This window comes from Roseburia sp. 831b, from assembly GCF_001940165.2.
GTDB lineage: Bacteria > Bacillota > Clostridia > Lachnospirales > Lachnospiraceae > Roseburia.
Window position 1 is genome coordinate 2,347,672 of record NZ_CP135162.1, and the last position, 57,671, is coordinate 2,405,342.

Here is a 57,671-nt window from a genome sequence, read left to right on the forward strand (position 1 = left end):
TAAGTATGCAGCCTGGCCGATTGCAGCTCCTTCCATCTCGGTACAGAGTGCATGGAAATTGGATACAATGTTGTCTTTTACTTCTTTATCACAGATGAACTGGTCTCCGCTGACAATACGTCCCTGGAATACTTTGATTTCTGTGTTCACTTTTTCACAGACACTCTTTGCAAGTTCCGCCATCTTCTCATCAGCAGGGAAACTTAATGTTCCAAGCTGTGGCACCTCACCAAGCGGATAGCCAAAGACACGCACATCCATATCATGCTGTAACACATCTGTGGAAACGACAATATCTCCGATGTCAATTCTTGCATCCAGGGAACCTGCGATACCGGTATTGATAATGTGTGTTACCCCAAATACATCGGAAAGAATCTGTGCGCAGACTGCTGCATTGACTTTTCCAATACCACTTCTTACGATGACAACCGAAACGCCATTTAAGGTTCCTTCAAAAAATTCCATTCTTGCTTTCTTCGTTGTCTTTGTCACCTGCATTTTAGATTTTAATGTTTCAACTTCGAGCTCCATCGCTCCGATAATTCCAATTTTTTTCATTTGTTATCTCCATTTTATTTGATTCGGGTACCAAATCCTTATTTTCAAAAATTTCCGGCGCCTCTTTCTGTCAAAAACTGCATATTTCTCTTTCTGCATAAGCTCAACATAAAGTACCCCGGAAATTTTATTTTACTACATTTGTAGCAGATATTCAATTAATTTGTGACCTTTTTCAATGAAGTTGTCGGTCTGTGCTGCCTCTTTTTCATTATAATGCCAGGTTTCGGTTCTTGGCTTTGTGCTGTCATAGAGCAGGTATGGCACGCTTTCTGAAGAGTGCGTACGAATGCAAATTGGCGTTGGATGATCTGGTAAAATTACCATTCTAAAGTCCTCACCTGCTGCCTCAAGACCTTCTACAATCGGCTTGATGATACGGGAATCTAAGCGTTCAATCGCCGTTACTTTCTTTTCTACACTGCCCTGGTGCCCCATCTCATCCGGTCCTTCTAAGTGAACATAAACAAAATCATAGTTATCCTTGGTTAAAACATCCACTGCTGCCTGGGCTTTTCCTTCATAATTAGTATCAAGTCCGCCATTTGCCCCGTCTACCGTAATGACTTTCATAGAAGAACCAACTGCAATTCCTTTCAAAAGGTCAACCGCAGAAATCATCGCACCTTTTAAATGCGTCTTCTCTTCAAACGGAGAAAGGAATGGCTTGGTTCCAGCTCCCCAGAACCAGCAGGAATTTGCCGGATGAAGCCCTTTTTTCTTACGCTCAATGTTGATTGAATGATTCACTAAAATGTCATAACTCTTTTTCATCATATCATAAAGATCTTTTTGTTTTGGCAGTTTATCACCAATCTTCTGACCTAAAATATCATGTGGCTGCACTAAATCTACAACCTCACCATGATCCCAGATTAAGCAGTGACGGTAGCTTGTGCCCAAATAAAAACGATAAATGTCTGTCTCTAACTCTTTCCGGACTGCCTCAAGCAGCACGGCACAATCTTCTGTGCTGATTTCACTGGCACTGTGGTCAATCATGGTACGTTCCTCGTAAGTATCCTCTTCCTCGGAAAGTGTTACGATATTACAGCGAAGTGCTACGTCGGTATCCTTCATTGGTACGCCGATGCTAAGTGCCTCCAATGGAGAACGGCCGGAGTAATATTTTCTTGGATCATATCCCAAAACGGACAGGTTTGCTGTATCACTGCCCGGCTTCATTCCATCTGGAATTGTGTGCACCATTCCGATTTCACCTTTTGCTGCCAGTTCATCCATGGTTGGTGTTTTTGCATACTCTAACGGTGTCTTGTTTCCTAAACTTTCGATTGGACGGTCAGCCATACCATCCCCTAAGATGACTAAATATTTCATATGCTCCTCTTTTCTATTTCACAGTCTGTTTTAGATTGTGAAATTCATAACAATCTCTACTTTACTCTCACAAAATCTGCCAGATATATCCTACTTACATAACTATTAGAAAATCTGCCAAATATTTCCTATTACATAAGCAAATAGGCAGGAATTACCCTGCCCATTTTTTAATCTGTCACACGAATCACGTTAAGAACTTCTGCCAGCTGTTCTTTCTTTGCCTCAAAATCAGCCTCTTTCATAACACCTGTTACGAATCCGACCTCATTCTCGACACCTTCTGCCTCCACAAAAGTTACGTTTCCAAACAAGGCTTCCACCTCGTCCTTTGAAGCATTTGCGCGGACAAAAAATTTATTTTCTGATTTTTTGTAGTCTACGAGTTCCATCTTCTTAGAACTCCATTCCACTGCAACATTCACATTGCGGTGTTTCGCCATATCAACAATGTCTGCAACAACCGCACTTGCAGTAGGCAGTTTTCCGGCACCACTACCATAAAACATTGCATCACCTAATACATTTCCATGCACAAAAATAGCATTAAATACATCGTTGACATTATAGAGCGGATGCGCCGGTGGAAGTAAAAATGGCGCAACCATTGCAACATAGCCGTCCTCTACTTTTTTACTTGTTGCAAGAAGCTTAATCTTACGGTTCATTGCCTTTGCATAGCGGATATCTGTTGCAGTAATCTTTGTGATACCTTCTGTGTGAATATCTTCGTAATCCACCTGCTGTCCGCATACTAAGGATGTTAAAATCGCAATTTTACGGCAGGAATCATATCCTTCGATGTCTGCTGTCGGATCTTTTTCCGCATATCCCATATCCTGGGCATCCTTTAAAACATCATCGAATTCTGCACCCTGCTCTGCCATTTTGGTCATCATGTAGTTTGTAGTTCCATTGACAATACCTGTGATTTCTTCAATCTCGTCTGCTGTTAAACAGGAGTTCAATGGACGGATAATCGGAATACCGCCACCAACACTTGCTTCAAACATGAAGTTCACGTTCTTTTCTTTTGCAAGGGCAATCAGTTCAGCACCCTTTGCAGCAACCAACGCTTTGTTTGATGTCGTAACGTGTTTTCCGGCCTCTAACATTGCTTTTACAAAAGTATACGCAGGTTCTACGCCACCCATTGTCTCAACTACAATCTCAACTTCCGGATCTTCTAAAATAGTCTTGTAGTCGTGAACAATTTTTTTCTCCATCGGGTCGCCTGGGAAGTCTCTTAAGTCAAGTACATATTTTACCTCAACTTCATCCTTGGCGCGTTTTGCAATGTTGCTTTTATTGATGTTCAAAACTTCTACGACACCTGAACCGATGGTTCCGTATCCCATTACTGCTACTTTAATCATGATGTCCTCCACTTTTTTAATCTGTTCTACTCTCTGGCTAAAATCTTAACGTAATGAACGCCTGGCAAAAGTTCTACTCGATGTACCATTTCCTCGATGTCTCCTGTCTGTGGCAATACATCCATACTGAAAGTCAAAGATGCAATTCCGTTAATCGGAATACTCTGGTGAATTGTTAAAATATTCACATGAAATTCTGCAATAACATTCAATACAGTTGACAAAAGACCTGGCTCATCATCCAGCTGAATGACCAGCGTAATCGTCTTTCCTTTTGTTGTCTCGTGAAATGGGAAAATATCGTCTTTGTACTTATAAAAAGAACTTCTGCTGATTCCAACCATTTCCGTAGCGTCCTGAACCGATGCTGCCCTTCCAGAATCCACCAGTCTCTTTGCTTCGACAACCTTTAATAAAACCTCAGGTACTGCTTTTTCCTTTAATACAAAATATGCTGTTTTCTCTGCCATATTCCAAACATGCCTTTCTCTTAAATTTTAAAACATCCCTCTTCTAAGGAGCCTAAGCCTTTACAACCCATTGTGTTCTTTCCACGCTTACATTTGTCCTCATGAGGAAGATAATAACACAAAGAGGCTGCAACCGCAACCTCTTTTTCCTTTATCTGGTATTCCCTTTTGATATGGGTACTATTCCGCAAAAGGTTTTTCATGTCAAAAGTTCTTCTACGAATCCATACCAGTATTTGCTTTCGGGCATCCTAAGGACAGCCACTTCAAGTAACCATTTATGAACATATTGATGTTTCCATCCATGACACTGTCAACATTTCCGGTCTCAACCCCTGTTCTGTGGTCTTTGACCATGGTGTATGGCTGCATGACATAGGAACGAATCTGATTGCCCCAGCCATTGTCTGTCACTTCTCCACGGATTCCCGCTGCTTTTTCTGCGTTCTCCTGCTGCTTTAACAGATAAAGCTTTGCCTTTAACATCTGCATCGCCTTGTCCTTGTTCATATGCTGGGAACGCTCATTCTGGCACTGCACCACGATTCCGGTCGGAAGATGCGTGATACGGATTGCAGAAGAAGTCTTGTTGATGTGCTGTCCACCGGCTCCGCTGGAACGATAGGTGTCGATTCGAATCTCATCATCGTTAATCTCAACATCCAAATCCTCTTCAATGTCCGGCATAACATCACAGGACGCAAAGGAAGTCTGTCTTTTTCCTGCCGCATTGAATGGCGAAATACGAACTAGACGATGCACCCCTTTTTCTGATTTCAGATAGCCGTAGGCATTCTCCCCGTTTACCTGGAAAGTAATCGACTTGATTCCCGCCTCGTCTCCGTCTAGGGAATCTAACACTACTACTTCAAATCCCTTATCCGCAGCCCATCTTGTATACATACGATAAAGCATCGAACACCAGTCACAGGACTCGGTTCCACCTGCTCCCGCATGTAAAGAAACAATGGCATTGTCCCTGTCATATTCCCCGGAAAGCAATGTCTTGATACGAATTGCCTCGTAAGTTTCTGTAAACTCATGCAAAAGTTCCTCAATCTCTGGAATCAAAGAGGCATCATTTTCCTCATATCCCATCTCGATTAAGGTTTCCATATCTTCAAACTGTGTCTTTAGCTGTGCGTATGTGGCAACATCGTCCTTCATACTTTTCAGCTCTTTCATCTTGTTCTGTGAAACCACCGGATCATCCCAAAAGGACGGTGCTTCCATTTCCCGCTCTAATTCCTGGATTTTTTGCTCTTTATTCGCCAGGTCAAAGTGAATCCCTCACTTCCTGTAGCGGTTCCCTGTATGTATTCAGGGTTGTCTTAAACTGATCTAACTCGACCACAGTATCACCTCTTTCTTATTTTAAAATCTATCTTACAATATCGTTCGGTGGCACACGCGGTTCTTTCTCCCCGTGTTGGCACCTTATTGGGATTTTCCCCAACGTCTATCTATTTTAAGGGATTTTTCCATTTTTCGCAAGTCAGATAACAAAGCAGCAAGCCAAGCATTGCACCCAGTGCGTCAATCAGCACGTCTCTTACCTGTGCGCTGCGTCCCGGTATAAAATACTGGTGGAACTCATCGGTTGCGGCATAGACCACCGTAAAAAGAAAAGCAAGCACATCATTCTTCCTTGTGCCTCTGCTCCTTTTCCCTGCGCGAAGATGCATAAACAGCAACAGTGCCAAAAGCGCATACTCGCTCATGTGGGCAATCTTTCGAACCGGAAATTCTATCATCTGCGCAATCTTTTGCTGCATCTGGCTGGACCAGTCAAGTGAAAATGCCTGGTTTACTTTTGCAACCAAACCATCGCATACACCACTGCTTAGTTCACCAGACGTCACGCCCGGCTGATTGGAAAAATGAAAAATCACAACCATCCAAAGAATTATCAGAATTCCGGTAACGATGGATTCTTTTGTTATTTTTTTCACAAATTGCTCCTTACTGGTTCAACTTCTCGTTTAATACTTCGATTGCTTTCTGTATCTGATTGTCGTATGCCTTATCGTAGCCTGCATCCTGATCCCCGGTGTATTCATATTCCAGCTCGATATCCGGTTCGATTCCGACACCGTGAATGTTATTTCCTTTTGGTGAAAAATATTTGGCTGTCGTAAGTTTTACCGCATCGCCATCCTCCAGTGGGAAAATGGTCTGCACAATACCTTTTCCAAATGTGGTTGTACCAATCAAAGTTCCATACTGATAATCTTTGATTGCACCTGCTAAAATCTCAGAGGCAGACGCACTGTCACCGTTTACCAAAACTGCGATTGGAACATCCAGATAGGTGTCACCACTTGAAGTGAAGTCCTGTCTGTTTCCATTTTTATCCTCCGTATAAACAACCACGCCTTCCGGTAAGATGTCATCCAGAATCTGTACCACAGAAGTTACCATTCCGCCTAGGTTGTAACGGACATCCAGCACGAGTGCCTTCATTCCCTGGGACTGTAAATCTGCAATCGCATCCTCGAACTGCGTTGCTGTTCCTTTTTCAAACTGCTGAATGTAAACGTAACCAATCTGATTATCGAGCATCTCATGTGTCACACTTGGGAGCTGCACGTTCTTACGCTCTACGTCCACGGAAATATTTTCCCCGGTAGACGGACGATAAATCTCTAAGTGAACCGTTGTTCCTTCTTCCCCACGAATCAGCTGTACCAAATCCGATACTTCCATGGATGTCGCCTCCACATCGTCAACAGATTCGATAATATCATCATCTTTTAGTCCTGCTTCCTCTGCTGGCGTTCCTTCGTACACTTTTGAAATAGAGACAACCATCGTATCCTCATCCTGTCTGAGTCCGGCACCGATTCCATAATATTCTCCTGTTGTACTAATCTGGCTTGCCTCATATTCCTCCGCAGTATAATAAACAGAATACTTATCCCCCAGTCCTTCTAACAATCCTTCGCAAAGTCCATCCTGCAGCTTCTGTGTATCTGTCTCATCATAGTAATACATATCCACATATGCTGCTAATTCCTTGATTTTGCTGACGGTATCCTTGTCTAAAATCTCGGACGCCGTATCCCCCTTGCTGACCGTACTTGTTCCATTTCCGGTACTGATGACAATATTTGTCCCTGTTGCCTTGCATCCAATATAAAAAGCAAAAACTGCTACCAGGATTGTTCCTGCAATTCCTGTGATAAGTCCTTTTCCAAAACCAGGCTTTTTGCCCGGATTCTTTGTTTCCAAGATTTCTTCTTGTGTTTCTTCTTTACGTTCCAACTCCTGATCCTGCATCTTTCTCTCCATTCCTATGCCAAATTTTTCCTACGCTGGCACCTGTATTTCATTATATAAAAAAACTCTGTTAAATAACAGAGTTTTTTCGAAATTCATATTCTTTTCACTTTTATCTGGAAAGGTAATTCCACGGGCTCACATAGGAACCATTCAAAGATACACCAAAGTGAAGGTGGTTTCCGGTCGAAATACCGGTACTTCCTACTTTGGCGACCACCTGTCCCGCCGTCACATTCTGCCCTGCTGAAACGCAAAGTGATGAAGCGTGCATGTATACGGTATACAATCCATTTCCATGGTCAATCATCACGTAGTTACCACCGGAGCTGCTATACGCCGCCGTCACAACTTTTCCATCTGCTGCTGCCACAATGTCGGCTCCATAACTTGCACCGATATCAATTCCCTTGTGATTCGATGACGCTCCTGCTGTCGGCGAAACTCTCGTTCCATAATCACTTGTCACACGCGTACTGCTTGGACAAGGCCAGCGGAATGCCCCGCCATTATACTCATTTGCCTTATCATCAGCCGGTGTCTCACCTCCACCGGTATCCGTCGAACCGTCACCGGTATTCTGACCATCCTGCTGTCTCTGCGCTTCTTCCTGCGCTTTTCTTGCTTCCTCTGCCTTCTTCGCAGCCTCCGCCGCCTGAATCTGTGCAATCATTTCATCCTGCGCCTGAATCTCAGCAGCGTAATAATCCGCTTCTGTCTGCGCATCGGAAATATCATCCTCGATACTTGCAAGCTGTGTCTCCTTCTTTTCCATCAAAGACGCAACCGCCTGTTTTTGTTCCTCTACCTCAGCCTTCATATCTTCAAGGTCTGCATATTCCTGCTTCAATACCTCCTCGGTATCTGCGATATAAGAAACGGTATCTTCGTACTCTTTTAACTTTGTCCGGTCATAGGATTCAATGGCAGAGATATACTCCGCAGCATTCAAAAACTCAGAGATACTTTTCGACGACAAAAGTAGTTGTAAATAGGTCGACTGGGAATTCTCATACATGAACTGGATTCGAACCTTCATGTCTTCATACTGATTCGCTGCATCCTCCTGCGCCGCCGCAAGCTGTTCCTGCGTATCCACAATCGCATTGCTCTTGTCTGTCAGCTCCTGCTCTAAACTTGTAATCTTTGCAGAAATTGTCACAAGCTGTGCATTCAAATCTGCAATTGATTCTGACACATCTCCCTTTGACTCTTTTAAATCATCGAGCAGAGACTGTGCCTTTTTCAAAGCTTTTTCTAACTCTTTCTTTTCTGACTGTGCCTCCGACAAGCTGCCTGAAGCTGCCCACACAGGACGTTCCACTAAAAACGTCCCGCATAAGCAGCAAATCAAAGCAACTGCTATCATCCGCTTCCAAATCATTTTTTTCTTCATATTACTATACTTTCAAATGCTTTCTAATCGTGAATCTACTTCCAATAAAACCAATTCCTACACCTAGAATCAATGCTACCGGAACCAACGTGTGGAACACTTGATTTACCGGCAGGAAATTCATCATACTGCTGATAAACTTGAACTTATCTGCAATGTATACAATTACTTTTCCATAGAGGACATACAAAAGTCCAAGCGGAATCGCAGATCCAATCAAACCAATCAGAATACCTTCTACGACAAACGGTGCACGGACAAAATAATCCGTCGCGCCAATCAGTTTCATAATTCCAATCTCCTCACGCCGCACGGAAATACCAACGGTAATGGTATTGCTTATCAAAAAGACTGCAACACAAAGAAGAATCAGGATAATGCCTACCGAAATATAGCCAATCAGCTTATTGAAGTCTGTCAAGGTATTGGCAACAACCTCAGATTGTTTCACTTCGCGGACACCATCCACGGATTCCAGATAAGTAACCAATGTACTCTGCATGGAAATATCATTCATGTAGATTTCGTAACTTGCACAGTTTGCAAGTGGGTTGTCGTTTGCAAAACTGCTTGCTGCTTCTTCGTTTCCATCAAAATAGATGTCCTTAAAATCATTCCATGCGTCTTCTGCCGAAATGTATTCAATGTTGGAAACTTCTGCACGTTTCTTAATCATATCGCCAATCTGGTCAATCTGTTCCTGCGAAATTCCATTGTCAAAAAAGACAGTTACCGCAACACCGGACTCTGCATCTTTTACCATACTCTGGAAGTTTGTCACAATCGAATAAAACAGTCCAAACAAAAAGATACATGCTGCCATGGTTGCCATCGAGGCAAGCGAGAACATCTTGTTTCTCCAGATATTGACAATACCCTGTTTTACGCTATAAAAAAATGTACTAATTCTCATTGTCATCACCCTTATTGTCTGATACGACAACACCTTTCTTCATTGTGATGACACGTTTGTTCATCTTTTTTACAAATTCCATATTGTGGGTAACAACCACCACGGTCGTACCCTTGTTGTTGATTTCCTCTAAGAGACGCATAATCTCCCATGCATTGTTGTTGTCCAGATTACCGGTCGGCTCGTCCGCAAGCAAAATCTTTGGCTCGTTAATCAAAGCTCTTGCAATTGCCACACGCTGCTGTTCACCACCGGACAACTGTTTGGGAAAAGAACGGTATTTTGCCGCAAGCCCAACCATGGAAAGCATGAGCGGCACATTCTTCTTGATGGAACGTGTCGGTGCTCCGATGACTTTCTGGGCAAACGCAACATTATCATAAATATTTCTATCCTTTAACAAGCGGAAATCCTGAAAAACGACACCGATGTTTCGGCGGAATTTCGGGATTTGCTTATGTTTAATCTTATTTAACTCTTTATCGTTAATCGTAATGGTTCCCTCTGTCGGCTCCAGTTCCTTCAAAAGCAACTTAATCAAAGTTGATTTTCCAGAACCACTGTCACCAACAACGAACACAAATTCTCCTGCTTCAATGTCAAGGCTCACATCATTCAGTGCCGGAATTCCAGCTGAATATGATTTGCTGACATGGTCTAACTTTATCATGGCTACCTCCTAACTGCTCTTAGTAATCCAATGACTCCATGTATTTCATATACTTCACAACCATAAGGGCAATCTTAAACGTGATTGCATCTTCAAAAACACGAAGATCTAATCCTGTAAACTTCTGCAATTTATCCAATCTGTATACCAGTGTATTTCTATGAATATAAAGCTGTCTGGATGTCTCGGAGACATTCAGGCTGTTCTCAAAGAACTTATTAATTGTGGTAAGTGTCTCTTCGTCAAAATCATCCGGAGACTTTCCGTCGAAAATCTCTTTGATAAACATTTTGCAAAGCGGAATTGGAAGCTGGTAAATCAGACGACCGATTCCCAATGTGGAGTATGCAATTACATCCTTATCTTCAAAGAAAATCTTTCCTACATCCAATGCCATTCTGGCCTCTTTGTAAGAACGGGATACTTCCTTGATCTCATTCACAATTGTTCCGTATGCAACATGCACGTCAGTATCTGCATCGGTACGGAATAAATTCACAATGACATCGGCTGTCTTGCTTAGGTCACTGTAGCTCTCATTTTCTGCAACTTCTTTTACGACAATGATATTTTTCTCATCAACTGCCGTTACGAAATCTTTTGATTTGCCGCCAAAGACACTTCGAATCTTCTCAAGTTCATTTCCGTCTTTGTCGCGGTTTGTTTCCACAATAAATACAACTCGACGGACGTCTGTATCAATATGAAGCTTCTTTGCACGATTGTAAATATCTACCAATAACAGGTTGTCTAACAAGAGGTTCTTGATAAAATTATCCTTGTCAAAACGCTCCTTGTATGCAACCAGCAAATTCTGAATCTGGAAACTGGCAATCTTGCCTACCATATAGACGTCATCACTGTCTCCATTTGCAAGAAGAATGTACTCTAATTGATGATCGTCAAATACCTTAAAAAACTGGCATCCATTCACAACCTGGCTGTCTGCAGGTGATTCTACAAATGCCTGTGCCGGCTCCACGTACTGATCCGCTTCCGGAAATGTTGCTGCAAGCACCTTCCCTTCCACATCAATGATACATAAGTCTATTCTTGTTATTCCTTTTAATCCGTCAATCGTATTTTGAAGTATTTGATTTGAAATCATAATCTTTGCTCCTTCTCATTTTGTTTCCACAAAACACTGCATCGGCAACTTTCACAAAAGAAATCTGCATTTGTTTTCGGAATCATAATTACCTAACATGTATTTTAATGCAAAAGTGCAAAAAAAGAAAGAGGAAAAGCATATTTTTTATGCATTTCCTCAAGTTTTTTTCTAAAAAGTTATGGTAAACCACTATACATTGTGAACAAATTTCATTTTTTGGCATATTCTAGAAAACCTTCTCCAAGCACTTCATTCACATCTGACACGATGACAAATGCGTCTGGATCAATTTTCCGAACCAAATCTTTTACTGCAACAATTTCTTTTTTGGATACGACACAATACAACATGCATTTATCCTCTCCGGAATACATTCCTTTTGCAGAAAGTCCGGTTACCCCTCTGTCAAGGTCAACCAAAATGGCATCCGCAACCTCTTTGTAATGGTCAGTGATAATCACCGCAGCTTTGGAAAACTTAAAGCCCTCCATCAGCATGTCCGAAACTTTTGAAATGGTAAAGATTGCAACCAGGGCATACAGTGCTGCCTTAACGCCGAACAGATACAGACCAGCCAGCACAATCATGCCGTCTAGAACCTGCATAATCTGTACTACCGAATAATGACGCAGCTTATGCTGAATCAGGGAGGCAACCATATCTGTTCCTCCGGTTGTCGCTTTCGACATGAGAACCATTCCCATGCCGACGCCATCAATCACACCGCCAAAGATTGCTGACAGTGTAAAATCTCCCTGTGTCAAATCCACTGACGGCCAGATATAGAGCCAGACAGAAAGCATGATGGTTCCAACCAGGGTTCTTCCAATGAATTTCTTACCTTTTACAAAATAGGCAATAATAAAAACCGGCGTGTTCAACATAAGGTTGGACAGCCAGAGCGGAATACCACCCTCTATCACCTTACTTGATAAAGACTTAATAATAATCGACAGACCGGAAAATCCACCTGTAACCATATTAATTGGGTCGTAGATACATTGAACCGAAAGTGCAATGAGTCCCGTTCCAATCAAAATACAAATGTAGTCCATTAGTGTCGACCGATTATAAAAAAACTTATTTTTCATTTCTATCCTCGTTCTTCGTATCATACTTTTGAATACTATTCTTTAGTTTTCCCCGATGAACAATACTCATTAACTTTCCCCAGATACTGCGCTTTTGTTTGACTGCCAGATCTCCAATTCCATACCAGATATTGGCATTCATCTTATCCTTATGCTCAAAGAAAAAATGTTCCTGCTGTGGTGATGGAATCACCGAAACAATGACGTCTGGCGTCGTCGCATTTAATTCGTTAATCACGGCATCCAAATCCCCAACGCAAGTTTCCGTTGCGTAGCTTCCCACAAGATTCAACTTGGAAAAGTCCCGCTGTAATCTTTCTTTCAGCCACTCCACACGCTCTGTCGTCTCTCCTAACACAAAAACGTTTTTTCGGTTTCGTTCTACTCTCTTAAAAAATTCGTAGAAAAAATCATTCTCCTCCGTCTCACGGATACGCTGCATGGTATTTAATTTGGTTGCCTGCAAAATCTCCTTCTCACCAATCACAGCCAGATCCAGCGATGAAATCACTTCTTTCAAAACCTCATCCTGTTCCGACTCCATCAGCATCCGCATCGAAATACTCTCTATCGTGTTCAGTACATTATTGCCTAAATAGGTTTCCACCCGCATGATTGCTTCGCGTACTGTATAATTGTCTAATTGTAATCCTAAGATATCGATTTTCTTTATCATGCTGCTCCTATACTAGTTTCTATCATTTCTTTTAGATATATGCATGTAGTATAGCAAAACGCACAAAATATTTCAAGTCGTGCCATAGCACCATTCCCTCGCTCATCCTATTTCGCAAATTTTCTGACAGTTTTCGTCTTTTTTTGCAATAAATTTACATTGAGAATGTCAACCTTTTTTCGAATTTTTTTCAAATTTGTTACTTCTTTATGATATTGTTACAAAACAGATGTTCTGCTATTTTACTATGTAAACCTCTTTTTTTCCATTTATCAAGGTGTTATCCATGTGGATAACGTGGATAACTTCGTGTATAACTTGATTTTTTCCTATTTTTTGCATTTTTTTCAGTGGATAACTTTTCATCGCAATCTCTTCTTTTCGTGATATTTTTCATTCGACGTTTCTCGATTTGTGCATTTTGTATAGGAAAGAAATTTCCTATTATAAAAAAGAATCCTGTTTACAGGATTCTCCGCCTGCGGCGGGTCGCATTTGCGACATTGTTCAACTCCGCCGCAGTGCGATCCTTGCGGAGCATTTTTTGTGTAATAGGAAAGAATTTTCCTATTACACAAAAAAAGAGACGAGGAACCCCCGTCTCTATCTTTTAAAATTTAATTAGAAAATACGTCTTACACTTACAATGCTCTTGTAATCTGCAGGAGAGGTATACTTGATACCGGTTGCTGCTGTACTAGCATGAACAATGGTGTTATTACCAACATAGATGGCAACATGTCCACTGTAACATACGATGTCACCTGGCTGCATATCACTCTGGCTTACTTCATAACCAACGCTTCTCATTCCACTGGAGGAATGTGGAAGGCTGATACCAAATGCAGCATATACACTCATAACAAATCCAGAACAATCTGTTCCGTTTGTTAAGCTTGTTCCACCATATACATATGGATTACCAACAAACTGTCCTGCATAACTTGCTACTGCGGAACCATTGGAACCACTTGGTGCAGAGTAGGATGCACTTGAGCTGCTGGAGCTGCTTGAACTGCTTGACTTTGTGGAAGCTTTCGCTTTTGCTGCCTCTGCTGCTGCAGCTGCTGCCTGACGTTCTTCTTCCTCTTTTGCAAGTCTTGCTTCTTCCTCTTCTTTGGATTCTGCTGTTATGTAGTCTGTCCAAAGACTTACATAATCTTTGGAAACATATCCATCACCTTCTTCGATGGATACTTTTACCCATCCATCTACGGATTCATCTGTGACTGTAAGGTCCTCTCCTTCTGGAACCATTCCAAGAACACTTGATTCTGTAGAAGCATCTGTACGAACATACAATGTCTGAGTGTTGACCGTTGCGAGTCTCTTTCCAACGGATCTGGAAAGTTCCTCGTCTCCAACTACAACGAACTCACTCTTTACATAACCGGTTACATTACCGGATTTAATCTGATACCAATCGCCTTCTGTTGCTAAAACAGTGGCTGCTGAATTGTTATATAATTTACCAAGGACTTCTCCATCTTCTGATGGTGTAGATCTGACATTCACATAGTTGTCTACCTGAGCGACTGCGATGTCTGCATATTCAGAAGCTACAACTGGTGCTTCATTCTCGCTGACAACAGATGTTGTATCTGCTTCCTGTGCGACTGTCTCAGGACTTGCTGTGAAACATTGTGAAACCACTAAAGATACTCCAGCGTTCGGTGTTACTGCAGTAGCGTCTGTATGATTCCATACGGTATCGCTTGCTGTCACACTTGATACACCTGCTAATGGTGTTGCATAAGTAGCAATTGTTGAATTGCCTAAAATCAATGCACCTGTCATTACGCAGATGGTTAACTGTTTCGCTTTTCGATTCATGTTACTTTTTCCTCCGATTCATTATTCCCCATATATTTATTACGAATTTGTTACATATATTAAATTTATTATAACAAAGCCGACTTAAGCTGTCAACCCACAACAGCCTATCTTCTTCCTTCTCTTATTTTAATGCAATTGCTTCAATCTCAAGTAAAACATCTTTTGGAAGTCTTGCAACTTCTACACAGCTTCTTGCCGGGAAATCAGAATGGAAAAATGTCTGATAAACCTCATTAATTTTACCAAAATCATTCATTTCTTTGATAAAGACGGTTGTCTTAATGACATTGTCCATATTGGTTCCTGCTGCCTCTAATAAATGTGAGAGATTTGTAAGTGCCTGTTTTGCCTGTTCCACGGAACCCTCCGGGATTTCTCCTGTCTCAGGTACAACCGGAATAATACCGGAAGTATAAACCATTCCGTTTACTTCGATTGCCTGGGAATATGGTCCGATTGCTGCTGGTGCCTTTGGTGTGCTGATTACTTTTTTCATGATATGTCCTTCTTTCCTCCAATATTGTCTCCTGCAGCCCTCTTGGCTGTACTCGACGTGTTGATTTATTTTATTTTCCGAATCGCTTTTTCGGAAATTTCAACCCGGTGTTCCTTGTACAGTCTTCCAACTGCACGCTTAAATGCATTCTTGCTAAGACCGGTCTCTCGCTTGATGACCTCCGGCGATGCCTTATCACTAAATGGAAGTACGCCTGCAAACTCTTCGATAACCTGCATGACTTTTTCTGCATCGGCATCCATCTGGATGTATGCTTTTTCACGCAAGGTAAGATCAAGCTTTCCATCTTCCTTTACGTTGACTACTTTTGCCTCAATCTCATCCCCGATGCGAAGCTTACTGCAATCTTCATATTTGGAAATCATAGCGGAATATTTGTCATCTACCGCAACAAAGGTTCCGAAATTATCACTGAATTCATAAACTCTTCCGGTTACAACGTCATCCTTTTTGTAAGGAGAGTCCATCTGTAACAAATCATATAACTTTTTCATGCTTGCGCAGAGTCTGCGGCTCTTATCAATGTAAAGTGTCACTAAAATCTCATCGCCGGCCTCTACACGCATTGTCATCTCTTTATATGGAAGAAACAGATCTTTTTCCAATCCCCAGTCAAGAAATGCTCCGATTTTTCCAACCTGGAGTACCTTGCAGACCGCAAGTCCACCAAGTGTAAGCTTTGGCTGATTGGTGGTTGCAATCAGTCTGTCCTTGGAATCTTTATATAAAAATACGTTTAATGTATCACCAATCTTTGTATTCTCCGGTACCTGTTTTGCCGGAAGCAGCACTCTTGTCTCATCCGACTCGTGTTCGGCAAGATATACACCAAACTCTACCTTTTTGATTACCACTAATTCCTGATATTCTCCTAATTTCATTCTTATTACCTATACTCTTTCTGTGCTATCTTCTAAATTCCAATACCGCATAAGGTTTGTCACTCTCATCCGCTAAAATCACAAGCGCCTTGTCCGCTTCTATCGTCACGTAAGGCTTGATTTTGTCCTGCAACATTGCCGCTTTCTTGTATTCCACCCGCAGGGTATGCGTCGAGAAATCTTCCGGCAGATACTCCTGGGCAGCCAAAACATATTTGCTGTTATTCATGTGATGGTTGGTGTCAATCTGGAACCGTTTTACCTGAAACGTCTCCTGCAATTCCCCAGGCTCTCCTTTTTCAATCTTGCGGGACGCCCACTCTCCCTCTAATTCCGGTGCAAAACTGTTCTGATAAGCAGCCGCCATCTCATCCGTCACACGCATCGGACGCATTTTCGTCAAATCCATATAAACCCACACGGAATTTGCAACTACAATTGTATTTCCTTTTTCATCCTGAATGGTAAAATTTCGATATCCATAAAATCCTTTAAAGGAATAAGGCCAGGTCGCTACTGAAATCTTTTCTCCTAACTGCGGATAACGTATCACCTTAATCTCCCAGGAGGACAAGACCCATGCCTGTGCATGCTCTTTCAGGTAATCGACACCCACTCCAAGCTCTTCCGATTCCATTGTACAGCAATCTTGCAAATAATCCAACAGATTGGAGAGTTTCATCTGTTTTTCACTGTCTACTTCGCTATATCTTACTTCTCCGTCAAAATGAAACATCGTTATGGATCCCTTTCTTATTCCTTTTTGTGCAATCAGATTTTTCTGTATATACGAAAAAGCACCACATAAAGTGGTGCTTTCATGAGCTGGCCCACAAGGATTCGAACCTTGGAAATGACGGAGTCAGAGTCCGTTGCCTTACCGCTTGGCGATGGGCCAATATCTTGTTTGTCGTGCTGTCGACAAAAGATATTATATCTCAACTCAAAATATAAGTCAAGCACTTTTTTTATAAAATTTGTAATTTTTTTTCTATTGTTGCAAAAAAGAGTTCTTCTTCCCAGGAAAGCTGTGCGGTTGCATTCGTTGCCTCGACGATTGCCTTCTCCAATTCCTCCATCTGTTCCGTTGGAACAAGCACACTAAGCTCTACTTTTTCGGTATACACGGTGTCCAAAATCTGTAGTCCACGCTGACCGAGCAGATATTGAATCTTTCCCATTCCGGTGTAGTCCGTTCCAATCAAAAGCTTTCTTCCTTTTTTCCGGTCTATCACCTGGCTTGCCTGCAGCCCTTCCTGCGTTGCCTTCTGATAAGCACGCACAAGACCGCCTGTTCCAAGCAGCGTTCCTCCAAAATACCGGGTCACCACAACCGCTGCGTTATGAATATCTTCCTTTAATAAAACATCTAACATCGGACGTCCGGCTGTCTGGCTTGGCTCCCCGTCATCCGAGCAACGGCTGGTATCATGATGATCTCCTATTGTAAATGCAGAACAATTGTGTCTCGCATCCCAGTATTTCTTTTTCATCTCTGCCACAAACGCAGCTGCCTCTTCCTCCGAATGAACCGGTCGGACTGTTGCGATAAAGCGGGATTTTTTTTCTACAATCTCAGCCTCTCCGCCTTCGTATACTATTTTCATTGTAATCTCCATTCCTGTGAGGTTTTTCTTCCATCCATCGTGTAAATGTGTTATGTAAACCTTTTCTTTTTCCAGATACACACTCTTTGTGCTATCAGAATAACATGTTCCATGCCCTGATACAACTTTTTCTTTATTATATAGCACTTTTTTGGTATAATAATTAGATAGTGGTAATTTGACTTTAAAAAGGAGGCCTACTATGAATTATGGGAAAAGCAATACCCGTAAGAAGGAAAAAGAATTAGCTTCTGAGGGTATTATGATGAAGAAAAAATGCAGCGTCATTTTTTGTAAGGCATTGCTGGTTTGTTTCTTTGCAGTTGTCATTGTCTGTGGCTGTACCGGCTTTGGTGTTCTGCGAGGCATCATAGACTCCGCACCAAGCATAGGCGAAATCGATGCAACGCCGACAGGTTTTCTCTCAACTGTTCTGGATACAGATGGTAATGTAACAGCAAGTCTCGTCAGTACCGGTTCCAATCGTAAATACGTTACAATAGATGAAATACCTATAGATTTACAACATGCCTTTGTCGCAATTGAAGACGAACGTTTTTACGATCACAACGGTATTGATTTGCGTGGTATTATCCGTGCCGCTGTCAAAGGTGTGACAACCGGACATTTTTCGGAGGGTGCCAGTACCATCACACAGCAGTTGCTTAAAAATACTGTTTTTACAGAATGGACAAGCGAATCTTCTTTTTCTGATAAGCTGACAAGAAAAATACAGGAACAGTATCTTGCCCTTCAGCTGGAAAAAGTAGAAGATAAAGACTGGATTTTGGAAAATTATCTGAACGCCATCAATCTTGGCCAGAATACGCTTGGTGTCGGAGTTGCTTCCGAACGTTACTTTGGAAAGGATGTCTCTGAACTTTCACTTTCTGAATGTGCCGTTCTTGCAGCTATCACACAGAACCCGACCCGTTATAACCCAATCTCTAACCCGGACAAGAATGCAGAACGACGGGAAAAAGTTCTAAACAACATGTTAGAGCAGGGATTTATTTCAAAAGAAGCTTATGATGAGGCCATGGCAGACGATGTCTATGACCGCATTCAAATCGTAAATGTTGAGACGGAAGATGCCAATGTCAATTCTTATTTTGTAGACGAACTGACCGACCAGGTCATCCAGGATTTGATTGACTTAAAAGGTTACACCGAGACACAGGCTTACAAAGCAGTCTACCAGGGTGGACTTACCATCTATTCCACACAGGATCCTGCCATCCAGGCAATCTGTGATGAAGAGGTTAGCAACCGGGATAATTATATTGTAGACCCGAAAGTGTCCTTTTCCTATCGCCTTACGATTCTTACTGCGGACGGTGAATATAAAAATTACAGCGATGCAACCATGCTTGCTTATTATCAGGCTTCAGACAAAAATTATTCGATTAACTTCAACTCTGAGGAAGAAGCTGCCGCTGCAATTGAACAATACAAACAGGATATTATGCAGGATGGCGATACCGTTGTGGAAGGCGGAGAAACCATCACCTACACCTTGCAGCCTCAGGTTGCTATGACCGTCATTGACCAGAGCACCGGCGAAGTAAAAGCTATCGTTGGTGGACGCGGGGATAAGACCGCAAGCAAAACTTTAAACCGTGCCACAAATACGACCAGACAGCCTGGTTCCACTTTTAAAATTTTAGCCTGTTACGCTCCTGCACTCGATGCCGGCGGTCTTACACTGGCAACTGTACAGGATGATGCACCTTATAATTATGAAGGAACCACGGATTCCGTAAACAACTACGATCATTCGTTCCGTGGCTTTACCACTCTGCGTGATGGTATTACGAACTCCATCAACATTGTCACTGTAAAGACCATGCATCAGATTGGTGCATCCCTTGGATTTAAATATTTACAGGATTTTGGGTTCACAACGCTTGATGAGGAGCGTGATGTTAATGATGCTACGGCTCTTGGTGGTATTTCAAAAGGTGTCACGAATCTTGAACTTACCGCTGCCTACGCAACAGTAGCAGATGGTGGAACTTACAACAAACCACGTTTTTACACAAAAATTCTGGATCACGACGGAAATGTTTTATTAGACAACACAACACCGGAATCTCACACGGTATTAAAAGACACCACTTCCTGGCTTTTGACAAGTGCCATGGAAGATGTTATGACAGAAGGTACCGGTACTTCCGCTTATTTCAGCGGAATGGCTCTTGCAGGTAAATCTGGTACTACAACCAAAAACCGAGATTGTCTTTTCGCTGGTTTTTCCCCTTATTACACCTGTGTGGTATGGGGTGGATTTGATGATAATGCGCCACAGTCCGGCAGCACAACCTCTTATGCAAAAAGAATCTGGAAGGCTGCAATGAGCCGAATCCATGAAGGACTGGAATACAAAGACTTTACACAGCCAAGTGACATCGTACAAGCTTCTGTATGCTCGAAATCCGGGAAACTTGCAATTGAGGGTGTCTGCGACAGCGACCCACGTGGCAGCATGGTTTATACCGAATATTTCGCTGAGGGAACTGTTCCTACGGATTATTGTGATCATCATATCAGCGCAACCATTTGTAATGAGTCTGGATTACTTGCAAATGAATATTGTCCTGCCGGCTCTGTTACCTCAGGCATTTATATCATTGGTGGTTCTGCCGGAACACAGGATTCCGCTTATATGTTAACAGATGATATTTTAAACAGCTCCTGTAACATCCACAACGCAGCTACAGCTAATCCAGCCGTTCCACCGGTTGACACAAACACGACAACCCCGGCACCGACAACCTCAACAACCATTCAGGGAAATACAGGAGGCTCTACTTCGACAGATGGCTCCACATCGACCGGTGGTTCTACAAATACAGACGGTTCCACAACGTCAGATGGAACATCGACTGGAACATCGGATGGGACCGGTGATACAACCACATCCGGTTCGGATGACTCTTCCGAAAATCCGAGACCACATCGTTTTCGAACATGAGGCTGATTTATAAACTTTATATTTAGATGAAAAGCCCCCAGCATTGATATGTGTCCAGGATTCTGGGTACATATCAAATGCTGGGGGCTTTTTGTTGATGTGGTTATTAATTCTATCCAAAATGATATTCATCCTGATTTCCAAGTATTGTTCTCCAATCCTGCCTATCCTTTAAAACCCGCAAAACAAATACCTGTTTTTCAGCAATATCGACTGTAAAGAACACATTATATGTACCAAAGGATTTTATTCTAATTTCATATCCACGATATTCAAAACTTACCCCTCGATAACCAAATGGAAAATTAATCAGTCGTTGTACTTCTTTATCATATTTATCAAGGAAATTCAGTGCCGCATCTATATTAGCAAACTTTCGTGCAATATATCCTGCCAACCCTGCTACATCTTCTGACGCTTCCCTCGTCACACGTAACCTATATTGCATTTTCTTTTAACAACCTTTCGCGAATTTGTCTCATTGCCTCTTCATGGGACATCGTATTTCCCTGCTCCATATCGTCAATTCCTTTATCCAATTCCCGAAAAAGTTTTTCTTCCTGTTCACTATATTTTACAGTTTCCTGTGCTAATGTTGTCATAAAATCACCCTACCCTTCCTTATAAAAACATTATTGTCCTCTTTTATTATACTCTGATATTAGTCAAAAATCCATATAACTGTTGCACAGACTTTTCTCACACAGACAGCAAAAGACCCAGGCTTTCACCTGGGTCTTTCACTGTTGATGTATATACTAACTAAGGGGATTAGATTCACTAACCTAATCTTTAGATTAGTGCATTTTATTCGACATCCTGTAATGCCTCTACATCTTCTTCGCCAGTACGAACTTTTACAACTTTTGCAACATCGTAAACGAAGATCTTACCATCACCAATATGTCCGGTGTAAAGTGTCTTCTTAGCTGCTTCAATTACGGACTCTACTGGAATCTTGCTAACAACAACCTCTACTTTTACTTTTGGTAATAAGGTTGCATCTAACTCAGCACCACGATATTTCTCGCCGGCACCTTTCTGGATACCACAACCCATAACCTGTGTGACGGTCATACCGGTTACACCGAGGTCGTTCATCGCTTTCTTTAAGTGATCATATCTGGATAATTTTGCAATAATAACTACTTTGTAAATACCAGTTGCATCGTGCGGTACGGATACCACTTTGACTGCTGCATCTCTCTGTACTGCAGATGCTGCTTCGTATTCTGGTGTTCCAAGGTCTGTATTTTCGTTGACATCCATTGTCATGGTGTTGGAAACATCCATGATGGAGAATCCAGCGTATGCAGATGGAAGACCATGTTCCATTGCATCAAGACCGACAATTTCTTCTTCTTCGCTGACACGAAGTCCAATGGTGTGTTTGATTACAAGGAATGTAATTGTGATGGTAACTGCTGCCCAGGTACCTACGGTAAGAACACCGAGTAACTGGAGTCCTAATAACTTAAATCCACCGCCATAGAAAAGTCCTACCAGCTCATTTCCTGCTTTATCAGCGATTGAATATCCTGGTGCTCTGTTTGTTGCGAAAAGACCAACTGCGATTGTTCCCCAGATACCGTTCATACAATGAACTGCTACCGCACCAACCGGGTCATCGACTCTTAATACGTTATCTAATAACCATACGCCGAAGCATACTAATAAACCTGCTACTGCACCGATTACAATTGCACCAAAGCAATCTGTGACATCACAAGGAGCCGTGATTGCTACAAGTCCTGCAAGGGATGCATTTAAACACATGGAAACATCTGGTTTTCCATATTTTACCCATGTAAAAATCATACAAACAACAGTTGCGACTGCCGGTGCTACGGTTGTGGTAAGGAAAATAGAACCTAACTGTTCTACGGAAGTTGCTGCTGCACCGTTGAATCCATACCAACCGAACCAAAGAATAAAGCATCCTAAACATCCAAGCGGAAGGTTGTGTCCTGGGAATGCATTTACTTTTGTAATATTGCCATCTTTATCTCTTGTAAATTTACCGATACGAGGTCCAAGGATTGCGGCACCAATTAATGCAGAGATACCACCAACCATGTGAATTGCACAAGAACCGGCGAAATCATGGAAGCCTAACTGGGATAACCAGCCGCCACCCCAAATCCAGTGAGCTTCAATTGGGTAAATCAATGCGGAGATGACTCCGGAATAAATACAATAAGATAAGAATTTTGTTCTTTCAGCCATCGCGCCTGAAACGATGGTTGCAGTCGTAGCACAAAATACTAAGTTAAATACAAAATTTGAAAAATCAAAATCCTGATAGGATGTAAAAATATCAAATCCAGGTTTTCCGATAAGTCCGATGAAATCCTCACCTAACAACAGGGAAAAACCAATTAAGATAAACATTACAGTACCAATACAAAAATCCATCAGGTTCTTCATTAAGATATTACCGGAGTTCTTTGCCCGGGTAAAACCTGCCTCTACCATTGCAAATCCAGCCTGCATCCAGAATACCAAAGCGGCACCGATTAAGAACCAGACTGCAAATGTGTTTTCGCTTACTAAGCTTACAATTGCGTCTTCTGTCATAACATAATCCTCCTTAATTTAAAAAAATGCGTCACATTTCCTATCTCCACAGCTTCGTGGTACCGGTAAATGCAACGCATTTCAATTATTTAACTATTTTTGTAATTGTATGTAAGGTATCTATTATTATACCTCGAAAATAAGATCTCCATAAGATGGCATTGGCCACATCTCTTTGTCTACAATCATTTCCATCTTATCGACTGGTGCTCTTAACGCATCCATTGCAACTTTCACTACATCTCTGTAGTAAACAGCCTGTTCTCTGCCTTCTTCCATAGCAGCACCCTTTGCTGTTACTTCCTCTAATTTTGCAAGTGCAACTTTTGTCTCCGATAATAAGTCAGATACTTCTGTCAATAACTCTGTCTGTACACTTACATCTGCATCACATGCTGCTTTTACAGCATTTACGGATGTTGCAAGGGATGTAATATATTTGATAACTGCTGGAATAATCTGTTTTCCTGCAATATCAATCATTGCTTTTGCTTCGATGTTAATCTCTTTTGCATATGTCTCGTATTCAATCTCTACACGGGAATCAAGCTCTGCTTTTGTGAATACGCCAAATTTTTCAAATAAAGCAACTGCTTTGTCTGTGTTTAATGCTGGGATTGCATCTACCATAGACTTGATGTTTGGTAAACCACGTCTTTCTGCTTCTGCAACCCATTCATCGGAATAGCCATTTCCGTTGAATACGATTCTCTGATGCTCTGTCGCATATTTCTTAATCAAATCATGAACAGCCATATCAAAGTCATCTGCTTTTTCCAGTTCATCACAAGCTTCTGCAAATGCTTCTGCAACGATGGTATTTAATACAACGTTTGGCTGTGCGATAGAATCCTGGGAACCAACCATACGGAACTCGAATTTATTTCCTGTAAATGCAAATGGTGAAGTTCTGTTTCGATCTGTTGCATCTTTCATGAAGTCTGGTAATGTCTTAACACCAGTATTTAATTTGGTACCTGCAATACTGTGTGTAGCCTCGCCTGTACTGATTAACTGTTTTAAGACATCCTCTAACTGTTCTCCTAAGTATATAGAAAGGATTGCTGGTGGTGCCTCGTTTGCTCCTAATCTGTGATCGTTTCCGACATCTGCTGCCGATTCTCTTAACAAATCAGCATGTGTATCAACTGCTTTTAAGATACAGGTTAATACTAATAAGAACTGGATGTTGTCATGTGGTGTTTTACCTGGATCTAATAAGTTGATTCCATCATCTGTTGTGATAGACCAGTTGTTATGTTTACCGGAACCATTGACACCTGCGAATGGTTTTTCATGAAGTAAACACTGTAAACCATGACGATATGCAACTTTCTTTAATGTTTCCATCACCAACTGGTTATGGTCAACTGCCATATTACAGGTTGCATAGATTGGTGCTAACTCGTGCTGAGCCGGTGCAACTTCGTTGTGCTCTGTCTTGGAAGATACTCCAAGTTTCCAAAGCTCTTTGTTTACATCTCTCATGTAAGCTGCAATTCTTTCACGGATTGCTCCAAAGTAATGGTCATCCATTTCCTGTCCTTTTGGAGGCATCGCACCGAAAAGTGTACGTCCTGTGAAAATCAAATCTTTTCTCTGTAAGTATTTTTCTCTGTCAACGATGAAGTATTCCTGTTCTGGTCCAACAGAAGGAATAATCTTCTTGGATGTTGTATTGCCAAATAATTTTACCAAACGGAGTGCCTGTGTATTAATAGCCTCCATGGAACGAAGTAAAGGTGTTTTCTGATCAAGTGCTTCTCCTGTGTAAGAACAGAAAGCGGTAGGAATACAAAGTGTTGCACCAGAAGCATCCTGTCTTACAAATGCAGGTGATGTACAATCCCATGCTGTATATCCTCTTGCTTCAAAGGTTGCTCTTAATCCACCGGATGGAAATGATGAAGCATCTGGCTCACCTTTGATTAATTCTTTTCCTGAAAAACTCATCAATACTTTACCATTGCTCATAGGAGCTGTAATAAAGGAATCATGTTTCTCAGCTGTAACTCCTGTTAATGGCTGGAACCAATGAGTGTAATGAGTTGCTCCTTTTTCAATTGCCCATTCTTTCATCTCATGTGCAACTACATCAGCGGTCTCAAGGTCAAGATCTTTTCCCTCTTCCATAACTTCATGAAGTTTCTTGTAAACTTTCTTCGGCAGACGTTCCTGCATCACAGCATCATTGAATACGTTTTCGCCAAAGATGTCTGCTACGTTATAGTATTCTGTCTCGCTCATATCTAAACATCCTTTCTTCGTTTCATCATAATCCCCTATCGAAATATGACTTTATTTTTGAGAGCTTACAAATAATTGTAAAAAAAGGGCATTCCAATCCTCTTGGAACACCCTTGTTCATCTCTCGCATTTGTTTTGCTGTATTTAATTTAACTCAAACACTTTTAAAATGCAAGTAAAAATTTTGTTTTTTGATACTTCTGACAAAATTATCTCGATTTGTGAGATTTTTTTGTCCATTTTCCCACTATTTTCTTCTGTCAAAGATTAATTTGGCAAAACATAACCGTTCTCATCTACCTTCGGCTCCGCTTCCGGCTTCTTCTCTGCCTGGGAGGTTCCTGACATCCGGACTGCCACTTTGTCTAAATCTTCATTTAAAATCAGATTCAAATCCGCATTCTCTGCTTTTGAGACACGGTCCGACATTGCCATAATCAATTTTTCGTTGAAGTTTCTCACCCAGCGGCCATTGCTGTGGTCATCGGTTTTGCTGTAATTATTTTTAACAACTTCACCGTAATATGCCTCATCCACCTGATATCCAGCATTATGTAAACCTAATAAACCAATCTGTACAATTTCATCCGGCGTATAATCCTCAAAATCAAACGTATGTGGAACACGGCTTACAAGACCTGAATTCATTTGCATAAATTCGCCCATTTCTTTGGTATAGCCTGCTAAGATAATAACAATGTCTTTGCGGTGGTCTTCCATAAATTTTAAAATCTCATCGACTGCCTCAATCCCAAAGTCGTTACCAGTACCCTGGCTTAAAGAATATGCTTCATCGATAAACAGCACTCCACCTAGGGCTGACTCCAAAACCTCTCTTGTCTTTATTGCAGTCTGTCCGACATATCCTGCTACCAGGTCGCTTCTTGACACCTCAATAAACTTCTTCTGGCTGATAATGCCTTTCTGATACAGAACCTCTCCAATAATTCTGGCAACGGTTGTCTTTCCGGTTCCCGGATTTCCAAGGAAAAGAGAATGTAACGTAAAATCGCTGTTTTCCTGTCCCTGTTCCTCTCTTCTTTGATTGAGTTCTGCTAGTGAAATAAAACGGCTTACCTGCTCTTTTACGCCCTGAATACCAATCAGCTTCTGCAGACGCTCCATAGCATCCTCGTGTTTTCCATCTTCCTGTCGGAATTTGCCCTGTGCCAAAACCTCATCGATATCCACATTGTAGATGGTTTCAATATCTTCCTCTCCCGTGTTCATGACACGGTCTGCAAATGCTTTTAACAGCTTTTCATTGAAGTTACGAATCCAGCGCGCGTTACTGTGATCGAGAGAACAACGGTAAGCACGTTTTACCTGCTGCGCGTAGTACTCTTCGTTCTCGAACTTGTACTGTTTTTTTGCCAGTTCTTTTTCTCCGATTTCAACAATCTCATCCGGAGTAAAGTCCTCAAACACAAATTTATTTGGAACACGTGAAGTCAATCCCGGATTTGTTTTTAAGAACTGCTCCATTTCTTTGGTATAACCTGCGAAAATAATCATAATCTCGCCACGGTGGTCTTCCATATATTTTAAAATGGTATTGATTGCTTCAATACCGAAGTTGACATTCGCATCTTTTTTATTGAGCGCATACGCCTCATCGATAAATAACACGCCGCCTTTTGCCTTCTCTAATAATGCCAGTGTCTGCTGCGCCGTTCCACCTACATTCTGGGAAATAAAGTCCGGCTCCGATGCCTCAATCAGCTTAAATTCGTCGCTCTTAAATGCGCCTGACTCAAAAAGCACCTCTCCAATCAGACGGGCAACTGTCGTTTTTCCGGTTCCCGGATTCCCCATGAAAACGGAATGAAAGGACTGTTCCTGTGGTTCAAGTCCCTTGGCAATTCTCTGCTGGTTAAATTCCACCATGCGAAGCATTTTTTCAATTTCACGCTTCACACTGTTTAATCCTATCAGGTGCTCTAACTGCTCTCTTGCGCTTTCTTTTGAAGTCTCGTCCTCACCTGCGGCACCTGAAACGCCGGATGCGCCCGTTGCCTTCTTCTGATAAGCAAAACTGCTCGTATCATCTGCTTCAATTCCAAGTTCTGACGCATTTCCCTCTGTGTAAACCAAATCACTTAACTGCAACATGGAGTGATCCGAAATGCGGATATTCGGGTCTGTAATACGGCTTACCGAAATCTTATCTCCATATACAATCGAATGGTCTCCAATAAACAAATCCACTTTCTGACTGTTCTGACCTAAGATACGCACTTCATCAAAGATGCAGACACTTGATTGTTCATCCACAACCATTGTTTCGTTGATGGTAGCGCCATGTAAAAACACTCTTCCATCCACTATCTTTACCGATGTCATTTCATCATTTTCGGACTCAAACCGCGCATTCTCTTTTCCAAAAACGGCTGCATCAAAATTTGGCTGGCTGATGACGCAGTTCTTTGTCGTCACAAGGCTGTTTTTCATCCACAACGCCGGATAGTCCTTTTCCGGCTCACAACCGGTAATGGTCGAATTCTCGATATGTACTGTGGAGTTTATGACATTGATTGCATTGGTATCCCCCGTGTAAATGCTGGAATTATTTATCTTTAACTCTGTATTCTCTACCGCAATCCGGCAGTCCCTGAAGTTACAGCCGTCTAACTCTAACTTGCCCTCCTCCATATAGGCTCTCATATACAATTTATCGTTTTCCATCACCGTAACATCATTCAAAATAAGATGTGCCCGATTTCCACCGTAAAGAACCGGATATACTTCTCCCTCCTGCTGCACACTTTCTAACACGACGTTGGTTAACGTCACCGTTGCCTCTTGTTTGCAATTTACCAGGTTAGTTTGTTCTTTTCCATAGCGAATCCATAAATTCTCGAATGTAACATTTGCTTTATTTTTAATTGCAACACGACCATGGATTACGTTGGTAAAATTCTGTGTTCCGTTTTCCCCTACGTTCGTTTTTCCAATGAATGTCAGATTCTTTTCTATTACCACACAATCGACATCCGGGCAATATCCCTCCTGAAATTCAATGACATCTCCATCCTTTGCTGCATTGACAGCCGGCATAAAATCCCAGGCATTCTGGTCTGCGCCTACTAAATATTTTGGCATTTATCTTCCCTCCCTATACACAGGCAACGCCATTTATCTTAAAAAGGTAACTTCTTTCACCTCTCCTGATTTTCTCTCTTTCATTCCTGCACAAATATTATACCGCACCTTTTATCCAGGGTGCAAGGTGCATTTCTGCGCCTCCAATGAAATATGACGAACTCATAAGCAATATCAAGAGCAAAAAAATCAATTTCAATTTCCACATCAGTAAAACCGATAGAACGCCTTTACTAAGATACCGGTTCTGCCGGCTGTCCTGCATCCAAAATTATCATCGATACACTCTGCGTTGTCAGCAAACCTGGAATTCATACAGAGCATTTTTTCGAATCCGGCGGCGTATACGGACAGAAAGTACCTTCGGAATTTTAAAATAAGATAAATCTTATCAACGGCTATTCCATCGCGGTTCGAGGATGTGATTTCCATGATATCTTGGACATATCGATACCATTTTTTATGAATTATCCAATTTTAAAGCATTTTACGGATGCTGGTTTACATAAAAATAGCCTGTTGGATAATAGGAATGATTTGAAAGAAAATTATCCAAAAAATCCTGTTATTTTACAGTATTTTTAACAAATTTTTTTAAGTCTACTGTATTTATCCAAAGTGAGTAAAATAGTTTACATAACACAGGTAATTTAGGACCTTTTTGGATATTTTTTTAGCTGAGACGTCTTATTTGTAAAATAGAATGTTCTTGTTTCCTATTTGTTGTACGCCAATCTCTTGTAATTGTTGTCGTTTATGTATTCCTCAAAAAGGAGAAGCTAATATCGCGTCTGATATGCCCTTTATCTACTTGGCAAGGGGCATATCTGTCACGATACTAACTTCTCTTTTTTGTTCTTAACTTAATGTTATTGTCCTCACGGTCTGGATAGTTTTCTGTTAGGGGAATTTTTCACTTTGTTCAGGCTATGAGGATTCTTTTTACTATTTCATTTTTATTTAAGCAACCCATTGTGTAATATAAACATAATTTTCATCGCTACCAGTGATTTCAAGATAATATCTTCTATATGGAGTGCCATCTCCATTACCATAATTGAAACCTTCCATTGCATTTGCTATGGCATTAGCATTTAATTCATCCTTGCTTAATGACCAACATCCTGAGCCCCAAGAAGCTTCATCCTTAATACTTGGGTCCCACACCATTCCCTGAGCTTCCACTTGGGAGCGATAATATGCAACTGCTTCTTCTGGGGTATATTTCTCAGCTGTTGTTGCTTCTTCTTCCCCTGTTCCCACTGCTGGCTCACTGTTGGCAGATTGGTCTGCTTGTGAATTATTCGCGGAACTATTGCCGGTGCTGTTATTTGTGCTTGCACTTTCATTTTTTGAGTTTGTAGTTTCTTTTTTTGCTGCTTCGTTTGTATTATTACTATTTGTTTCAGTGGTCTCATTTGAATTTGACGCCAAAGCCACATCCACATCATCATCTACTAACAGATATAATCTATCATACGGCGTGTTCTCCACAGGGTTTTCCAATGCAACCCAGGCATATCTTGACGAAGATGCAATAGCATGAAGTGTTACACCTTTTTTCACTTCCGCAATTTTTATACCCTCACTTGAATATAAACTCAAATCTTTCGGTGCAACAAAAGAGACATCTATATCTTTATCAAATTTACTTGCATCAATACTATATTCAGCATCTGAAGGTTCAACAAAAGTCAATCCATCATAAGTTGACACTGGAACAATGACCTCTTCTGTTGAATCAATGCTTTCTGTATTCATAACTTCTTTCTCAATCTTTTCTGTTGGCTCTACATTTTCATCCTGAGTTTTATTTCCACATCCAATTAATGAGAACATCATTGAAAATGTTAATAAAAGTACTGCAATTTTTTTATTTTTCATCTATTATTTCTCTTTTCATTTTTTATTTTTTATATTAAAAAAGTGTCTTCGACACTCTCAACTCCCCTAGCCCCTCATTCATGAGGGGTAGGGGTTTTCTTATCTCCTTCTTTATTGTAAAATTCTATTATGAATATATTACAATCCATCTTTACCGATTATTATGAACACATCATTTACCAACTCCATCCTCGTCCTGCTGTCATTGAAAATGTCAACAAGATGATTCATTGTGGTGACTCTTCTCACGGTGGTGCCATGTATGGCTGTCCTCACTGCGGAAATCTTAAATTTGTTCCCTTTCGCTGTAAAAGCCGTTTTTGCCCTTCCTGTGGAAACAAATACAACCAGCTTCGTTCTTTTCAGATGTCCTGCAAGCTCGTTTCCTGTGTTCACCGCCATTGTGTTTTCACCATCCCAGAGGAACTCCGCATTTATTTTCTCAAAGACAGGTCTCTCTTAAATTGCTTATTTCATTCTGTCCGTGACGTTGTCCTTCGTATGTTTTCCAAAATGAATAAAACTGAAAACTTTACTCCCGGATTTATCTGTGTTCTTCACACCTTTGGGCGTGACTTAAAATGGAATCCCCATATCCATGCCCTCATCTCTGAAGGCGGTGCTGGCAACATCACTCCCTGGCGTCCTGTCAAACACTTTGATTACAACTTTCTTCGTAATGCCTTCCGCAAAGTGCTGCTTGAACAGCTCTCCTTCCGTATTGGTCCCACCTTTCGTAAAGTTAAAAATGAAATGTACACAAAACACTCCAATGGTTTTTATGTTCGTGCAAAGCCAAATCTCTGCACTCCTGATATTACCATTAAATACATCAGCCGATACCTCGGCAGGCCTGTTATCGCCACATCACGTATTGATTATTATGACGGCGAAAATGTAACCTTTCATTACACCAGACACGAAGACAACAAAACAGTTACTGAAACCATCCCTGCTTTGAACTTCATCCAAAAACTAATTGTACACATCCCCGAAAAACATTTCAAAATGCTTCGCTACTATGGGATATATGCCAAACATCATAAACAGGAAAAGAATCTCCGTAAATGTATTTCTGCTGAAAAACAACATTTCCTGCGTTCTATCCAGGACTGGCGGCACTCCATTCTTCTCTCTTTCGGATACGACCCTCTCTGCTGTTCCGAATGTGGCACTTCTATGTTGGTTTTAGAAGTTTACCACAAAAAAACTGCACTATTTGAACAATATCGAAAGGTTATGGGATATGGATAACTCCATGCTCATAGTAATTCTTTCTCCATAGTCAGATAGTGCAGCTGTCCTAAACCAAAACAAAAAACTTCATAAACAACGTCACGGCGAATCCACCATTCGCTCTTTTGTCATGTCATTTTTTATTTCAAGTTCATTATACACTATTTCTGACTGTTTGAGAAATTTCCTATAAAGTGAAAAAGAAAATCCAGACCATCTATAATGATTCTAAACAGAATTACGGCGCCCCTAAAATAACCCAGGAACTTCGTAAATCCGGCGAAACCATTGCTGAACGCACTGTTGGTAAATACATGCGTGAAATGGGCATCAAAGCTCAGTGGATTAAGCCTTGGACTACTACAACCAGGGATTCTGATTTTAGTAATGAGCTTCACAACATCCTTGATGAGCAATTCAACCCTGAACGTCCTAACGCTGTCTGGTGCACCGATATCACATATATTTGGACTCAAGACGGCTTTGTTTACCTCAATTGCGTTATGGACTTATTTGCCAGGAAAATCATTGCCTGGACTCTCGCAGACACCATGGAAGTGTCTACTGTTATTGAAACCATTAATAAAGCTAAGGCTCGTCGTAATACCGATTTACCTTTGATAATACATTCAGATCGTGGTAGCCAGTATGTTTCAAATGCCTGGCGTGAAGCCACTAAATCAATGCAGCGAAGCTATTCTCATAGCGGTTATCCTTACGATAATGCTTGTATTGAATCCTTCCATTCCTTGATTAAAAGAGAATGGCTAAACAGGTTCAACATCAGAAACTATAGCCATGCATACAGGCTTGTCTTTGAATACATTGAAACCTTCTATAACACCGTCCGGATTCATAGTCATTGTGACTATATGTCCCCTGACGAATTTGAAAAACTGTATGAAAGGGTGAATGTTCTGCCGGCTGCTTAGCTGGCGGAACCTCTCATTTTAATTTGTACTAAATCTTGACATAGGACCAAATTTCATTTATAGCACATTTCAAAACATTTACAGCATCTTTGCAAAATCTCTCATGACCATTCAAATAAATTTTTATATTTTTTCTTTAACATATACACTATTTTCAAATATTTCTAGTTCAACAATAATATTTTCATAATTATCTATATGCCTTTGATATTTCTCAATTATCTCTTCCTTTGAATATTGCCGAGTTGCGCTCCCCATTTATGCTTCACCTCTTTTGTTTATTATTCAAAATCCCTTCAAAATTTGCTTTGTTCTGAATTTGTATTTCCCTGTTGCATTTGCACATCTATTGCTGTTCCCCAAAAATTTGTTATATAGTTTGTTAATTCTGTTTTTTCTTGTGCTATCTTTTTTTCTTCTTCTGAGAATGAATAATCTCTCCCAACTATTCCACTTTCTTCTAACGTCAAAGCCCAATCTAAAATATTATTTTTCACTCTGCTCAAAATAGAATATATTTGATTTTTTCCAAATTCTAATCTAAATTGGGTATTAACTCCACAACATTTTGCTACATACTTATTCATCTCAGCAGGTAGATTCATTACTAACATTGAGTTTTCAGCATTTCGGTATAAATCATATAGCTCTGAAATTGAATTTGGCAATTTTGTTTTCGTAAAAGCTTTTTCAGCTACTGCCGAATCCATCACTACTGGAATCCATACCCCTACAGGATTTAATGCTTTCAATTGTCCTTGTATCATTCTATATTCAGGAGTCTCTTTTTTCCCATATCCCTCTTGCTCACATTGTATCCACTCTTGAAAATCTGGCAACTTCAATTTCCGCGCAATAACATATGACTTTCTTAATAAAGATTCTATGTCTGCATTTTTATCCATAGCTTCTTTTTGTAGTTCCAAGACAATACCATTCATAATTTATTCCTCTTATATAAAAAGTAATTTTATTCCTTCTACAATCCCTGTCGCAATTAGACTTCCAGCCACACCAACAGATAAATTCTTCAATTCCATTAAAAGCATTTTTACTTTACCAGGATTTTCTTTCTTTTGAATTAAAGTATCAATTTCTGTTATTTTCTGTCTGACTTCTGTTGCTTTATCTCCAAACTCATCTTCTAACAAAGTGTCATACTTCTTAATTTTTGCAACAAACTCCGAAACCTTATCAAAATCTACTGTTTCCATATCAGTAATCGTTTGTGTTTGTGTAGAATTAACAGTTCCCTGCTGAAGCTGTATATTGCTTACACTTCCACAAAAATTATTTGTAATATTACTCATCCGTGCCTCCTGATACTGTTTTTCTTTATCCTGAAAATAATCTATACCTTCCATTGTTAAATAAACAGCCAACCTACCGCTAATATACATTGAACTAGCCTTCGTAATACAACCACATAATTTTAAATCATCTAATATTGCTTTTACATTAAACTTAACATTAGGTATTTCCATGAATTCATTTATATCACAACTTATAGCATCTTGACCTAATTCCCCTCTTTTTTTCAAAAGTATCTCCAAAAATTTTGCACTATCTTTTCTCAATGCAAACACTCCTATCCAAAATTATTGAGTTTCCATTCAATTCTCTTCTCTATTTACCAACTCTATTAGCATAAGCCTATTATACCATAGAAGTTTCTATAGAGAAATTCACTCTCAAAATTTAGATTTTATCAAAACACATTTTTATTGCACAACTGCCATATTGCATCCTTTTTGCCCACACCCCAATTCCAACATCAATACTTCTAAGCAAAAATAGAATTATCTCCCCTATTACCAAAAGCGATTTTCTAGTTGTATTTTCAGCCAATACGTGTTATATTGATTATACAAAAAGGGTGTCACCGATAGACGGTTGACCCGTTAAATTGTTTTGCTAAAAATAGCTGCTCAACTTGCTAGGTCGGGGCGGCTATTTTTGTGTCTTATTATTATCCTTACCAAAGGAATACCCTAATCCAAAGCAGGTTAAGCCGAAACTTACCACTGCGATAAAATCAACAATACTCATATGGCTTAGCCCTCCTTTCCAAGAAGCCAATGACTTCTTTCGATTCCCTTGCGGGTTTCTATGTAATCGGAGGGTCACAGTCCCTCCGTAGAGGGTCAACCGCCTACCGTTATGGTGACACCCAATGAAATTTTATCATAGACCATTGGCATTTTCAAATAAATATTCCATCTTTTCTTGTAAAAGAAAAAGACCTCATAGAACGGTTTCCCGCCCTACAAGGTCTTACTATCTCTATATCTTATTATTCAGCTTTTCCAACAGAACCAAATAATTCCATCTTCTCTTTTACAGTAGCTTTGATTGCTTCTGCACCTGGAGCTAATAACTTACGAGGATCGAATCCTTTTCCTTCTAAGTCTTTTCCAGCTTCGATGTATTTACGTGTAGCTTCCTGGAATGCTAACTGGCACTCTGTATTAACGTTAATCTTAGATACTCCAAGATCAATTGCTTTTTTGATCATATCTGCAGGGATACCTGTACCACCGTGAAGAACTAATGGCATTTTTCCTGTTTTTTCCTGAACTGCAGCTAATGTTTCGAAGCTTAATCCAGCCCAGTTTTCAGGATATTTTCCGTGAATGTTACCGATACCTGCTGCAAGCATATCTACACCAAGGTCAGCAATCATTTTACATTCGTTAGGATCTGCGCATTCGCCCATTCCTACAACACCGTCTTCTTCTCCACCGATAGAACCTACTTCAGCTTCGATAGACATTCCCATACCATGAGCAACTGCTACTAATTCTTTTGTCTTAGCAACGTTCTCTTCGATTGCGTAGTGGGAACCATCAAACATGATAGATGTGAATCCAGCTTTGATACATTTGTAGCATCCTTCGTAAGTACCATGGTCAAGATGTAATGCAACAGGAACTGTGATTCCTAATTCTTTATCCATAGCTTTTACCATTGCAGCAACAGTTTCAAAACCTGTCATGTATTTACCAGCACCCTCAGATACACCTAAGATGACTGGGGAGTTTAACTCCTGTGCTGTTAAAAGGATTGATTTTGTCCACTCAAGGTTGTTGATGTTGAACTGTCCAACAGCGTAATGTCCAGCTTTTGCTTTGTCTAACATTTCTTTTGCAGATACTAACATATTATATTCCTCCATTTGTTAAAAATAATTAGTACATTATCATGTGCAGATTGGTTTGCACCGCTCCGCCATAAAATAAACCCATATACGAGTTTATTATATATTACTTTTGTCCAAAAATAAAGTTAAAAATATAACAATCTTTCCTTTTCCTAATTGTCCTCTACTTAATTGTCCTCTACTTTTAACTCTAACGCCCGGTGTATATTCTTTACAATTACCTCTTCATGATCCCCGCCAAATTCTCCATCCAGCGTCCATGGAATCTCATGTTTGCAATGGAATCTGACTTCGTCTGTCTTAAATGAATAAATCATATCGGTATCATCAATCAGATTTGTAAGACTTGCCAAAATTTCATTTAACTCAATCGGGTTCTTTGGCTTCTTAATCAGAGTCACCTCAAAAACGCCATCGTCCAGCAGGACATCCTTACCTGTCATCCCTTTAAAACCACCGACAGAAGTCGAGTTCGTAATCATTCCATAGATAAATTCATCCTGGAGTCTGGTTGTACCATATTCCACCTGCATCAGATAGGCCGGAATATCGTGAAGACATTTCGCCCCCTCTAATATGTATGCAGCATGTCCTAAAATATTCTTCAAATTCTGGCTTGTCCGGTAAGATACCTCCGTAAAAAGTCCAAATGCAGCCACATACACGAAGGAGTCCCCGTTAAAGTCTCCGATATCACAGGCAAAATTTTTGCCGGACACCGCAACCTTTGCTGCTTTTACCATATCCTTTGGAATACCCAAAGAATTGGCGAAATCATTGGTGCTTCCCGCCGGGATATAGCCAAGCGGAACTTTTTTCTCACGTTTCATCATACCGGTTACGGCTTCATCCAAGGTGCCATCCCCGCCGCTGCAGACCACAAGGTCATATTCACCGGCATGATGCTCCACCTGATGCCTTGCATCATCCCTCGCCTGCGTCGGGTAAATGGTTACCTCATAATCCGCCTTTACCATTGTATCCACAATATCAAGAAGCTGATTTTTAATCTGAGCCTTTCCTGAAAATGGATTAAACACAAATAATAACTTCTTTTTCATAAATTCTCTCTCTTTATACGCTTTTATTTCTTACAGTTCTACCCTTATGAACTTCTGTAAAAGTGCTCTAGTTATCGGTCAGAAAACCAGCAATTGCTTCAACGGCCTCTGCTTCATCCTCTCCATTTGCTTCCACAACAATGGATGTTCCAGACAACAATCCAAGACTCATCATTCCCATAATGCTTTTTGCATTTACTTTTTTGGTATCAACTTCAAGATAAATCTCACTTGAAAATGCGTTTGCACGCTGAACTAAAAGTGCAATCGGTCTTGCTTCCAAATCGTTTGTCATCTGAATCGTTACATTCTTTTTCATTTTGTCCTCCATTAAAACATAAATAACACACTTGTTTCTCTCACTTATTCCTATCCTTCACGCAATTCCTCTGCAATTGCGCTTAGCTTTCGCAATCTATGATTTACCCCCGATTTTCCAACCGGTGGATTTAAATAAGTGCCTAACTCTTTGAGTGCTGACTCTGGATACTCCAATCTAAGAAGTGCCATCTCTTTCAAATTCTCCGGCAGACTGTCTAACCCCGCCGTATCTCTGATATATTCAATATCAAGAACCTGTTTTACCGCTGCATTCACCGTCTTGCTGATGTTTGCTGTCTCACAGTTTACCTTACGGTTTACAGAATTTCGCATCTCTTTTAAAATTCTGACATTTTCAAGATTCATCAGGGAAATATGCGCTTCCATGACGTTTAGCAAATCCACAATCTGGGAACCTTCTTTCAAATACACCACATAGTATTTTTTTCGAAGAACGATTTTCGCATCCATATCAAAGCTGTTAATCATTTCCTTTAACTGCTCCGCCTGGTGTTCATCCTTGCACACAATCTCAAAATGATAAGATTTATTCGGATCACTGATGGAACCACTTGCCAAAAATGCGCCCCGGATAAAGGCTCTTTTACAACAGGTCTGCTGAACCAAAATCCCGTTGACATCATTTGTGATGTGAGGCTTTTGCTTTTCTTCATCCCACATCTTAACTGCCTCATAAACACGTTTCCAATCCTGCGCCTTCGTGTTAGCAGTATCAAAATGAAATAATTTTTTTACCAGAATCCCGTATTTTTGCAAAAGGTTTTCATTTTCTGTATCAAGTAAAATGGTTGCGCCATTTTCGCCAATTTTCGCTTTTCCATCAAATGCAATCAGCGCTGCAAGTTCCGCAATCTGACAATGTCTGCTTTTCCCAATCTGTCCCGCTAATTCTTCCTTTACTTTACTTGAAAACGACATTCTTACTTTCCTCTCATTGCATCTTTCCCGATGTCACGATGTTCAATCTTAAGTCCATATTCTTTCTTTTTCTTCAATCGTTTGTACAGCTCATTGGCTAACGTTACCGAACGATGCTTGCCTCCGGTACAGCCGATTGCAATGACCAGCTGATTCTTGCCCTCGGTGATATAATTCGGCAGTAAAAAGTTAATCATATCTTCTAATTTATCTAAAAACTCATGTGCTTCCTTAAATTGAAGTACATAGTCCTGAATTTCTTTGTCATTTCCATTTTTTGCACGGAGTCCCTCTACATAATAAGGGTTTGGCAAAAAACGGACATCGAATACCAAATCGGCATCTGCCGGTATTCCATACTTAAAACCAAATGAGAGGACGGTGATAAACAGGTTCTTGTAGTCCTGCTGTAACACAAAAATCTTCTCAAGTTCAGCCTTTAGCTCCCTTGTCAGAAGCTGGCTGGTATCTATAATATAATTCGCACGTTTTTTCAAAAAATCAAGACGTTCCCGCTCTAAGGCAATTCCTTTGTCAACGCGCTCGCTTCCTGCTAATGGATGACTTCTTCTTGTCTCCTTGTAACGTTTTACCAGAACGGAATCCTCTGCATCCAAGAATAAAATGTCACAGGAATCTCCCTTTGCTTCAATCCGGTCCAGCACATCGCGAAGTTCATCTAAAGACTGTCCGCTTCTGATGTCGATTCCGACTGCAACCTTTTGCAATTCTGCATTTGACGCATCCGACAATTCTACAAACTTCTCTACCAATGGAATCGGAAGATTATCCACACAATAAAATCCGATATCCTCCATCATTTTTAATGCTGTACTTTTTCCTGCTCCGGACATTCCGGTCAATATTACAAATTTCATGTTTCCTCATCCTTTAAAATTCGCCAATCATTTTCACTTCTGGCTCTAACACAACACCATACTGTTCCTTTACTTTATCTGATACATCCTGCATCAGCTGTTTGATATCTGCCGCAGTTGCATCCCCAATATTTACCACAAATCCTGCATGTTTCTCAGAAACCTGTGCTCCACCAACGGTATAGCCTTTTAACCCTGCATCCATAATAAGCTTTCCTGCAAAATAACCCTCCGGGCGTTTGAAGGTACTTCCTGCACTCGGGTAATTGAGTGGCTGTTTCTCTGCTCTTCTATTCCGGTAATCTTCCATCGTATCACGAATCTGCTGCATATCGCCGCGCTCTAGACAAAGTGTTGCCTCTGTCACAATATAACCATGCTCTGGAATACAGCTATGACGATAGGACAAATCCAGTTCCTGCAATGACAGGACATGTTCTTTGCCATCTAAATCAAGAACCTTGACACTCTCAATGATATCTTTCATCTCGCCGCCATAGGCACCTGCGTTCATGACAACAGCTCCACCAACACTTCCCGGAATTCCTGCTGCAAACTCCATTCCGGTAAGAGAATGTTCTGCTGCTGCATTTGCTGCCTTTGCCAGCATGGTTCCGGCACCCACTGTCATGTGCGCTCCGTCAAAGCTGATTTCTTCTGCCGGCTTTCCGCAGACAATGACGACACCACGAATTCCTTTATCGCCTACCAAAAGATTGCTGCCATTTCCAATTACGGTATATGGCATTTGATGAAGTTTACATAATTTTATCACACTTGGAAGCTGAACCAGGTCTGGAGTGACCAGCAAATCTGCCGATCCTCCAACTCGGAATGTGGTATGCAGCTTCATCGGCTCCTGCTCCTTCCACTGCTCCTCATTCAATATTGTCTTTAATGCTTCTAAAAACTGCTGGTTCATTTCTGCTCCTTTATGCCTCTTTTAAGAACACTTTGTATCCTAAAAGTGCTTCATATAAATCTACTTTGCTGATGATTTCCCATGGTGCATGCATGTTCAATACAGCAACACCACTGTCAATAACATTCATGCCGTAATTTGCAAGAATGTAAGCGATGGTTCCACCGCCGCCCTGGTCTACTTTACCAAGTTCTGCGGTCTGGAAATAAACTTCATTTGTATCCATCATATTACGAAGCTTTCCTACATATTCTGCATTTGCATCATTGGAACCTGATTTTCCTCTTGCACCTGTATATTTGTTGAATACAAGACCTCTTCCAAAATATGCTGCATTACGTTTTTCCATAACAGCTGGATAGTTTGGATCAAATGCTGCTGATACGTCAGAAGATAATACCTTAGAATTGCGGAGTGCTCTTCTTAAGGCAATTCCGGAATATTTTCCGGTTGCATTCAATACTTCTGCCACACAGTCCTCGAAGAAATGAGACTGCATACCGGATGCTCCGACACTTCCGATTTCTTCTTTATCTACGAGCAGGCATACGCTTGTATACTCTGGATTCTCTGTCTGAACTGTTGCAACGAAAGATGGGTATGCGCATACTCTGTCGTCATGACCATATCCCATAATCATGCTTCTGTCTAAGCCATAATCTCTTGCTTCTCCGGCTGGTACCACCTCAATCTCAGCAGAAAGGAAATCTTCTTCTTCGAAGCCATATTCTTTTTCAATGATGCTTAAGATGTTGGCTTTTACTTTCTCTTTGACATCTTCTTTGTCTTCTGATGTTGGAATGCTTCCGATTAAGAGGTCTAAGTTCTCACCTTCGATTACTTTTGCACCTTTTTTATCTAACTGATCTGCTGCAAGATGAATCAACAAATCGCTGACACCTAAAACAGGATCACCCGGTTTATCACCGATATTTACCGTTACCACAGTTCCGTCTTTCTTTGCAACGACACCGTGAAGTGCAAGTGGAAGTGTTACCCACTGGTATTTCTTTACACCACCATAGTAGTGTGTATCTAACATACAAAGGTCTGTGTCCTCATACATTGGATTCTGTTTTAAATCCATACGAGGGGAATCGATATGAGCTCCTAAGATGTTCATACCTTCTTCTAAGTCTTTTTTTCCTAATACGAAAAGTGCAAGACCTTTTCCCATATTATTTGCATATACTTTATCACCGGCTTTTAAGCTTAACTTTTTGTCCATGACTTCTTTTAAGTCAACAAATCCGGCTTCCTTTGCCACTTTCTCTAATGCAGTAACACATTCGCGCTCTGTCTTACAGTTTGAAATAAACTGTCTGTACTCCTCTGCGAACTGAAAAACTGCTTCTCTTTTTGTTCCTTCCGGGTATTTCTCCCATGCATTTTTTCTTTCCATTTGACTTATGCTCCAATTTCTAAGTTATTTTAAGATCAGCATTTGCTGTTGTCTTCTATTCGTCATCCTCGTCGTTTCCTTTTGTCAGGTTCTCCTGCACACGACGGTATAATTCCTGGGCTGCGTTGTAACCCATCTTCTTTTGTCTGTGGTTAACGGCTGCTGCCTCACAGATGACAGCCAGGTTACGGCCAGGACGAATCGGAAGTGAATGGCAAACGACTTTGTTGCCAAGGAATTCTGTATATTCTTCCTCTAAACCAAGACGGTCATATTCATTCTCTTTCTTCCAGTCTTCCAGTTTGATGACAAGGTCAATCTGCTGTTTTTCCTTGACACATTCTACACCGAACAATGTCTTTACATCGATGATTCCGATTCCTCGAAGTTCAATGAAATAACGTGTGATATCCGGTGATGTTCCAATCAATGTATGTTCGTTGATTTTACGAATCTCTACAACATCATCTGTTACAAGACGATGTCCTCTCTTTACTAACTCCAGTGCAGCTTCACTCTTACCGATGCCGCTTTCTCCCATAATCAAAAGTCCTTCACCATAAACATCGACCAGTACCCCGTGAATGGTGATACATGGAGCAAGCTGCTCACTCAATACATAAATCAGCTCTGCCATGAATTCGGAAGTACTTCTCTTGGTTCCAAGAATCGGAATATTACTTTCCATCGCAATTTTTAAGAAAAGTTCATCCGGCTGTAAATCCCTGCAAAAGAAAATACATGGGATATCATACGCCATGAACTGGCGATAAATTTCTTCTTTTCTTTTCTCGTCTAACTGCTGTAAATAAGTATACTCAACTGTACCGATGATCTGTGAACGTGACTGTTCAAAATGCTCAAAATAACCGCTTAACTGCAACGCAGGTCTGTTTACATCACTCAGCATGATGCGATGTCCCTTTAACTCCATATCAGGGAGATAATTCTTCAGATCCATGATCTGCATGATTTTTGATACTGCTACACCATCCATACCTTTTTCTCCATTCTCACCAAGTGTTTTCTGTAAAAACCACTCTGTTATTTGTCAAATCTTTTGTTCCCTTAGTTATGCCCATCATACCATAGAAACAAGATTTCTTCAACTGCGGAAGAACTGATAAACAGATTGTGCAGCCTGTTCATTCATCGATGGAGTATCCAGTAAATCTTCCACTGTTGCAGACTTAATCGCATCCAAAGATTGATATTTTTTCATCAATGCTTTTCTCCTGGACGGGCCAATTCCCGGAATGTCATCCAGAATCGAATGTACCTGTGTCTTACTTCTTAACGAGCGGTGATATTCAATTGCAAAGCGATGCGCCTCATCCTGGACTCTTGTAATCAGCTTAAATCCTTCACTGTTCCGGTCAATCGGGATTTCTATGTTATGATAGTATAACCCGCGCGTCCGGTGATTATCATCCTTTACCATACCACATACTGGAATGTTAAGATGCAGTTCATCCAAAACCTGGAGCGCAATGTTAACCTGTCCGCGTCCACCATCCATCATGATTAAATCCGGGAATCTGGTAAAACTTCCGAACTCCGCTGACATCTCCTTTTTCGCAAGTTCTTCCTGTTCTTTCATTCCATGTGTAAATCGTCTGGTCAAAACCTCATGCATCGATGCATAATCATCCGGTCCCGTAATCGTCTTTAACTTGAACTTACGGTAATCGCTGCGTTTTGGCTTTCCTTTTTCGTAGACAATCATGGAACCTACGGTCTCAAATCCATTGATGTTTGAGATATCGAACGCCTCAATCCGCTGCAGTTCTTCCAGTTCCAAAAGATTCTGAATCTCTTTTAAAGCACCGATGGTTCTGCCTTCCTCACGGCGCATTTTTTCGCGGTCCTGACTTAAAACCAGTTTCGCATTTTTTTCTGCAAGCTCTACTAACTTTTCTTTCATGCCCTTCTGAGGCACTTTTATCAAGACCTTGCTGCCTCTCTTCTGGGATAACCATTCCGCCAAAACTTCCCGTTCCGCAAGATCCATCTGAAGCATAATCTCACGTGGGAAAAACGGAGTTCCGGAATAGAATTGCTTTATAAATGTAGTTAGAATCTGTTCCTTGGTATCATCCTCTCCTACTTTTACATAGAAGTGATCTCTGCCAATCAGCTTGCCATCGCGGATAAAAAAGACCTGCACAACCGCATCTCTGTCGTCTGCTGCAAGCGCAATAATATCTTTATCCTCCCCATCCGTGTGGGTAATCTTCTGTTTCTGTGCCACCTGTTTGACACTGTTTAACTGGTTTCGATACTCAATTGCTTTTTCAAATTCCATCTGCTCCGACGCTTCTAACATCTTCGTCTCAAGTTCGTTCATAATCGGCGCATAATTTCCATTTAAAAAGTCAATGACCTTATCCACATTTTTGCGGTATTCTTCTTTACTGATATACCCCTGACATGGTCCGGCGCACTGCTTGATATGGTAATTTAAACAAGGTCGTTCTTTTCCCATATCCCGTGGCAGTACCCTGTTACAGGTTCTTAAATGATAAAGTTTATTGACAAGTTCAATGGTTTCTTTTACTGCACCCGCGCTGGTGTAAGGGCCAAAATATCTGGATTTATCCCTCTTTTGCTGCCTGGAAAAAAGGACACGCGGAAAATCTTCTCCTACTGTCACCTTAATGTAAGGATAGGTTTTATCATCCCGCAGCATTGTATTGTATTTCGGGCGATGCTCCTTAATCAGGTTACATTCCAGGACAAGTGCCTCTAATTCGGAATCCGTTATAATGTATTCAAAGCGGGCAATCTGTTTTACCATCTGAGCCTTCTTAATCCCCTCATTATGGCTTGCCTGAAAGTATTGATGTACTCTCTTTGTCAGACTGACCGCTTTTCCAATATAAATAATTGCATCTTTATCATCATGCATAATATAAACTCCCGGTTGATCCGGGAGTTTTTTTAATTCTTCTTCTATATTAAACATTATTCACCATCGTTCTCATAGATTGAAGTCTGCTTTGTCATATTTGTATCATCTGTTACTGTCTGATCCACAAAGCTTCCTTTTGGAAGTTCGTCCTCAAACATTTCATCAGAAAGATGTTCTTCTTTTGCATCTTTCTGTCCGTCATTGGAATCCTTCTTCTCCTCTTCCGGGTCTGGAATTCCTTTGACCTCACGGAAAAGCTTCATGAACTCTTTTCCTGTAATTGTCTCATGCTCATACAGATATTCTGAAATCACATCTAATGCCTCACGGTTCTCTGTCAAAAGACGGGTTGCCTCATCATAAGCATTGTTGATGATATGAAGTACTTCTCCATCAATCTGTGCTGCAGTATCCTCACCACAAATCAATCCGGCACGATTGTCCAGATATTGGTTCTCAACGGTTGCAAGACACATCATACCAAATTTATCTGACATACCGTACTGTGTTACCATTGCACGTGCAATTGCGGTTGCATTCTCGATGTCGTTTGCAGCACCACTTGTTGCGGAGTTGAATACCAGCATCTCTGCTGCTCGTCCTGCCATATAGGTTGCAATCTTCGCAAGAAGTTCATCCTTAGTCTGCAGGAACTTCTCTTCCTCAGGTGTCTGTAAGGTATATCCTAATGCTCCCATGGTTCTTGGAACAATCGTAATCTTCTGAACTGGTTCAGTGTTCTTCTGTAATGCTGTCACAATTGCATGACCTACTTCATGGTAAGAAACAATCTTACGTTCCTTATCACTCATCACGCGGTCTTTCTTCTCTTTACCACCGACTGCCACAAGTTCAAATGCTTCAAACAAATCAGACTGGTTGACATATTTTCTTCCATTCTTTACCGCATTGATAGCTGCCTCATTGATCATATTGGCAAGGTCAGAACCTACAAGACCTGCTGTTGCAAGTGCGAGTGCATCCAAATCAACAGTCTCATCCATCATAACATCCTTGGAATGAACTTTTAAAGTCTCCAAACGTCCCTTCAAATCCGGCTTATCTACGATAATTCGTCTGTCGAAACGTCCCGGACGAAGAAGTGCTTTATCCAATACTTCCGGTCTGTTTGTAGCTGCTAAAATCAAAAGTCCTTTCGAACTGTCGAAACCATCCATCTCAGCCAGCAACTGGTTCAATGTCTGCTCACGCTCGTCATTGCCACCATATCTGGAATCACGGCTCTTACCAATCGCATCAATCTCATCGATGAAAATAATACACGGCGCCTGTTTCTGTGCTTCCTTGAACAAATCACGCACACGGGATGCTCCTACACCGACAAACATCTCAACAAAATCAGAACCTGCCAGTGAAAAGAATGGCACTTTTGCCTCGCCGGCAACTGCTTTTGCAAGCAATGTCTTACCGGTACCAGGAGGTCCTACTAAAAGAGCTCCCTTCGGCAGCTTCGCACCAATCTCGCGATATTTCTTCGGGTTATGAAGGAAATCTACCACTTCCTGCAAGGACTCTTTTGCCTCATCCTGTCCCGCAACATCCTTAAAGGTAACACCTGTCTGCTTTTCCACATAAACCTTCGCATTGCTCTTGCCAACGCCCATTGCACCGCCACCCATTTTTCTCATTAAGAAAAACAGAATGACCCATACAAGTGCTAACGGAATCAGGTAAGATAAAATGCTAATCAGCCAGCTTGATGTATTATCCGGTATTGTTCCATATACCTCAACGCCATAGGTAGATAAGGTATGATATAAGGTAGGGTCACTTACGATTCCACAGTAATAACTCTTCTGGGAAGTAACCGGGTAGAACAGGGATGTTATCTCATCCGACTGCGTCTTTTCATCCGAAACCGGTGTAATGTCAATCTCATAGTTGCCTATCTTAACAGACTTTACCTCTCCGTCTTTCACCATCTGGATAAACTCTGTGTAGGAAATCTCCTCCGAGCTCATCTGGGAATACCGGTTCGTCAAAAGGCTCATAATAAATAAAGCAACCAGCGAGATAAGAATAAAGATCATAATAGCCTGTCCATTCTTATTCCCCTTGTTACCGTTTTGATCATTTTGATTTCTATTGTTATTTATTTCGTTATTTGGTCCATTGTTGTCCATACGTCCATCCTTTGTATCCTTTCCTTAAGAATCTTCTTTATTATATTGAAAATATGCCCTAAAAGCAATATCTACTTCATGAACTTTTCGTTTCCTTTCTTAATATTTTATAAACATTAAGATTCCGGTGTCAAAAGGCAGCTCACAAATTAGTCGCTGGTAAATTGCACAAAGACAAGACTTTTTTGTGACTTTGAGGGAACATTAGAAAATCTTAGTATGCCCCAAAATATCCAGTGATGTTCTGCCACGGACGGCAGAACAAGGCTTCACGAGCCGCGGATGGCTCGTTGAATGCCGGTCTCGTCACTCTGAAATAATTTTCATCAGGCATACATAGAGTTTTCTTATGTTCACTCATCGGAACAAAATAGACTTGGCATTGTGCAATTTGCCAACAAGAAAACGGTAAGCTGCCTTTTGACACTGGAATCACATAAAAAAATATATATCCAAAAAACTTTTTTCGATTTTACTGGATTTCTTGAAAATGTGGTAGTATAATACATTGGTTATTATTTTAGGTTTTAAAATAATACGAAACGTTTTGCTAAAACAAGAAGGAAAATGCCTATCCCATTTTCCATTTATTGGTGCCGGTTTTCCGGCATTTTATGATAACAATATAAACATTTCACTATTTAGAGGAGGATAACCCTATGCCTGTAAAATACGTCTTTGTCACTGGCGGTGTTGTTTCCGGTCTTGGAAAAGGTATCACTGCTGCTTCCCTTGGAAGATTGTTAAAAGCCCGTGGCTACAAAGTGACTATGCAGAAATTTGACCCTTATATCAACATTGACCCTGGAACCATGAACCCGATTCAGCATGGTGAAGTTTTCGTGACCGATGACGGCGCTGAAACTGACCTTGACCTTGGACATTACGAGCGTTTTATCGATGAAAGTCTCACCAAAAATTCCAATGTCACAACCGGTAAAGTATACTGGTCCGTTTTACAGAAAGAACGTCGTGGCGATTACGGCGGTGGTACTGTCCAGGTAATTCCACATATTACCAACGAAATCAAGAGTCGTTTCTATCGTAATTTCACTTCTGATGATACACATATCGCAATTATCGAGGTCGGTGGTACCGTCGGCGATATCGAAAGTCAGCCATTTTTAGAGGCAATCCGTCAGTTCCAGCACGAGGTTGGACGCGAAAATGCCATTTTAGTCCACGTAACTTTAATTCCTTATTTAAAAGCTTCCGGAGAATTGAAAACAAAACCAACGCAGGCTTCCGTAAAAGAACTTCAGGGAATGGGTATTCAGCCGGATATCATTGTATGTCGTTCCGAGCAGCCGCTTGACCAGGGACTCCGTGATAAAATTGCATTATTCTGTAACGTTCCAAGCGACCACGTTTTACAGAACCTTGATGTGGAATATTTATATGAAGCACCACTTGCAATGGAAAAAGAAAATCTTGCAAAAGTTGCCTGTGAGTCTCTTCATTTAGCTTGCCCAGAACCAGATTTAAAAGACTGGGAAGCTATGGTAGATGCACTTCGCCATCCAAATAAGGAAGTAAAAATCGCACTTGTCGGAAAATATATTGCCTTACACGATGCTTACATCTCCGTTGTAGAAGCATTAAAGCACGGTGGAATCGCAGAGCATGCAACTGTAGATATCAAATGGATTGATGCAGAGACCTTGACTCCGGAAAATGCAGACGAGCTGTTAGGTGATGTTTCCGGTATCCTGGTTCCTGGTGGATTTGGTGTACGTGGTGTCGAAGGAAAAATTACTGCTGCAAAATATGCTCGTGAACATAAAGTTCCATATCTTGGACTTTGCCTTGGTATGCAGGTTTCCATCATTGAATTTGCTAGAAACGTCTGCGGACTTCACGATGCACACAGTATCGAATTAGATCCAAACACCACACATCCGGTTATCGCATTGATGCCTGATCAGAACGGTGTGGAAGATATCGGTGGAACTTTAAGACTTGGTTCTTATCCATGTGTCTTAGACAAGACTTCCAAGGCTTATGAAGTATACGGAACGGATCATATTGAGGAAAGACATCGTCATCGTTACGAAGTAAACAATGATTTCCGTTCTACTTTAACCGAACATGGCATGAAGCTTTGCGGTACTTCCCCTGACGGAAGAATCATTGAAATGATTGAACTTCCAGATCATCCATGGTACATTGCAACACAGGCTCATCCAGAGTTAAAGTCCAGACCAAACAGACCTCATCCTTTGTTCCACGGTTTCGTAGAAGCTGCAACAAAGTGCAAACGATAAAAATAAAAATAAAAAAAGAATCCTGCTTGCAGGATTCTCCGCCTGCGGCGGGTCGCATTTGCGACATTGTTCAACTCCGCCGCAGTGCGATCCGTGCGGAGCATTTTTTATGTAATAGAAACGAAATTTTCTATTACATAAAAAAGAAAAAGGCAGTTTCCTGCATCTTCTTTGTTTCCAAAGTATGTGCAGGGGAACTGCCTTTTTCTCTTTCTCACATCTGATATCCGAGGATACCTTGTCTCCCTTTTTTACATCTGATATTCGAGGATACCTTGTCTCTCTTTTTTTACATCTGATGTCTGACAACGCGGTATTCATCATCGTTCTGATAGTACGGACATTCTTTATAATGACCGGACATCATTCTTGCCGCATCATCTTCATCCATATCGACCTCACAATAGTAAGCCTCATCGTCTTCATCATACACATTGTATACACAAGTATCACAATTGGACTGCATTTTTCTACCTCCAGGTTACAATCACTTCATCATAAAGCTGATATAAAAATTCTTTTAACAGCTCTTCCTGCTTTTTCCAGTACTGCTCTGTTATCTCGTCTCCGTTTACAGTTGTAGTTGTAACATCCATGACCGCATCCACAATCTCTGGATTCAAATCATCCATCGCTTCTTCTACCACTGCCTCAAATGCACAATACGCATCGTTTGTCAGATAGAGAATGAAATTCTCTTTTGTCAGATTTCTCGCCTCATAGCTGTCTGTAAAAATATCATTTCCGACAGCGGCAATCTCTTCAAATTCTGTTTTCACATTTTTATATTCTACCGGGCAATAACTTTCCTTGAAAAAAGTATCAAATACCTCTTTGTCAATCTTTTGTTCCATCTTTTGCTATTCCTATTCTTTTCTATAATTTGATATGGTAATCAGTATATCACATCTTTTTGTCGAAACCAAATCGAACTTTACTTTTCTTATCCGCCGTGTTATTTTATTTTCAGATTTCAGTGTGAAGTGGCAAACTTTTGCCTGCACCATTATAAAAAGGAGGTTCCCTATGAACTATGATTCTCTTCCAAATGACCCTGTCATGTTGATGAGTTTTCTCAATACCCAGCTTCGCGACCATTATCCTTCTTTAGAGGCTCTTGCCGAAGCTTACGAATTTCAGGTTGAAGATGTCGTCGCAAAATTAAAAAGTATTGATTACGAGTATGATGCCAAGACAAACCAGTTTGTGTAGCAGCTTACTACCTCATCTCCCGGCGAATTCGTTTCCATTCCGGGCAAAATTGGTTGACATAACTCCAGAACCTTTGGTTATGACTCGCCTCGAGAAGATGACACATCTCATGAATCACAACGTATTCTAACTGTTCCTCTTTGCGGAACGCAAGTTCAAGATTCAGATTTACATGCCCTGTTCTCACATTGCAAGAACCCCAGCGCGTCTTCATTTTCCGTATGGTAAGCCCTGTCACGGTAACCCCAATCACAGGCTGCCATTTTTCAATCAGTTTCCATGCTTCCTCTTTTAAAAAGTTTCGGAAAAACTTTTCCTGTTCCGGTGTCAGCAGGTCGGATTCCATCACCGTTTCCCCCTGTTCTTCCCACCTTTTCTGATTTTTTCGAATCCAGTCTTCTTTACTTTTTACCAGACGGACAATCTCTTTCTCACTGACTCCATGCGGCGCTGATACCAAAATCGTGCCATCTTTTGGATTGATTCGAAGATAGAGATTCTTCATTTTCTTTTTTGTCACTTCAACTACCATATCGTCTATGGTAAACTGATACTTCTTTTCTTTCATTTATTTTATTCTAAAACTTTCTATTTTTTTGTGTGCTAGCTGTCAAACGGTTTTTGAACATTTTCTTTCTAACTGGAGTGCTGCATCTACTCTTGATATTTTTTCAGGATGGATGCTAAATACGCTTCGTACTGTGCTTTTACACGTTCAGGAGATTCAATCTGAACGCCTTCCCCAAGTCCTGTCACCCAGCCGAAAAACTGGCGGCTGACTGCGACATTAACTCTTGCAAGAATCTGCTCCTCCCCTTTCATCCGAAGCGAAACCTCTTTTCCAAACCGGTCAATCATAACTCCGGTCAGGCGTTTGTCGCATAACAAGGTAACGGTCTCCTCCTCGCCGGCAAACATTCCAAACGTCTTTTTTGCATATCCTGCAATGTCAAAATGCTCGAATACTTCTTTCCCTTCCCGCTTATCCACAGAAAGCTCAATCCGAAGCATTTTATCCACACGGTAATGCTTGATTTTTCCACTTTCACCATCGTAAGCAATCAGATAGTAATTTTCGTCATCCCAGGTTAAGCTCCATGGACTGACCTCATAAAATGCTCCATCCTTGCGCAGCTGCATCTCTTTTGTGACACTCCAGTCAAAATACTGGAAGCGGACTTTCACATTCTCACTGATGGCGTTGTAAATCAGATCTACATTATAATAGATACTCTCATTTGGCGTCTTAATGCGGTTCGTTACCACCACCTGGCGGTGTAACTGTTTCGCCTCATTTTTGCTGCACAGGGATTCTAATTTTGCAATCAGTTCTCTTGATTTTTTGGTTGTGATAAATTTCGATGACTGGACGGCGTCCACTAAAAGTTTTAGCTCGGCAAGCTCAAACTGACGGCTCGCCAGATAATAGCCTCCCGGCCGTTCTGTTTTCTTTACAATATCCAGTCCAAAATCCGCCAAGACGTCCATATCGCTGTAAATGCTCTTTCGCTCTGCCTTGATTCCATTCTGGTCAAGATAGGAAATCAGGTCAGCAGTCGTCGCTGCATGATTCTCGTCTGTTTTCTCCATCAGGTATTGCATCAGGTATAACAGTTTTTGTTTCTGCTTTTCAGATTTCGCCATCGCTTTTATCCTTTCTTTTTCAGGCAGTCTCAAATTATCATTCAGGTTATATTAAAAACAGTTTTCACTGCTTGGTAATTGACATAACTGTTTTTTATCTAACCTTAACTATATCTTGTTCCTTTGCAAAAGGCAAGTGAGTTGTGCAACCATTACAATTATTTTACTTGCAACTTATTTTTTTTGTGCTATAATATAGTTAAATCAAATAACGATTACCGAGAGACGTGAGCAAGGTAACTAGAGCGAAGTAATTCGCTTTGTTTCCTTGCTCTTTTTTCGTCTTCAAATTTGTCACAATCGTAACCATTTTTATAAAAGAAAAGGAGATCTTATTATGTATGATGTAGCAATTATCGGTGCCGGTGTCGTTGGCAGTGCAATTGCAAGGGAATTATCCAGATACCAGGTGAAAGCCTGTGTCATTGAACGTGAGGAAGATGTCTGCTGCGGAACTTCCAAAGCAAACAGTGCCATTATCCACGCTGGATTCGACGCAACACCAGGAACTTTAAAAGCCCGCTTGAATGTACGCGGAAATGAAATTATGGATCAGCTTTCCAAGGAACTTGACATTCCATTTAAGCGGAACGGCTCCCTTGTCGTCTGTACCAAAGACCAGGACCCTGCCGGACTGGATGCCTTACTTGAAAAAGGAAAAGAAAACGGTGTCCCTGGACTTGAGATTTTAAGCCGCGAGCAGCTTCTTTCCATGGAACCAAACCTTAGCGATGATGTCACCTGTGCTCTTTTTGCACCGACCGGCGGTATCGTTTGTCCGTTCCACATGACGATGGCTTTTGCAGAGAATGCATTTACAAATGGAGTTGAATTTTTCTTAAACACAGAGGTAACTTCCATTGAAAAAGCAGCCGAAGGATATAAGCTTTCCCTTCACAACCGTGAAAAAGAAGAAACATCCATCTTAGAGACCAAGGTTGTTATCAACGCAGCTGGCGTCTATGCGGACACCTTTAACAATATGGTAAGCGAACACAAGCTTCACATTACCGCCAGAAAGGGAGAATACATGCTGTTAGATAAGGATGCCGGAACACATGTCAGCCATACCGTTTTCCAGCTTCCAAGCAAAATGGGAAAAGGCGTTCTTGTCACACCAACCGTACACGGCAACCTTCTCGTTGGCCCTACCGCAGTTGATGTCGAGGACAAAGAAGCAGTCAACACCACATTAGCCGGACTTGACTCTCTTGGAAAAACCGCTTCCCTCAGCGTCAAAAATATTCCGCTCCGCCAGGTTATCACCTCCTTTGCAGGACTTCGTGCTCATGAGGACGGAGGCGATTTCGTGATTGGCGAAGCAGCTGATGCAAAAGGATTTGTCAATGTTGCCGGCATCGAATCACCGGGACTTTCCTCTGCACCTGCTATCGGAGAAATGGTTGCAACGCTGGTAAAAGAAATGCTTTCCCTTTCCGAAAATCCTCATTTTAACGGAAACCGAAAAGGCATTCTCCGACCGGAAAAACTCTCCTTAGAAGAGCGCAATGCATTAATCAAAGAACAGCCGGCATACGGAAACATCATCTGCCGCTGTGAAATGATTACCGAAGGTGAAATCATGGATGCGATTCACCGTCCACTCGGCGCACGTTCCCTCGATGGAGTAAAACGCCGTACCCGTGCCGGAATGGGACGCTGCCAGTCAGGCTTTTGTTCTCCACGTACCATGGAAATCTTAGAGCGTGAGGTTCCACTTAGCATGTTTGACATTACCAAAAACGGCGTTGGTTCCAACCTTGTATATGGACATAACAAAGAAATTTAACTACAAATGTATTTTGATAGAATAGAGAGGATTCATCTTATGAAAAATTATGATTTAGTAATCGTCGGTGGTGGTCCTGCCGGACTCGCAGCCGCAGTTTCCGCAAAAGATAATGGAATCGAAAGTATTTTAATCATAGAGCGCGACAAGGAACTTGGTGGTATCTTGAACCAGTGTATTCACAATGGTTTCGGTCTTCATACTTTTAAGGAAGAATTAACCGGCCCGGAATATGCATCCCGCTTTATTGAGCAGGCAAAAGAACGTAACATTGCCTACAAGTTAAATACCATGGTTATGGATATTTCCCCTGAGAAAAAAGTAACCGCCATGAACCGTGAGGACGGTATGTTTGAGATTCAGGCAAAAGCCATCATCCTTGCCATGGGATGCAGAGAGCGCTCCAGAGGTGCCTTAAACATCCCGGGTTACCGACCAGCCGGCATTTTCTCCGCCGGAACCGCACAGCGTCTTGTCAACATGGAAGGATATATGCCGGGACGTGAGGTTGTCATTTTAGGTTCCGGTGATATCGGACTTATCATGGCAAGACGAATGACCTTAGAGGGTGCCAAAGTAAAAGTCGTTGCAGAGTTAATGCCATATTCCGGCGGTCTGAAACGAAACATCGTGCAGTGCTTAAATGATTTTGACATCCCATTAAAATTAAGCCATACCGTTGTCGATATCGAAGGAAAAGACCGTGTCAAAGCTGTTACCATCGCCGAAGTCGGCCCTGACCGCAAACCGATCCCAGGCACCGAAGAACGTTACACCTGCGACACCTTATTGCTTTCCTGTGGTCTTCTCCCGGAAAACGAATTAAGCAAAGCTGCCGGCGTTGAAATCAATCCGGTCACCTCTGGTCCAATCGTAAACGACAGCTTAGAAACCAGTATCGACGGCGTGTTTGCCTGCGGAAATGTCCTTCACGTACATGACCTTGTCGACTATGTTTCTCAGGAAGCTGCTACCGCTGGAAAAAATGCTGCAAAATATATTCAAAACGGAAAAGATATCGATGCAAAAGAAGTCGAAATTCTGCCAGTGGACGGCGTCCGCTACACGGTTCCAAAATTTATCCGTCCAACCGAGATGGAAGATACCCTTACCGTTCGTTTCCGTGTCGGCGATGTTTTCAAAAACAAAGCAATTGCAACTTACTTTGATGACACCTTAATCAGCAAACGCAAACGTCCTGTTATGGCACCAGGTGAGATGGAACAGGTTATTTTAGATAAGAAAAAATTAGCCGAATTCCCGGATCTTTCGAAGATTACCATTAAGATTGAGGATGTTTAACAGATAAACCAGATTTCGAATGTCTGATTTACATCATTGTACGAATTGTAGATATTATTGATATTTTAGATTAAATTCCTGCAATTGCAGGTAAGGAGGAATCATATATGGAAACAAAGAATCTGACTTGTATCGGCTGCCCGCTCGGCTGCTCGCTTACCGTCACATTAGAAAATAAAACCGTGACATCTGTTACCGGAAATACCTGTCCAAGGGGAGATGCTTATGCAAGAAAAGAAGTGACAAACCCAACCAGAATTGTCACCTCCTCCGTCAAAGTAGAAGGTGGAAATCTTCCGGTTGTCTCGGTCAAAACCAAAGAAGACATTCCAAAATCCAAAATTTTTGCATGCACCGAAGCCTTAAAAGATGTCGTAGCCAAAGCTCCTGTACACATCGGGGATGTCCTTTGCAGCAATGTTGCCGGAACCGGCGTTGATATTGTTGCAACCAAAAATATTGAACGAATTTAACATACATTCGTTTTTTCCTTTTATTTTATAGTGGTATTCTGAGGGGAGTTCTACTATAATAATAGGGTGTTGGTATTTTTGCCAGCGCCCTATTTTAGTGTATTGTAAACGGAGGGAAACCATTACTTATGAAAAAAGAATTCAGAGAGGCTTTAGAAGATTCTCCGATTATCGCTGCCATCAAAGACGATGCGGGACTTTCCAAATGCCTTTCCAGTGAAAGCAAGATTATTTTTATCCTTTATGGAGATATTTGTAATATTACCGAAATTGTAGAAAAAGTGAAGGCATCCGGAAAGCTTGCCATGGTTCATATCGACCTGATTAACGGTCTTAGTTCCAAGGAAATTTCCGTTGACTTTATCAAAAAATACACCCACGCAGATGGTATTATCACTACCAAACCTGCACTGATTAAGCGTGCCAAAGAATTGTCACTCTACACGATTCTTCGTCTTTTCGTCATCGACTCCATGGCTTATGAGAACATCGACAAGCAATTAAAAAATGCCAAACCGGATTTGATTGAGATTCTTCCTGCACTCATGCCAAAAGTCGTCTCAAAAATCTGTAAACTTTCAACTACACCTGTCATTGCAGGCGGACTTGTCGCAGACAAGGAGGATGTGATGTCACTGTTGACCGCAGGCGCCGTCAGCGTATCCTCCACGAACCCTGCCATTTGGTTCTTATAATTCAACCACCACGATACGTTGGTCATGTAATTTTTACTCTGATTTCCTTTCATGAAAAAGTGTGCGCTTGCAGCATACTCTTCCACTCCGCGAGGTACGCAGCTTTGCAAGCTTGTTTGCATTTGCAGCATTGTCCAGCTCCGTCACAGTGTAATCCTCGCGGAGCCTTTTTTCTGTTATTGATTCCAAATTGAAGTTTCTTGCTTTTATGGCATATGCTTTGGCATTATTCCGGGCATTCATTGATTGCTGAATCGATTTTTTGATTTTGTGACATATGCGGATAACGCTAGAAATCGGATGAAAAAATCTATTTTATAAATATGACATCTCACTTGAAAAATTACCCAAAACCACCTCGAATTACGAATGTTATGTAAACCATTTTGCTGATTTTGAATAAATACAGGGGAATCTTAAAAATTTGTCCAAAATTCTGTAAAAAAGCTTGATTTTTTGGATAATTTTCTTCAAACTCATCACTATTGTCCAATGGGATATTTTTATGTAAACCAGCACCCTTCAAAATGAATCAAATTGGGATTATTTATGAAAAATGGCATAGCAAGAAAACTTACCTATATCAGCAACTTTTCCTGCTATGCCTGTAATTTTTAGGCTATACCTGTGCTTCTTCTGGCTATATTATTACTTCTTACACCACGTCTGCACATTTCCAGCTATGCCTGTTATTTTAGGCTACGCCTGCGCTTCCCCTGGCTTATCTTTCATGACAATCTTTAATAAGATTGGGGTAATCAATGTGGTGACAATCACTACCACAACGATTGGTGCAAACAGTGTGTCATCTAACATTCCACACTGGTATCCTTTCTGCGCAACAATCAGGGCGACCTCACCACGGGAAATCATACCGACACCGACCTGAAGCGCTTCCCTTGTTGTACATTTACAAAGCTTTGCACCGAGTCCACAGCCAAGAACCTTTGTTAAAATTGCAACAATCAATAAGATAACTGAGAAAATCCAGATACTTGCATCCATTCCACCTAAAGTAACCTTTAAACCAACGCTGGCAAAGAATACCGGGGAGAAGATGAGGTATGATGCAATCTCACAACGTCTTGCGACGTATGGGCCAACTTTTAAGGAACAAAGCATCAATCCTGCAAAATAGGCACCTGTAATATCGGCAATTCCAAAGAATTCTTCGGAAATGTATCCCAATATAAAACAGAATGCAACTGCAAAAATAACCACACGTCTTTTTTCATCCTGTCCTTCGATAAAATTCTTCATCTTTGAAACAATGAACCAAAGAATTCCAATCAGGATAAAGTAAAGCACAATTTTAATGGCAACCGATAACGGACTGATGGATGGGTCTTTTAAGCTTGTTACAATGGTAAGCACGATAATACCTACGATATCATCAATCACCGCTGCGCCAAGAATCGTTGTTCCAACTTTTCCCTTCAATTTTCCAAGCTCACGCAAGGTTTCCACCGTGATACTTACTGAGGTTGCAGTCAAAACAACACCGACAAAGACCGCTTTTAACACTTCGTCATAGTCTGCAAAATCCGTATGGAAAAAGAGTGCATAACTTAAGAAACCGCCAAGTAATGGCACAATGACACCGATCATAGCAGTTACAAAAGATGCAACACCATTCTTTTTCAGCTCGCCTAAATCCGTCTCAAGACCGGCACTGAACATCAAAAGCATAACACCGATTTCGGCTGTCAACTCCAAAAAGTATCCCGTATCACCGGTCATTGAAATCTCATTTAAACAAGATGGTCCTAAAATGACACCGGCCAATAAGGCTCCTACGACTGCTGGCATATGCACTTTTCTAGAGAAAAGGCCAAGCACTTTCGTTGAAATCAAAATGATTGCTAAAAATAATAAAAATG

51 protein-coding genes and 1 tRNA gene (2 of these 52 only partly in view) are annotated in these 57,671 nt (G+C 41.1%); 9 read left to right on the plus strand and 43 right to left on the minus strand.

Annotated features, from left to right (window positions below; genetic code table 11):
- The 20 genes from BIV16_RS10760 to BIV16_RS10855 all read right to left on the minus strand — a co-directional run.
- Positions 1–561, minus strand: partial view of a 5'-methylthioadenosine/adenosylhomocysteine nucleosidase gene (locus BIV16_RS10760; protein ID WP_075680788.1) — the 5' portion only. It extends 138 nt beyond the left edge of the window; the window shows 561 of its 699 coding nt (coding positions 1–561); it begins with the start codon at positions 559–561; the stop codon falls past the left edge of the window.
- Between the two features lie 135 nt (positions 562–696).
- Positions 697–1,899, minus strand: coding sequence for a cofactor-independent phosphoglycerate mutase (locus BIV16_RS10765; RefSeq protein WP_075680789.1), 1,203 nt, complete (start codon positions 1,897–1,899; stop codon positions 697–699).
- 170 nt (positions 1,900–2,069) lie between these two features.
- Positions 2,070–3,275: a homoserine dehydrogenase gene (locus BIV16_RS10770; RefSeq protein WP_075680790.1), complete on the minus strand. Its 1,206-nt coding sequence runs from the start codon at positions 3,273–3,275 to the stop codon at positions 2,070–2,072.
- Between the two features lie 26 nt (positions 3,276–3,301).
- A complete protein-coding gene (locus BIV16_RS10775; protein WP_075680791.1) occupies positions 3,302–3,745 on the minus strand; it encodes an ACT domain-containing protein in 444 nt (147 codons plus the stop codon).
- A 20-nt stretch (positions 3,746–3,765) separates the two neighbouring features.
- The gene (locus BIV16_RS10780; RefSeq protein ID WP_075680792.1) at positions 3,766–3,948 is read right to left on the minus strand and encodes a hypothetical protein; all 183 of its coding nucleotides are present in this window, start codon (positions 3,946–3,948) and stop codon (positions 3,766–3,768) included.
- Positions 3,949–3,961: 13 nt separating this feature from the next.
- A protein-coding gene (gene prfB, locus BIV16_RS10785; RefSeq protein ID WP_143524755.1) for a peptide chain release factor 2 occupies positions 3,962–5,099 on the minus strand; the annotation gives its coding sequence in 2 pieces (ribosomal slippage) (positions 3,962–5,023 and positions 5,025–5,099; 1,137 coding nt in all).
- Between the two features lie 109 nt (positions 5,100–5,208).
- Positions 5,209–5,697, minus strand: coding sequence for a VanZ family protein (locus BIV16_RS10790; RefSeq protein ID WP_242940389.1), 489 nt, complete (start codon positions 5,695–5,697; stop codon positions 5,209–5,211).
- A gap of 10 nt (positions 5,698–5,707) precedes the next feature.
- Positions 5,708–7,024, minus strand: a complete 1,317-nt coding sequence (locus BIV16_RS10795; RefSeq protein WP_075681030.1) for a S41 family peptidase — start codon at positions 7,022–7,024, stop codon at positions 5,708–5,710.
- A 112-nt stretch (positions 7,025–7,136) separates the two neighbouring features.
- Positions 7,137–8,420 carry a murein hydrolase activator EnvC family protein gene (locus BIV16_RS10800; protein WP_075680794.1) on the minus strand — a complete coding sequence of 428 codons (1,284 nt, stop codon included), beginning with the start codon at positions 8,418–8,420 and terminating at the stop codon, positions 7,137–7,139.
- Between the two features lie 4 nt (positions 8,421–8,424).
- Positions 8,425–9,333 carry a permease-like cell division protein FtsX gene (gene ftsX / locus BIV16_RS10805; protein WP_075680795.1) on the minus strand — a complete coding sequence of 303 codons (909 nt, stop codon included), beginning with the start codon at positions 9,331–9,333 and terminating at the stop codon, positions 8,425–8,427.
- Positions 9,323–10,003 (minus strand): cell division ATP-binding protein FtsE, encoded by a 681-nt coding sequence (gene ftsE / locus BIV16_RS10810; protein ID WP_075680796.1) that lies wholly within the window; start codon positions 10,001–10,003, stop codon positions 9,323–9,325. The genes ftsX and ftsE overlap by 11 nt, the downstream gene beginning before the upstream one ends.
- Before the next feature lie 19 nt (positions 10,004–10,022).
- Positions 10,023–11,111 (minus strand): PucR family transcriptional regulator, encoded by a 1,089-nt coding sequence (locus tag BIV16_RS10815; protein WP_075680797.1) that lies wholly within the window; start codon positions 11,109–11,111, stop codon positions 10,023–10,025.
- Between the two features lie 212 nt (positions 11,112–11,323).
- Positions 11,324–12,205, minus strand: coding sequence for a YitT family protein (locus BIV16_RS10820; protein WP_075680798.1), 882 nt, complete (start codon positions 12,203–12,205; stop codon positions 11,324–11,326).
- Positions 12,195–12,881 (minus strand): WecB/TagA/CpsF family glycosyltransferase, encoded by a 687-nt coding sequence (locus BIV16_RS10825; protein ID WP_075680799.1) that lies wholly within the window; start codon positions 12,879–12,881, stop codon positions 12,195–12,197. The genes BIV16_RS10820 and BIV16_RS10825 overlap by 11 nt, the downstream gene beginning before the upstream one ends.
- Positions 12,882–13,502: 621 nt before the next feature.
- Positions 13,503–14,714: a C40 family peptidase gene (locus tag BIV16_RS10830; protein WP_075680800.1), complete on the minus strand. Its 1,212-nt coding sequence runs from the start codon at positions 14,712–14,714 to the stop codon at positions 13,503–13,505.
- A gap of 124 nt (positions 14,715–14,838) precedes the next feature.
- A complete protein-coding gene (locus BIV16_RS10835; protein ID WP_075680801.1) occupies positions 14,839–15,213 on the minus strand; it encodes a RidA family protein in 375 nt (124 codons plus the stop codon).
- Between the two features lie 65 nt (positions 15,214–15,278).
- On the minus strand, positions 15,279–16,115 hold the full coding sequence (locus BIV16_RS10840; RefSeq protein ID WP_075680802.1) for a CvfB family protein: 837 nt from the start codon (positions 16,113–16,115) through the stop codon (positions 15,279–15,281).
- A 25-nt stretch (positions 16,116–16,140) separates the two neighbouring features.
- Complete coding sequence (locus BIV16_RS10845) at positions 16,141–16,851, minus strand: acyl-[acyl-carrier-protein] thioesterase (protein WP_075680803.1); 711 nt, start codon at positions 16,849–16,851, stop codon at positions 16,141–16,143.
- A gap of 89 nt (positions 16,852–16,940) precedes the next feature.
- Positions 16,941–17,013, minus strand: a tRNA-Gln gene (locus tag BIV16_RS10850).
- Between the two features lie 70 nt (positions 17,014–17,083).
- Positions 17,084–17,722: a YigZ family protein gene (locus tag BIV16_RS10855; RefSeq protein ID WP_075680804.1), complete on the minus strand. Its 639-nt coding sequence runs from the start codon at positions 17,720–17,722 to the stop codon at positions 17,084–17,086.
- A gap of 202 nt (positions 17,723–17,924) precedes the next feature.
- Between BIV16_RS10855 and BIV16_RS10860 the strand changes: the two genes are divergently transcribed.
- Positions 17,925–20,696 carry a transglycosylase domain-containing protein gene (locus tag BIV16_RS10860; protein ID WP_075680805.1) on the plus strand — a complete coding sequence of 924 codons (2,772 nt, stop codon included), beginning with the start codon at positions 17,925–17,927 and terminating at the stop codon, positions 20,694–20,696.
- A 112-nt stretch (positions 20,697–20,808) separates the two neighbouring features.
- Here BIV16_RS10860 and BIV16_RS10865 read toward each other — a convergent pair whose 3' ends face one another.
- The 6 genes from BIV16_RS10865 to BIV16_RS10890 all read right to left on the minus strand — a co-directional run bounded on the left by BIV16_RS10865 (position 20,809) and on the right by BIV16_RS10890 (position 30,506).
- Complete coding sequence (locus BIV16_RS10865) at positions 20,809–21,144, minus strand: type II toxin-antitoxin system RelE/ParE family toxin (protein WP_075680806.1); 336 nt, start codon at positions 21,142–21,144, stop codon at positions 20,809–20,811.
- Entirely contained in the window at positions 21,134–21,298 is a 165-nt protein-coding gene (locus tag BIV16_RS10870) for a hypothetical protein (RefSeq protein WP_173664556.1), read from the minus strand. The genes BIV16_RS10865 and BIV16_RS10870 overlap by 11 nt, the downstream gene beginning before the upstream one ends.
- A gap of 205 nt (positions 21,299–21,503) precedes the next feature.
- Positions 21,504–23,273, minus strand: coding sequence for an ammonium transporter (locus BIV16_RS10875; protein WP_075680807.1), 1,770 nt, complete (start codon positions 23,271–23,273; stop codon positions 21,504–21,506).
- 126 nt (positions 23,274–23,399) lie between these two features.
- Entirely contained in the window at positions 23,400–25,520 is a 2,121-nt protein-coding gene (locus tag BIV16_RS10880; protein WP_075680808.1) for a glutamine synthetase III family protein, read from the minus strand.
- 267 nt (positions 25,521–25,787) lie between these two features.
- Positions 25,788–28,622, minus strand: a complete 2,835-nt coding sequence (locus tag BIV16_RS10885; protein WP_075680809.1) for an AAA family ATPase — start codon at positions 28,620–28,622, stop codon at positions 25,788–25,790.
- Between the two features lie 960 nt (positions 28,623–29,582).
- Positions 29,583–30,506, minus strand: coding sequence for a hypothetical protein (locus tag BIV16_RS10890; protein ID WP_075680810.1), 924 nt, complete (start codon positions 30,504–30,506; stop codon positions 29,583–29,585).
- A 129-nt stretch (positions 30,507–30,635) separates the two neighbouring features.
- On the opposite strand from BIV16_RS10890, the gene BIV16_RS10900 reads away from it, so the two are divergent.
- Positions 30,636–31,760 (plus strand): IS91 family transposase, encoded by a 1,125-nt coding sequence (locus BIV16_RS10900; protein ID WP_075679811.1) that lies wholly within the window; start codon positions 30,636–30,638, stop codon positions 31,758–31,760.
- A gap of 176 nt (positions 31,761–31,936) precedes the next feature.
- Complete coding sequence (locus BIV16_RS10905) at positions 31,937–32,674, plus strand: IS3 family transposase (protein WP_242940390.1); 738 nt, start codon at positions 31,937–31,939, stop codon at positions 32,672–32,674.
- Positions 32,675–32,970: 296 nt separating this feature from the next.
- Here BIV16_RS10905 and BIV16_RS10910 read toward each other — a convergent pair whose 3' ends face one another.
- The 12 genes from BIV16_RS10910 to ftsH all read right to left on the minus strand — a co-directional run bounded on the left by BIV16_RS10910 (position 32,971) and on the right by ftsH (position 46,412).
- Positions 32,971–33,615: an AbiTii domain-containing protein gene (locus tag BIV16_RS10910; protein ID WP_075680812.1), complete on the minus strand. Its 645-nt coding sequence runs from the start codon at positions 33,613–33,615 to the stop codon at positions 32,971–32,973.
- Between the two features lie 12 nt (positions 33,616–33,627).
- Positions 33,628–34,251, minus strand: coding sequence for a hypothetical protein (locus BIV16_RS10915; protein WP_075680813.1), 624 nt, complete (start codon positions 34,249–34,251; stop codon positions 33,628–33,630).
- 716 nt (positions 34,252–34,967) lie between these two features.
- Positions 34,968–35,834, minus strand: coding sequence for a class II fructose-1,6-bisphosphate aldolase (fba, locus tag BIV16_RS10920; protein WP_075680814.1), 867 nt, complete (start codon positions 35,832–35,834; stop codon positions 34,968–34,970).
- A 167-nt stretch (positions 35,835–36,001) separates the two neighbouring features.
- Positions 36,002–36,895, minus strand: coding sequence for a diacylglycerol/lipid kinase family protein (locus BIV16_RS10925; RefSeq protein ID WP_075680815.1), 894 nt, complete (start codon positions 36,893–36,895; stop codon positions 36,002–36,004).
- Between the two features lie 67 nt (positions 36,896–36,962).
- Positions 36,963–37,214 (minus strand): HPr family phosphocarrier protein, encoded by a 252-nt coding sequence (locus BIV16_RS10930; protein ID WP_173664557.1) that lies wholly within the window; start codon positions 37,212–37,214, stop codon positions 36,963–36,965.
- A 50-nt stretch (positions 37,215–37,264) separates the two neighbouring features.
- Complete coding sequence (gene whiA, locus BIV16_RS10935; protein WP_075680817.1) at positions 37,265–38,155, minus strand: DNA-binding protein WhiA; 891 nt, start codon at positions 38,153–38,155, stop codon at positions 37,265–37,267.
- 2 nt (positions 38,156–38,157) lie between these two features.
- Complete coding sequence (rapZ, locus tag BIV16_RS10940) at positions 38,158–39,033, minus strand: RNase adapter RapZ (RefSeq protein ID WP_075680818.1); 876 nt, start codon at positions 39,031–39,033, stop codon at positions 38,158–38,160.
- 13 nt (positions 39,034–39,046) lie between these two features.
- Positions 39,047–39,955, minus strand: coding sequence for a UDP-N-acetylmuramate dehydrogenase (murB, locus tag BIV16_RS10945; RefSeq protein WP_075680819.1), 909 nt, complete (start codon positions 39,953–39,955; stop codon positions 39,047–39,049).
- A 10-nt stretch (positions 39,956–39,965) separates the two neighbouring features.
- Entirely contained in the window at positions 39,966–41,357 is a 1,392-nt protein-coding gene (locus tag BIV16_RS10950) for an aminopeptidase (protein ID WP_075680820.1), read from the minus strand.
- A 55-nt stretch (positions 41,358–41,412) separates the two neighbouring features.
- Entirely contained in the window at positions 41,413–42,354 is a 942-nt protein-coding gene (hprK, locus tag BIV16_RS10955) for an HPr(Ser) kinase/phosphatase (protein ID WP_075680821.1), read from the minus strand.
- 108 nt (positions 42,355–42,462) lie between these two features.
- Positions 42,463–44,322: an excinuclease ABC subunit UvrC gene (gene uvrC, locus BIV16_RS10960; protein WP_075680822.1), complete on the minus strand. Its 1,860-nt coding sequence runs from the start codon at positions 44,320–44,322 to the stop codon at positions 42,463–42,465.
- Complete coding sequence (gene ftsH, locus BIV16_RS10965; protein ID WP_075680823.1) at positions 44,322–46,412, minus strand: ATP-dependent zinc metalloprotease FtsH; 2,091 nt, start codon at positions 46,410–46,412, stop codon at positions 44,322–44,324. Before ftsH ends, uvrC begins: the two co-directional genes overlap by 1 nt.
- Positions 46,413–47,071: 659 nt before the next feature.
- Here ftsH and BIV16_RS10970 point away from each other — a divergent pair.
- A complete protein-coding gene (locus BIV16_RS10970; protein ID WP_075680824.1) occupies positions 47,072–48,676 on the plus strand; it encodes a CTP synthase in 1,605 nt (534 codons plus the stop codon).
- Positions 48,677–48,965: 289 nt separating this feature from the next.
- Here BIV16_RS10970 and BIV16_RS10975 read toward each other — a convergent pair whose 3' ends face one another.
- On the minus strand, positions 48,966–49,142 hold the full coding sequence (locus BIV16_RS10975) for a DUF6472 family protein (RefSeq protein WP_173664558.1): 177 nt from the start codon (positions 49,140–49,142) through the stop codon (positions 48,966–48,968).
- A gap of 4 nt (positions 49,143–49,146) precedes the next feature.
- A complete protein-coding gene (locus BIV16_RS10980) occupies positions 49,147–49,530 on the minus strand; it encodes a hypothetical protein (RefSeq protein WP_075680825.1) in 384 nt (127 codons plus the stop codon).
- A gap of 172 nt (positions 49,531–49,702) precedes the next feature.
- Here BIV16_RS10980 and BIV16_RS10985 point away from each other — a divergent pair, with 172 nt between their 5' ends.
- Positions 49,703–49,888 (plus strand): DUF4250 domain-containing protein, encoded by a 186-nt coding sequence (locus BIV16_RS10985; protein WP_075680826.1) that lies wholly within the window; start codon positions 49,703–49,705, stop codon positions 49,886–49,888.
- Positions 49,889–49,895: 7 nt separating this feature from the next.
- On the opposite strand, the gene BIV16_RS10990 is transcribed toward BIV16_RS10985, so the two are convergent.
- Together BIV16_RS10990 and BIV16_RS10995 are read right to left on the minus strand one after the other, a co-directional pair.
- A complete protein-coding gene (locus tag BIV16_RS10990; RefSeq protein ID WP_075680827.1) occupies positions 49,896–50,456 on the minus strand; it encodes a M48 family metallopeptidase in 561 nt (186 codons plus the stop codon).
- 86 nt (positions 50,457–50,542) lie between these two features.
- Positions 50,543–51,532 carry a helix-turn-helix transcriptional regulator gene (locus tag BIV16_RS10995; protein WP_075680828.1) on the minus strand — a complete coding sequence of 330 codons (990 nt, stop codon included), beginning with the start codon at positions 51,530–51,532 and terminating at the stop codon, positions 50,543–50,545.
- Positions 51,533–51,869: 337 nt separating this feature from the next.
- Between BIV16_RS10995 and BIV16_RS11000 the strand changes: the two genes are divergently transcribed.
- The 4 genes from BIV16_RS11000 to BIV16_RS11015 all read left to right on the plus strand — a co-directional run bounded on the left by BIV16_RS11000 (position 51,870) and on the right by BIV16_RS11015 (position 55,791).
- Positions 51,870–53,321 (plus strand): NAD(P)/FAD-dependent oxidoreductase, encoded by a 1,452-nt coding sequence (locus tag BIV16_RS11000; protein ID WP_083625233.1) that lies wholly within the window; start codon positions 51,870–51,872, stop codon positions 53,319–53,321.
- 39 nt (positions 53,322–53,360) lie between these two features.
- Positions 53,361–54,623, plus strand: coding sequence for an NAD(P)/FAD-dependent oxidoreductase (locus BIV16_RS11005; protein WP_075680830.1), 1,263 nt, complete (start codon positions 53,361–53,363; stop codon positions 54,621–54,623).
- A gap of 107 nt (positions 54,624–54,730) precedes the next feature.
- The gene (locus BIV16_RS11010) at positions 54,731–55,096 is read left to right on the plus strand and encodes a DUF1667 domain-containing protein (RefSeq protein ID WP_075680831.1); all 366 of its coding nucleotides are present in this window, start codon (positions 54,731–54,733) and stop codon (positions 55,094–55,096) included.
- 128 nt (positions 55,097–55,224) lie between these two features.
- Entirely contained in the window at positions 55,225–55,791 is a 567-nt protein-coding gene (locus BIV16_RS11015) for a glycerol-3-phosphate responsive antiterminator (RefSeq protein WP_075680832.1), read from the plus strand.
- A 699-nt stretch (positions 55,792–56,490) separates the two neighbouring features.
- Here the strand turns inward: BIV16_RS11015 and BIV16_RS11020 are convergent.
- Positions 56,491–57,671, minus strand: partial view of a cation:proton antiporter gene (locus BIV16_RS11020; RefSeq protein ID WP_075680834.1) — the 3' portion only. 13 nt of this gene lie beyond the right edge of the window; only the last 1,181 of its 1,194 coding nucleotides appear in the window; its start codon lies off the right edge, out of view; it ends in the stop codon at positions 56,491–56,493.

Coding starts and splice junctions, on each gene's coding strand:
- BIV16_RS10765 (WP_075680789.1), bottom strand. CDS start 1,899: ATGAAATATTTAGTCATCTTAGGGGATGGTATGGCTGACCGTCCAATC.
- BIV16_RS10770 (WP_075680790.1), bottom strand. CDS start 3,275: ATGATTAAAGTAGCAGTAATGGGATACGGAACCATCGGTTCAGGTGTC.
- BIV16_RS10775 (WP_075680791.1), bottom strand. CDS start 3,745: ATGGCAGAGAAAACAGCATATTTTGTATTAAAGGAAAAAGCAGTACCT.
- BIV16_RS10780 (WP_075680792.1), bottom strand. CDS start 3,948: ATGAAAAACCTTTTGCGGAATAGTACCCATATCAAAAGGGAATACCAG.
- BIV16_RS10795 (WP_075681030.1), bottom strand. CDS start 7,024: ATGCAGGATCAGGAGTTGGAACGTAAAGAAGAAACACAAGAAGAAATC.
- BIV16_RS10800 (WP_075680794.1), bottom strand. CDS start 8,420: ATGAAGAAAAAAATGATTTGGAAGCGGATGATAGCAGTTGCTTTGATT.
- ftsX (WP_075680795.1), bottom strand. CDS start 9,333: ATGAGAATTAGTACATTTTTTTATAGCGTAAAACAGGGTATTGTCAAT.
- ftsE (WP_075680796.1), bottom strand. CDS start 10,003: ATGATAAAGTTAGACCATGTCAGCAAATCATATTCAGCTGGAATTCCG.
- BIV16_RS10815 (WP_075680797.1), bottom strand. CDS start 11,111: ATGATTTCAAATCAAATACTTCAAAATACGATTGACGGATTAAAAGGA.
- BIV16_RS10820 (WP_075680798.1), bottom strand. CDS start 12,205: ATGAAAAATAAGTTTTTTTATAATCGGTCGACACTAATGGACTACATT.
- BIV16_RS10825 (WP_075680799.1), bottom strand. CDS start 12,881: ATGATAAAGAAAATCGATATCTTAGGATTACAATTAGACAATTATACA.
- BIV16_RS10830 (WP_075680800.1), bottom strand. CDS start 14,714: ATGAATCGAAAAGCGAAACAGTTAACCATCTGCGTAATGACAGGTGCA.
- BIV16_RS10835 (WP_075680801.1), bottom strand. CDS start 15,213: ATGAAAAAAGTAATCAGCACACCAAAGGCACCAGCAGCAATCGGACCA.
- BIV16_RS10840 (WP_075680802.1), bottom strand. CDS start 16,115: ATGAAATTAGGAGAATATCAGGAATTAGTGGTAATCAAAAAGGTAGAG.
- BIV16_RS10845 (WP_075680803.1), bottom strand. CDS start 16,851: ATGTTTCATTTTGACGGAGAAGTAAGATATAGCGAAGTAGACAGTGAA.
- BIV16_RS10855 (WP_075680804.1), bottom strand. CDS start 17,722: ATGAAAATAGTATACGAAGGCGGAGAGGCTGAGATTGTAGAAAAAAAA.
- BIV16_RS10860 (WP_075680805.1), top strand. CDS start 17,925: ATGAATTATGGGAAAAGCAATACCCGTAAGAAGGAAAAAGAATTAGCT.
- BIV16_RS10865 (WP_075680806.1), bottom strand. CDS start 21,144: ATGCAATATAGGTTACGTGTGACGAGGGAAGCGTCAGAAGATGTAGCA.
- BIV16_RS10870 (WP_173664556.1), bottom strand. CDS start 21,298: ATGACAACATTAGCACAGGAAACTGTAAAATATAGTGAACAGGAAGAA.
- BIV16_RS10875 (WP_075680807.1), bottom strand. CDS start 23,273: ATGACAGAAGACGCAATTGTAAGCTTAGTAAGCGAAAACACATTTGCA.
- BIV16_RS10880 (WP_075680808.1), bottom strand. CDS start 25,520: ATGAGCGAGACAGAATACTATAACGTAGCAGACATCTTTGGCGAAAAC.
- BIV16_RS10885 (WP_075680809.1), bottom strand. CDS start 28,622: ATGCCAAAATATTTAGTAGGCGCAGACCAGAATGCCTGGGATTTTATG.
- BIV16_RS10890 (WP_075680810.1), bottom strand. CDS start 30,506: ATGAAAAATAAAAAAATTGCAGTACTTTTATTAACATTTTCAATGATG.
- BIV16_RS10900 (WP_075679811.1), top strand. CDS start 30,636: ATGAATATATTACAATCCATCTTTACCGATTATTATGAACACATCATT.
- BIV16_RS10910 (WP_075680812.1), bottom strand. CDS start 33,615: ATGAATGGTATTGTCTTGGAACTACAAAAAGAAGCTATGGATAAAAAT.
- fba (WP_075680814.1), bottom strand. CDS start 35,834: ATGTTAGTATCTGCAAAAGAAATGTTAGACAAAGCAAAAGCTGGACAT.
- BIV16_RS10925 (WP_075680815.1), bottom strand. CDS start 36,895: ATGAAAAAGAAGTTATTATTTGTGTTTAATCCATTTTCAGGAAAGGCT.
- BIV16_RS10930 (WP_173664557.1), bottom strand. CDS start 37,214: ATGAAAAAGAATGTAACGATTCAGATGACAAACGATTTGGAAGCAAGA.
- whiA (WP_075680817.1), bottom strand. CDS start 38,155: ATGTCGTTTTCAAGTAAAGTAAAGGAAGAATTAGCGGGACAGATTGGG.
- rapZ (WP_075680818.1), bottom strand. CDS start 39,033: ATGAAATTTGTAATATTGACCGGAATGTCCGGAGCAGGAAAAAGTACA.
- murB (WP_075680819.1), bottom strand. CDS start 39,955: ATGAACCAGCAGTTTTTAGAAGCATTAAAGACAATATTGAATGAGGAG.
- BIV16_RS10950 (WP_075680820.1), bottom strand. CDS start 41,357: ATGGAAAGAAAAAATGCATGGGAGAAATACCCGGAAGGAACAAAAAGA.
- hprK (WP_075680821.1), bottom strand. CDS start 42,354: ATGGATGGTGTAGCAGTATCAAAAATCATGCAGATCATGGATCTGAAG.
- uvrC (WP_075680822.1), bottom strand. CDS start 44,322: ATGTTTAATATAGAAGAAGAATTAAAAAAACTCCCGGATCAACCGGGA.
- ftsH (WP_075680823.1), bottom strand. CDS start 46,412: ATGGACAACAATGGACCAAATAACGAAATAAATAACAATAGAAATCAA.
- BIV16_RS10970 (WP_075680824.1), top strand. CDS start 47,072: ATGCCTGTAAAATACGTCTTTGTCACTGGCGGTGTTGTTTCCGGTCTT.
- BIV16_RS10975 (WP_173664558.1), bottom strand. CDS start 49,142: ATGCAGTCCAATTGTGATACTTGTGTATACAATGTGTATGATGAAGAC.
- BIV16_RS10980 (WP_075680825.1), bottom strand. CDS start 49,530: ATGGAACAAAAGATTGACAAAGAGGTATTTGATACTTTTTTCAAGGAA.
- BIV16_RS10985 (WP_075680826.1), top strand. CDS start 49,703: ATGAACTATGATTCTCTTCCAAATGACCCTGTCATGTTGATGAGTTTT.
- BIV16_RS10990 (WP_075680827.1), bottom strand. CDS start 50,456: ATGAAAGAAAAGAAGTATCAGTTTACCATAGACGATATGGTAGTTGAA.
- BIV16_RS10995 (WP_075680828.1), bottom strand. CDS start 51,532: ATGGCGAAATCTGAAAAGCAGAAACAAAAACTGTTATACCTGATGCAA.
- BIV16_RS11000 (WP_083625233.1), top strand. CDS start 51,870: ATGTATGATGTAGCAATTATCGGTGCCGGTGTCGTTGGCAGTGCAATT.
- BIV16_RS11005 (WP_075680830.1), top strand. CDS start 53,361: ATGAAAAATTATGATTTAGTAATCGTCGGTGGTGGTCCTGCCGGACTC.
- BIV16_RS11010 (WP_075680831.1), top strand. CDS start 54,731: ATGGAAACAAAGAATCTGACTTGTATCGGCTGCCCGCTCGGCTGCTCG.
- BIV16_RS11015 (WP_075680832.1), top strand. CDS start 55,225: ATGAAAAAAGAATTCAGAGAGGCTTTAGAAGATTCTCCGATTATCGCT.